At 54.6% G+C, this 57,671-nt stretch carries 49 protein-coding genes and 1 pseudogene (1 of these 50 running past the window's edge); 20 read left to right on the forward strand and 30 right to left on the reverse strand.

From position 1 onward, the window contains the following. Nucleotides 1-43: 43 nt before the first annotated feature. The 20 genes from FIV35_RS25370 to mnmG form a co-directional block, all read right to left on the reverse strand. Nucleotides 44-397 carry a TniQ family protein gene (locus tag FIV35_RS25370; RefSeq protein ID WP_083377928.1) on the reverse strand — a complete coding sequence of 118 codons (354 nt, stop codon included), beginning with the start codon at nucleotides 395-397 and terminating at the stop codon, nucleotides 44-46. A 15-nt stretch (nucleotides 398-412) separates the two neighbouring features. Further along, the gene (locus tag FIV35_RS25375) at nucleotides 413-1,882 is read right to left on the reverse strand and encodes an ATP-binding protein (protein WP_034139926.1); all 1,470 of its coding nucleotides are present in this window, start codon (nucleotides 1,880-1,882) and stop codon (nucleotides 413-415) included. Next, nucleotides 1,879-4,047, reverse strand: coding sequence for a Mu transposase C-terminal domain-containing protein (locus FIV35_RS25380; protein WP_034139927.1), 2,169 nt, complete (start codon nucleotides 4,045-4,047; stop codon nucleotides 1,879-1,881). The genes FIV35_RS25375 and FIV35_RS25380 overlap by 4 nt, the downstream gene beginning before the upstream one ends. Continuing rightward, nucleotides 4,044-4,901, reverse strand: a complete 858-nt coding sequence (locus FIV35_RS25385) for a TnsA endonuclease N-terminal domain-containing protein (protein ID WP_034139928.1) — start codon at nucleotides 4,899-4,901, stop codon at nucleotides 4,044-4,046. Before FIV35_RS25385 ends, FIV35_RS25380 begins: the two co-directional genes overlap by 4 nt. Before the next feature lie 280 nt (nucleotides 4,902-5,181). After that, nucleotides 5,182-7,014 carry a glutamine--fructose-6-phosphate transaminase (isomerizing) gene (glmS, locus tag FIV35_RS25390; RefSeq protein WP_034101596.1) on the reverse strand — a complete coding sequence of 611 codons (1,833 nt, stop codon included), beginning with the start codon at nucleotides 7,012-7,014 and terminating at the stop codon, nucleotides 5,182-5,184. A 10-nt stretch (nucleotides 7,015-7,024) separates the two neighbouring features. Next, nucleotides 7,025-7,792 (reverse strand): DeoR/GlpR family DNA-binding transcription regulator, encoded by a 768-nt coding sequence (locus tag FIV35_RS25395; RefSeq protein ID WP_034139929.1) that lies wholly within the window; start codon nucleotides 7,790-7,792, stop codon nucleotides 7,025-7,027. Nucleotides 7,793-8,019: 227 nt separating this feature from the next. After that, entirely contained in the window at nucleotides 8,020-9,387 is a 1,368-nt protein-coding gene (glmU, locus tag FIV35_RS25400; RefSeq protein WP_034139930.1) for a bifunctional UDP-N-acetylglucosamine diphosphorylase/glucosamine-1-phosphate N-acetyltransferase GlmU, read from the reverse strand. A 123-nt stretch (nucleotides 9,388-9,510) separates the two neighbouring features. Beyond that, nucleotides 9,511-9,927, reverse strand: coding sequence for a F0F1 ATP synthase subunit epsilon (locus FIV35_RS25405; protein ID WP_034101601.1), 417 nt, complete (start codon nucleotides 9,925-9,927; stop codon nucleotides 9,511-9,513). 44 nt (nucleotides 9,928-9,971) lie between these two features. Then, nucleotides 9,972-11,348 carry a F0F1 ATP synthase subunit beta gene (atpD, locus tag FIV35_RS25410; protein WP_034101603.1) on the reverse strand — a complete coding sequence of 459 codons (1,377 nt, stop codon included), beginning with the start codon at nucleotides 11,346-11,348 and terminating at the stop codon, nucleotides 9,972-9,974. A 27-nt stretch (nucleotides 11,349-11,375) separates the two neighbouring features. After that, nucleotides 11,376-12,236, reverse strand: coding sequence for a F0F1 ATP synthase subunit gamma (atpG, locus tag FIV35_RS25415; RefSeq protein ID WP_034139931.1), 861 nt, complete (start codon nucleotides 12,234-12,236; stop codon nucleotides 11,376-11,378). A 50-nt stretch (nucleotides 12,237-12,286) separates the two neighbouring features. Continuing rightward, nucleotides 12,287-13,831 (reverse strand): F0F1 ATP synthase subunit alpha, encoded by a 1,545-nt coding sequence (atpA, locus tag FIV35_RS25420; protein WP_034101605.1) that lies wholly within the window; start codon nucleotides 13,829-13,831, stop codon nucleotides 12,287-12,289. A 21-nt stretch (nucleotides 13,832-13,852) separates the two neighbouring features. Beyond that, on the reverse strand, nucleotides 13,853-14,389 hold the full coding sequence (locus tag FIV35_RS25425) for a F0F1 ATP synthase subunit delta (protein WP_003195833.1): 537 nt from the start codon (nucleotides 14,387-14,389) through the stop codon (nucleotides 13,853-13,855). 12 nt (nucleotides 14,390-14,401) lie between these two features. Next, nucleotides 14,402-14,872 (reverse strand): F0F1 ATP synthase subunit B, encoded by a 471-nt coding sequence (locus FIV35_RS25430; RefSeq protein WP_003177066.1) that lies wholly within the window; start codon nucleotides 14,870-14,872, stop codon nucleotides 14,402-14,404. A 54-nt stretch (nucleotides 14,873-14,926) separates the two neighbouring features. Next, on the reverse strand, nucleotides 14,927-15,184 hold the full coding sequence (atpE, locus tag FIV35_RS25435) for a F0F1 ATP synthase subunit C (protein WP_002555987.1): 258 nt from the start codon (nucleotides 15,182-15,184) through the stop codon (nucleotides 14,927-14,929). Between the two features lie 134 nt (nucleotides 15,185-15,318). Beyond that, complete coding sequence (gene atpB / locus FIV35_RS25440) at nucleotides 15,319-16,188, reverse strand: F0F1 ATP synthase subunit A (RefSeq protein ID WP_034101609.1); 870 nt, start codon at nucleotides 16,186-16,188, stop codon at nucleotides 15,319-15,321. Nucleotides 16,189-16,204: 16 nt separating this feature from the next. Then, the gene (locus FIV35_RS25445) at nucleotides 16,205-16,612 is read right to left on the reverse strand and encodes a F0F1 ATP synthase subunit I (RefSeq protein WP_010565865.1); all 408 of its coding nucleotides are present in this window, start codon (nucleotides 16,610-16,612) and stop codon (nucleotides 16,205-16,207) included. A gap of 148 nt (nucleotides 16,613-16,760) precedes the next feature. Next, nucleotides 16,761-17,633 carry a ParB/RepB/Spo0J family partition protein gene (locus tag FIV35_RS25450; RefSeq protein WP_016970690.1) on the reverse strand — a complete coding sequence of 291 codons (873 nt, stop codon included), beginning with the start codon at nucleotides 17,631-17,633 and terminating at the stop codon, nucleotides 16,761-16,763. Nucleotides 17,634-17,642: 9 nt separating this feature from the next. Continuing rightward, nucleotides 17,643-18,440 (reverse strand): ParA family protein, encoded by a 798-nt coding sequence (locus FIV35_RS25455; protein WP_016978715.1) that lies wholly within the window; start codon nucleotides 18,438-18,440, stop codon nucleotides 17,643-17,645. 18 nt (nucleotides 18,441-18,458) lie between these two features. Then, nucleotides 18,459-19,103 carry a 16S rRNA (guanine(527)-N(7))-methyltransferase RsmG gene (gene rsmG, locus FIV35_RS25460; RefSeq protein ID WP_034139932.1) on the reverse strand — a complete coding sequence of 215 codons (645 nt, stop codon included), beginning with the start codon at nucleotides 19,101-19,103 and terminating at the stop codon, nucleotides 18,459-18,461. Continuing rightward, nucleotides 19,100-20,992 carry a tRNA uridine-5-carboxymethylaminomethyl(34) synthesis enzyme MnmG gene (gene mnmG, locus FIV35_RS25465; RefSeq protein ID WP_034139961.1) on the reverse strand — a complete coding sequence of 631 codons (1,893 nt, stop codon included), beginning with the start codon at nucleotides 20,990-20,992 and terminating at the stop codon, nucleotides 19,100-19,102. The genes rsmG and mnmG overlap by 4 nt, the downstream gene beginning before the upstream one ends. A 561-nt stretch (nucleotides 20,993-21,553) precedes the next feature. Here mnmG and FIV35_RS25470 point away from each other — a divergent pair. The 3 genes from FIV35_RS25470 to FIV35_RS25480 all read left to right on the forward strand — a co-directional run bounded on the left by FIV35_RS25470 (nucleotide 21,554) and on the right by FIV35_RS25480 (nucleotide 25,533). After that, the gene (locus tag FIV35_RS25470; protein ID WP_034139933.1) at nucleotides 21,554-22,060 is read left to right on the forward strand and encodes a sigma-70 family RNA polymerase sigma factor; all 507 of its coding nucleotides are present in this window, start codon (nucleotides 21,554-21,556) and stop codon (nucleotides 22,058-22,060) included. Then, nucleotides 22,060-23,004 carry a FecR domain-containing protein gene (locus tag FIV35_RS25475; RefSeq protein ID WP_034139934.1) on the forward strand — a complete coding sequence of 315 codons (945 nt, stop codon included), beginning with the start codon at nucleotides 22,060-22,062 and terminating at the stop codon, nucleotides 23,002-23,004. The genes FIV35_RS25470 and FIV35_RS25475 overlap by 1 nt, the downstream gene beginning before the upstream one ends. A 90-nt stretch (nucleotides 23,005-23,094) precedes the next feature. Next, entirely contained in the window at nucleotides 23,095-25,533 is a 2,439-nt protein-coding gene (locus FIV35_RS25480; RefSeq protein ID WP_034139935.1) for a TonB-dependent siderophore receptor, read from the forward strand. A gap of 19 nt (nucleotides 25,534-25,552) precedes the next feature. On the opposite strand, the gene mnmE is transcribed toward FIV35_RS25480, so the two are convergent. The 5 genes from mnmE to rpmH form a co-directional block, all read right to left on the reverse strand. Next, nucleotides 25,553-26,923, reverse strand: a complete 1,371-nt coding sequence (gene mnmE / locus FIV35_RS25485) for a tRNA uridine-5-carboxymethylaminomethyl(34) synthesis GTPase MnmE (protein WP_034139936.1) — start codon at nucleotides 26,921-26,923, stop codon at nucleotides 25,553-25,555. 78 nt (nucleotides 26,924-27,001) lie between these two features. Then, a complete protein-coding gene (yidC, locus tag FIV35_RS25490) occupies nucleotides 27,002-28,705 on the reverse strand; it encodes a membrane protein insertase YidC (protein WP_034115592.1) in 1,704 nt (567 codons plus the stop codon). A 2-nt stretch (nucleotides 28,706-28,707) separates the two neighbouring features. Then, the gene (yidD, locus tag FIV35_RS25495) at nucleotides 28,708-28,953 is read right to left on the reverse strand and encodes a membrane protein insertion efficiency factor YidD (RefSeq protein WP_080758814.1); all 246 of its coding nucleotides are present in this window, start codon (nucleotides 28,951-28,953) and stop codon (nucleotides 28,708-28,710) included. Continuing rightward, nucleotides 28,946-29,350, reverse strand: a complete 405-nt coding sequence (gene rnpA / locus FIV35_RS25500) for a ribonuclease P protein component (RefSeq protein WP_197676686.1) — start codon at nucleotides 29,348-29,350, stop codon at nucleotides 28,946-28,948. The genes yidD and rnpA overlap by 8 nt, the downstream gene beginning before the upstream one ends. Before the next feature lie 16 nt (nucleotides 29,351-29,366). Then, complete coding sequence (gene rpmH / locus FIV35_RS25505) at nucleotides 29,367-29,501, reverse strand: 50S ribosomal protein L34 (RefSeq protein WP_003213577.1); 135 nt, start codon at nucleotides 29,499-29,501, stop codon at nucleotides 29,367-29,369. A 585-nt stretch (nucleotides 29,502-30,086) separates the two neighbouring features. Here rpmH and dnaA point away from each other — a divergent pair. The 14 genes from dnaA (at nucleotide 30,087) to FIV35_RS25575 (ending at nucleotide 49,733) form a co-directional block, all read left to right on the forward strand. Beyond that, on the forward strand, nucleotides 30,087-31,604 hold the full coding sequence (dnaA, locus tag FIV35_RS25510) for a chromosomal replication initiator protein DnaA (protein WP_034139938.1): 1,518 nt from the start codon (nucleotides 30,087-30,089) through the stop codon (nucleotides 31,602-31,604). 38 nt (nucleotides 31,605-31,642) lie between these two features. Continuing rightward, a complete protein-coding gene (dnaN, locus tag FIV35_RS25515) occupies nucleotides 31,643-32,746 on the forward strand; it encodes a DNA polymerase III subunit beta (protein ID WP_034139939.1) in 1,104 nt (367 codons plus the stop codon). A gap of 20 nt (nucleotides 32,747-32,766) precedes the next feature. After that, on the forward strand, nucleotides 32,767-33,870 hold the full coding sequence (gene recF, locus FIV35_RS25520) for a DNA replication/repair protein RecF (RefSeq protein WP_034139940.1): 1,104 nt from the start codon (nucleotides 32,767-32,769) through the stop codon (nucleotides 33,868-33,870). Between the two features lie 4 nt (nucleotides 33,871-33,874). Next, nucleotides 33,875-36,292, forward strand: coding sequence for a DNA topoisomerase (ATP-hydrolyzing) subunit B (gene gyrB / locus FIV35_RS25525; protein ID WP_034139941.1), 2,418 nt, complete (start codon nucleotides 33,875-33,877; stop codon nucleotides 36,290-36,292). 758 nt (nucleotides 36,293-37,050) lie between these two features. After that, nucleotides 37,051-37,689: a TnsA endonuclease N-terminal domain-containing protein gene (locus FIV35_RS25530; RefSeq protein ID WP_034139942.1), complete on the forward strand. Its 639-nt coding sequence runs from the start codon at nucleotides 37,051-37,053 to the stop codon at nucleotides 37,687-37,689. Beyond that, complete coding sequence (locus FIV35_RS25535) at nucleotides 37,670-39,628, forward strand: DDE-type integrase/transposase/recombinase (protein WP_083377927.1); 1,959 nt, start codon at nucleotides 37,670-37,672, stop codon at nucleotides 39,626-39,628. Before FIV35_RS25530 ends, FIV35_RS25535 begins: the two co-directional genes overlap by 20 nt. Next, entirely contained in the window at nucleotides 39,625-40,566 is a 942-nt protein-coding gene (locus tag FIV35_RS25540) for a TniB family NTP-binding protein (protein ID WP_034139944.1), read from the forward strand. Before FIV35_RS25535 ends, FIV35_RS25540 begins: the two co-directional genes overlap by 4 nt. 81 nt (nucleotides 40,567-40,647) lie before the next feature. Continuing rightward, nucleotides 40,648-42,483: a TniQ family protein gene (locus FIV35_RS25545; protein ID WP_052199025.1), complete on the forward strand. Its 1,836-nt coding sequence runs from the start codon at nucleotides 40,648-40,650 to the stop codon at nucleotides 42,481-42,483. A 344-nt stretch (nucleotides 42,484-42,827) separates the two neighbouring features. Further along, the gene (locus tag FIV35_RS25550) at nucleotides 42,828-44,810 is read left to right on the forward strand and encodes an ATP-dependent nuclease (protein WP_034139945.1); all 1,983 of its coding nucleotides are present in this window, start codon (nucleotides 42,828-42,830) and stop codon (nucleotides 44,808-44,810) included. A gap of 2 nt (nucleotides 44,811-44,812) precedes the next feature. After that, nucleotides 44,813-46,717, forward strand: coding sequence for a UvrD-helicase domain-containing protein (locus FIV35_RS25555; protein WP_034139946.1), 1,905 nt, complete (start codon nucleotides 44,813-44,815; stop codon nucleotides 46,715-46,717). Between the two features lie 203 nt (nucleotides 46,718-46,920). After that, nucleotides 46,921-47,241: a hypothetical protein gene (locus tag FIV35_RS25560; protein ID WP_034139947.1), complete on the forward strand. Its 321-nt coding sequence runs from the start codon at nucleotides 46,921-46,923 to the stop codon at nucleotides 47,239-47,241. 20 nt (nucleotides 47,242-47,261) lie between these two features. Continuing rightward, complete coding sequence (locus FIV35_RS25565; protein ID WP_034139948.1) at nucleotides 47,262-48,473, forward strand: PfkB family carbohydrate kinase; 1,212 nt, start codon at nucleotides 47,262-47,264, stop codon at nucleotides 48,471-48,473. After that, nucleotides 48,470-49,075, forward strand: coding sequence for a 7-cyano-7-deazaguanine synthase (locus FIV35_RS25570; protein ID WP_034139949.1), 606 nt, complete (start codon nucleotides 48,470-48,472; stop codon nucleotides 49,073-49,075). The genes FIV35_RS25565 and FIV35_RS25570 overlap by 4 nt, the downstream gene beginning before the upstream one ends. Then, entirely contained in the window at nucleotides 49,053-49,733 is a 681-nt protein-coding gene (locus tag FIV35_RS25575; protein ID WP_034139950.1) for a nitroreductase family protein, read from the forward strand. The genes FIV35_RS25570 and FIV35_RS25575 overlap by 23 nt, the downstream gene beginning before the upstream one ends. On the opposite strand, the gene FIV35_RS25580 is transcribed toward FIV35_RS25575, so the two are convergent. Then, nucleotides 49,668-50,495, reverse strand: a complete 828-nt coding sequence (locus FIV35_RS25580; RefSeq protein WP_034139951.1) for an 8-oxoguanine DNA glycosylase — start codon at nucleotides 50,493-50,495, stop codon at nucleotides 49,668-49,670. The two genes, FIV35_RS25575 and FIV35_RS25580, sit on opposite strands and share 66 nt — an antisense overlap. Continuing rightward, nucleotides 50,495-51,070 carry a DNA adenine methylase gene (locus FIV35_RS25585; protein WP_231980879.1) on the reverse strand — a complete coding sequence of 192 codons (576 nt, stop codon included), beginning with the start codon at nucleotides 51,068-51,070 and terminating at the stop codon, nucleotides 50,495-50,497. The genes FIV35_RS25580 and FIV35_RS25585 overlap by 1 nt, the downstream gene beginning before the upstream one ends. Before the next feature lie 758 nt (nucleotides 51,071-51,828). On the opposite strand from FIV35_RS25585, the gene FIV35_RS25590 reads away from it, so the two are divergent. Continuing rightward, complete coding sequence (locus FIV35_RS25590) at nucleotides 51,829-53,157, forward strand: anti-phage deoxyguanosine triphosphatase (protein WP_034139953.1); 1,329 nt, start codon at nucleotides 51,829-51,831, stop codon at nucleotides 53,155-53,157. A 240-nt stretch (nucleotides 53,158-53,397) separates the two neighbouring features. Beyond that, nucleotides 53,398-53,979: a hypothetical protein gene (locus tag FIV35_RS25595; RefSeq protein ID WP_034139954.1), complete on the forward strand. Its 582-nt coding sequence runs from the start codon at nucleotides 53,398-53,400 to the stop codon at nucleotides 53,977-53,979. 149 nt (nucleotides 53,980-54,128) lie between these two features. Here the strand turns inward: FIV35_RS25595 and FIV35_RS25600 are convergent, their stop codons facing one another. The 3 genes and pseudogenes from FIV35_RS25600 to FIV35_RS25610 all read right to left on the reverse strand — a co-directional run. Then, complete coding sequence (locus FIV35_RS25600) at nucleotides 54,129-54,710, reverse strand: hypothetical protein (RefSeq protein ID WP_146375092.1); 582 nt, start codon at nucleotides 54,708-54,710, stop codon at nucleotides 54,129-54,131. Between the two features lie 340 nt (nucleotides 54,711-55,050). Continuing rightward, nucleotides 55,051-55,248 (reverse strand): hypothetical protein, encoded by a 198-nt coding sequence (locus FIV35_RS25605; protein ID WP_146375094.1) that lies wholly within the window; start codon nucleotides 55,246-55,248, stop codon nucleotides 55,051-55,053. A 200-nt stretch (nucleotides 55,249-55,448) separates the two neighbouring features. Continuing rightward, nucleotides 55,449-56,125 (reverse strand): annotated as a pseudogene (locus FIV35_RS25610) (transposase); the annotation flags it as partial. A gap of 1,419 nt (nucleotides 56,126-57,544) precedes the next feature. On the opposite strand from FIV35_RS25610, the gene FIV35_RS25615 reads away from it, so the two are divergent. Continuing rightward, nucleotides 57,545-57,671 carry the 5' end (the start) of a hypothetical protein gene (locus tag FIV35_RS25615; protein WP_146375096.1) on the forward strand. 752 nt of this gene lie beyond the right edge of the window, so 127 of the gene's 879 nt are visible here — the first part of the coding sequence; its start codon is at nucleotides 57,545-57,547; its stop codon lies off the right edge, out of view.

The raw sequence follows: 57,671 nt of genomic DNA on the forward strand, positions 1-57,671 counted from the left end.
ATAGGAACGGCGTGTTGGCTGCATGACATACCCGCTTAAAAGGCTAGAACTGGTGCCCACTTAAATTAAGTGCACACCATGTCCAAGCGTTGCGGGGTTGGGTAGATGACTTGGCCGGACGCATACGCTGGGTCAAAAATGGTTCGTAGTAGGGCAGCTGCGTATGACGCTTTATAACTGCGGCTAGCGATAAGCCTGTGTCATAAGGCAGCGCCTCGGCAAGCTCGGCTAGTCGACATGGAAAAGCCACGTTCTGCGAGAAGAAGTTCGCGGACTGCGCTCCATCGAAAACGGCTCCACAGCTACGTACGCCACAGAGCCGGGCGTATCTTGAAAGGACGCTGTGAAGCGTCTCATCGGGAAAAACAGCCGGAAAGAAATGGAATTTAAGCGCCATTTCGTCACCCTTTATTCACCCCCTCCGATACAAAGGAGAGAACTCGAATAGATCACTGTTTATCCAACCGGCGCTCTTCAGCGCCTCAATGGAGTCTTCACTTTCACTTAGCGCCTGTGCCTCTGAGGTCTCAACCGCCACCGCCGCAGGTGACTGCGATTTGACTTGGTTAACGGCCGCCACATTAGGTTTGGTAGCACTATTGTCGCTGCGACTGATGACACTGCGCAGCAACGCCAGTCGCTCCGGCCGAGCCACACCATCGAGCGCCATCATGTCGCTTAGTTGGTCTTCAATCGGAAGCAAATCATCGAACTGCCGCATCCGTTTCGGATCTCGGCTTCGCAGAGCGGACAAAGCTGGCTTCAATATCTGCATCTTGGTGTTGCTCACCAACGCAATTGTCTCGGCGGTAACGCATTCCGAACCACTCTGGATCGCATACCTTTGACTGAGCACCAAAAGCTTCACCAAAAAGTCGGTGACCCCTTGTGTATGCTCATACAGCGCATCAAACACATCCTCTGTCAGTTCGACCGGCTGCTGGTACCACTGATAGCTCCAGAGGTTTTCAACAAGCATGCGCCACTCGTCATCGTCCTTCTCAAAACGTTTAAATTCGAGTACCCCGACGCCGCAGCAACGCCTTGCGTTGCGCATGACGTCAGAAAATAGGCTGATCATCGAATTGGTCCCGATGAACACCACAGGAATGCCGATGTTGTTCACTAGATGGAGGAAGAAATTCAGCATGTTGTCCTTGCCCCCAGTTTTTGCAAGGTGCAGGTTCTGAAGTTCGTCGATCAGCAAAGCTCCGATGAAAAATGTACTCGCAACCTGTTCCATTTGTTGCAACGAGTCATTGATGTTCCGAGCCCGATACCGCTTGTAGTAATCCTCATCACCTAAAGCTCGCCCGACCGCATAGAAAAATTGCTGACAGAAGCCTGCCAGCGACCCATCTCGGGGACAGTCAAGCTTGAGCCAGGTGATCTGGGTATGAACGAACTGCTTTCCTTCATAACGCTCGTGGCGAATCGTTTGAGGGTAGAGACTCAAAATGGCTTCGAGTGCGGTGGACTTTCCAATGCCACTAAGGCCAACCAGACTGAACGTTTCGGCAGTGGACTTGAATCCATCGTGGTAGCGCTGTGCGCCCGAAAGTGAGTGAAGATGTCTGACAGTGTCTGGAGAGGTCGGGTTGCGTCCGACGTACCCACGTCGTACCAGCAATGAAAATACGGACTCCAGATCCATGTGGACCAACAAAGGCTGGACCACCGTTCTCAACCGGTCGATGCAGTGAACCCGAGTCGATCGGTCGAGGGTCAGCTCTTCTGGATCAACAGGACGGGGGAAGTTCGAGATTAGTTGCATTGCCACCTCTTCTGAGAAGATCGGTGGCAGCGCTTCGATGAGTGGATTTCCCGCGTAGTCCGCTATCGCCTGCTTCGTGTAGCTTGCGAAAACTTGGGCGCCTTTCATGAGTTTTGTCCTGGGCGGAGGCGTTTGAGCATATCGATAACCTGAGCGCTGCGAGGACCGGCAAAGTTTTCTGAGCGATCTTGGGAGATCTCTGTCTTGAGCACAGGCGATTCAATCCTCACACCCTCTGGCACATGGGCGGTCTCACGCTCCTTGAGGCGCTCAACGGCGCGATTCTCACGAATATTTCCAATCATCTCAGCTTTGGTCGCAGGCGCTGGCTCATCATTTCGCTCAGCGATCGCACCGCTGACGACTTGATTAACTTCCTCTAGAAGCGAAATCCGACTCTCCAACTCAGCGCGTTTATGAGTCGGTGGAGTCTGGCGGTAAGCTTCGAGCAGGTCGAAAATCTCATCGGACCGATAACCAGCATACTTGCTATCAGACTTACGCAAATCGCAACGGATAAACTGTTTGGTGTCTCCCCGGATCCAAATATGTGCTGAGGAATTTGGGTCATACCAACACTCTATCGACCAAACCCCGCGGCTACGGGCTTTCGCAAACCAGTTGTTCTCGATCGCCACATCACAGACATAATGCATTCCTCGGAATAGCACACCACCCTTTTGGACCGTTGCTTGCTCACGCGGAAGCAAATGGAGATAGACCAGTTCATCGGGATGATTGTTTGGTTCGACATGGCCATTTTCCAATGCCCAAGTCCAAATACCTACCGGCGTCGGATCGACACCGTCGTTCATCATCTCTTGAGTGAGCCTGTCGGGCTGCCGGTTGAAGCGGTTATAGTGAAGGACGCACTGGATGATGATCTTAGTGAACTCTTTCATGCTCAGCGTCGCGTCAAGTCGGTAATCTCGCTCCCCACGCTCCTTCTCCCTAGCCGCTACGCCACCAGGAAGCCACCTGATGCCAGTCAGGTTGTTCAGGATACCGAACCGGCTCTCAACCATCGACTTCCAGTCAGGGCGGTAGGGCGGAGCAATTCCCAGCTCGATATTCAGGCCAGTGGCAAGACCTTCAGCTGCTTTCCCCAACATCTCGCCTCGATCAGCGTAGATGTGATGTGGGAGGTGATGACAGTCCCATTCCTCTGAATCGATTGTGACCCCATTGGTAGCGCAAAACTCAACCTTCGAAGTGAAAGCGTTGAAAAGCGCTTGCCTGGCTCCGTTCCAACTCGGGCCCTCTAATCCGATGTAGAGACCGACGATCATGCCGGAAAAGCTATCAATGACGACGTACACAACCGGCCGTCCAATGAGCATTCGCCTGGAGTATCCGTTCACGAGATAAATGTCCGCAATGGTGGCATCGATCTCAAACTGATGGCAGGGGCCACGAAGCCAGTCACGGACGGTTCCAGAAAGGGGGCGGCAATCTTTTAGCCACTTACGCATTCCCTTACGGCCACGTTCAGTTTCAACCTCGTCGAAATATTGCTTTCCCCAATAATCGAACTGTCTAAAGGAAGGAATTTCCGATTCGGGTAGCAAACGACCGCCTGATTCTGGATTTTTCGACAGGTCTTTCGCGGTATAGAACCTCCTGAGCATCTCAACATAGGCGTTGGTTATCGTAGAAGTCTTATCCCCGACAAATAACGAGTAGCCGATACGGATACAGCGCTTATCCACGGCATCGATAACCTTGGTCGGTGAAACGGCAATACCTTGATACCTTGGCTTCCTACCTGGGGGCTTTGCGGGATCATACTTGCGCTCAGGAACTCCGACGCTCGCATAGTTTTTCAAGAGCGCATTTCGAACTTGGCCATTGATCCAGTAACGGTACAGAAGTCGATAGATGCTCTTGCGCTGTATACCGAGCTCAACAGCTCTAGCGCCGACCATTTGACCCATCTCACCAGGAGCGAATATCTGACCTGGATAATCTGAGTCGATCAGGGGTGCGATGATGTTCCACTTTTCATCCCTTTCCCGCTTCTTTTTCTCATCCAAGTCATCCTCTAACACTAAGAGAAACTCAGGCGTAACGACCTTGGCTAGCTTCGTATCACCTGCAATGACGGATCCGCGAAGCTCCTCCAGGCCTAAACCAATCGGTTGGCGGGGCGGATCCGTTAATTGGATCAAAACGACCGCATCGTATCGCTCATTGAGGTACAAGACCCTAACGAAGCCCGGCACGACGGAAAACTCAGTAAGCGGTTCGAAACAATCATTGACTTGGACTTTCATGATAGGCCCTCCGCCGTCAGTGAAATTTTCATTGGTTTCTCAATGATTTCAAATGTTGGTAGTGGTGCAGTCATTTGAATGGGAGTACCAACCAAATCTACCTTGATCGACTTAGCCCATATCAGGTGATGATATAAAGCCCGAGAGTCTTGATAGGAGATAAATAAACGTGCGGCAATCTTTCGCAGAGATTCAGCAGTACTCCACGGGTAGGGACGACAGCTCGCTAAGTGCCCCAGAAAATCTGTGTGTAATGATGGCTCTGCCAAGGCGCGCGGCAGTTGAGCGAACTTCCTGAGTAAGCCTAAATTCTTGATCAAATCGGGGCTGAACATTTCTTCAGTGACAATAGCCCAGTCAACGTGTTGGCCAGCCCAGAATCGCTTTTCGATCTCAAATTTTTCCAACGTTCTCCTGGCTTGTTTGCCTTCGAGGTCGCCGCGGTATTTGATTGTTCTGGCTACAGACTTAAAGCTGCCGTCGGGCTTTTTTATCGTTAATAAAAAATCCGTGGTCATAACGTAAGGAAGCACTGTCTTCGGATACTTTGGGTATCGCACTCCCATAGAGCTCGCGATTGCTTGAGCACTTTCTCGCGGTAGCAATGGATACTGCTCGCGTATATCCACAACATTTTCCGAAAATTCACATACCAAAAAATAGGCGCGTTCTAGGTCAGAAAAGAGGTGGTGGAGACGATCGATCTTCACACCTTGGATCTTGTGGGAGCGTCCTCTGGAGGGCACATCTTGGACGCGCAGCCACGGCAGATAACTGGCACCAGCTCCGCTACCGAATCCATTCGAAATATGCCGCTGAATATCTGTCTCAGACGAAAACCTACGACCGCGCAATGCTACCTCCTTCGTCCGCCGGGACCGCCTCTCCTCGCCCTGAAAAATAGTTATAGGAAAAAATCGCCCACCACCTGTTCATGGTACAGCCCTCTTTAGCCTACTCCCGGAGCGGAACGAAGCGGAGAATCTAGACCGATGGCTCAGCCCAAAAATGGAAACCCCCGTAGATACGGGGGTTTCGGCCTTGTGTCAATCTATGTTGTGTCGTGTCAATCTTTATTGTTTTGTGTCAATCTTTATTGTTAGAAACCAGGGCGGGTCCCCGGGAAACTGCGGATTACTCCACCGTCACCGACTTCGCCAAGTTACGCGGCTGGTCGACGTCAGTCCCCTTGAGCACGGCCACGTAGTACGACAGCAGTTGCAGCGGGATGGTGTAAAGGATCGGCGACAGGGTGTCGTGGATGTGCGGCATGTTGATGACGTGGGTGCCTTCGCCATTGGTCATGCCGGCCTTTTCGTCGGCGAACACAATCAGTTGGCCGCCACGTGCACGCACTTCCTGCAGGTTGGACTTGAGCTTTTCCAACAGTTCATTGTTCGGCGCCACGGTGACCACTGGCATGTCGTCATCCACCAGGGCCAGCGGGCCGTGTTTGAGTTCGCCGGCTGGGTAGGCTTCGGCGTGGATGTACGAGATTTCCTTGAGTTTGAGCGAGCCTTCCATCGCCACTGGGTACTGCGCGCCACGGCCGAGGAACAGGGTGTGGTTCTTGTCGGCGAACAGTTCGGCGACTTTCTCCACGGTGCTGTCCATGGCCAGGGCTTCACCCAAACGGGTTGGTAGGCGACGCAGTTCTTCGACCAAGGTGGCTTCGACGCCAGCGGCAAGAGTGCCACGCACTTGGCCCAGGGACAGGGTCAGCAGCAACAGGCCGACCAGCTGGGTGGTGAATGCCTTGGTGGAGGCCACGCCGATTTCGCGACCGGCCTGGGTCAGTAAGGTCAGGTCGGACTCACGCACCAGGGAACTGATGCTGACGTTGCAGATCGCGAGGCTGGCCAGGAAGCCCAGCTCCTTGGCGTTGCGCAGGGCGGCCAGGGTGTCGGCGGTTTCGCCGGACTGGGAGATGGTCACGAACAACGTATCGGGCTGTACCACCACCTTGCGGTAACGGAACTCGCTGGCCACTTCGACCTGGCACGGAATGCCGGCCAGTTCTTCCAACCAGTAACGCGCGACCATGCCAGCGTGGTAGCTGGTGCCGCAGGCAACGATCTGCACGTTGCGGACCTTGGCGAACAGCTCGGCGGCCTGTGGACCGAAGGCGTTGACCAAGACCTGGTTCTGGCTCAAGCGACCTTCCAGAGTGCGTTGCACCACCGATGGTTGCTCATGGATTTCCTTGAGCATGAAGTGGCGAAACTCGCCCTTGTCGGCGGCTTCGGCGCCATCACGGTATTGCACCGCCTCGCGCTCGACAGAGTTGCCGTTGACGTCCCAGATCGCCACGCTTTCGCGACGGATGTCGGCAATATCGCCTTCTTCCAGATACATGAAGCGGTCAGTCACCTGGCGCAGGGCCAGTTGGTCGGAAGCCAGAAAGTTTTCACCCAGGCCCAGGCCAATCACCAACGGGCTGCCACTGCGGGCGGCCACGACGCGGTCGGGCTGGCTGGCGCTGATCACCGCCAGGCCGTAAGCGCCGTGCAGTTCCTTGACGGTGGCCTTGAGGGCGGTGGTCAGGTCGCCGAGGTCTTTGAGCTTATGGTTGAGCAGGTGGGCGATCACTTCGGTGTCGGTGTCCGAGGTGAACACATAACCCAGACCCTTGAGTTGCTCGCGCAACACTTCGTGGTTTTCGATGATGCCGTTGTGCACCACCGCCAAATCACCGGAAAAATGCGGGTGGGCATTGCGCTCGCACGGTGCACCGTGAGTGGCCCAGCGGGTATGGGCGATGCCCAGGCGGCCGACCAGCGGCTCGCCGGCCAGGGCCTGCTCCAATTCGCTGACCTTGCCCGGGCGACGCGTGCGCTCAAGCTTGCCGGCGTTGGTAAAAACCGCCACACCGGCGCTGTCATAGCCGCGGTATTCCAGGCGCTTGAGGCCTTCGATCAGGATGGGCGTTACGTTACGCTCAGCGACTGCGCCAACAATGCCACACATGGTATTTCTCCTAGATGATTGCCGCGCATATCAGCGTAATGCCGCGGGCTTGGATCTGGTCGCGGGCCTCAAGCGGCAGGCGATCATCGGTAATAAGGGTATGGACGCTGCTCCAGGGCAGTTCCAGGTTGGGAATTTTGCGGCCGATCTTGTCGGACTCGACCATCACCACCACTTCACGGGCGACCTCGGCCATTACGCGGCTCAGGCCCAGCAATTCGTTGAAGGTGGTGGTACCGCGCTGTAAATCGATGCCGTCGGCGCCGATGAACAGTTGATCAAAGTCGTAGGAGCGCAACACCTGCTCGGCGACCTGGCCTTGGAACGAGTCCGAATGCGGGTCCCAGGTGCCGCCGGTCATCAACAGCACCGGCTCGTGTTCCAATTCGCTCAGAGCGCTGGCCACATGCAGGGAGTTGGTCATCACCACCAGGCCAGACTGGTGGCCCAGCTCGGGGATCATGGCCGCTGTGGTGCTGCCGCTGTCGATGATGATTCGTGCATGCTCACGCAAGCGCTTGACCGCAGCACGGGCGATGGCGCGTTTGTACGCGGAAATAGGTTGGGCAGGATCACCGACCAATTCCTGAGGCATGGTGATTGCGCCACCGTAGCGCCGCAGTAACAGGCCATTGCTTTCCAGCGCGGCCAGATCCTTGCGAATGGTGACTTCCGAGGTTTCGAAACGCTTGGCCAATTCATCCACACTGACTTCGCCTTGCTCGTTGAGCAAGGTGAGGATGTTGTGGCGCCGTTGGGGGGTATTACGTTTCGACATGGTAGTGATAAGTTTCGTTTCGAAAGATAACGAAGGCAATCAAAACCTATTGGGATGGTATCGTCAAGCGTCGAGAAGAGATTTTTTAAACGACACATATGAAAATGTGGGAGGGGGCTTGCCCCCGATAGCGCTGGGTCAGTCAGCTCATCTGCCACTGACGCACCGCCATCGGGGGCAAGCCCCCTCCCCCTTTGAAGCTAGCTGCATATATAACTGTGGATAACTCAGGTCTTCTTGATCTTGACCGGGCGCTTCCAGCCGTCAATGTTGCGCTGGCGAGCGCGTGCGACGCCCAGCTGCAAGTTATCCACATCCTGGTTGATGGTGGAGCCGGCGGCGGTAGTCGCGCCATCGCCCACTTTGACCGGCGCGACCAACGAATTGTTGGAGCCGATAAATACGTCGTCGCCCAATACGGTCTGGTGTTTATTGGCGCCGTCGTAATTGCAGGTGATGGTGCCAGCGCCGATATTGGTGCGCGCACCGATGACCGCGTCCCCAAGGTAAGTCAGGTGACCGGCCTTGGCGCCTTCGCCCAGATGGGCATTTTTCAGTTCAACGAAGTTACCCACATGGGCCTTGGCTTCCAGCACGCTGCCGGGGCGCAGCCGCGCAAACGGGCCGGCATCGCTGCCCTCGCCCATTACGGCACCGTCGATATGGCTGTTGGCCTTGATCACCACGCCTTTGCGCAGGGTGCTGTCCTTGATCACGCAGTTCGGGCCAATCACTACGTCGTCTTCGATGATCACGCGGCCTTCGAGGATCACGTTGATATCGATCAGCACGTCGCGGCCCACGGTCACCTCACCACGGATGTCGAAACGTGCCGGATCACGCAGGGTAACGCCCTGGGCCATCAGGCGACGACCTTCGCGCAGTTGGTAGTGACGCTCAAGCTCGGCCAGTTGCTTGCGGTCGTTAGCACCCTGCACTTCCATCGGGTCGTGGGGCTGCTCGGTGGCCACCAGCAAACCATCGCTCACCGCCATTTCGATGACGTCGGTGAGGTAGTACTCGCCCTGGGCATTGTTGTTGGACAGGCGGCCCATCCAATCCGCGAGGTTCTTGGCAGGCACAGCCAGAATCCCGGTGTTGCCTTCGGTAATGGCACGTTGGGCTTGGGTGGCGTCTTTGTGCTCAACAATAGCCGCGACCTTGCCGTCGGCGTTGCGCACGATGCGACCGTAACCGGTCGGGTCATCCAGTTCCACGGTGAGCAGGCCCATTTGGCCTGGAACTACGTGCTGGAGCAGACGTTGCAACGTGTCGACTTCAATAAGCGGCACGTCGCCATAAAGGATCAACACAGTATCTGCGCTTATAAAGGGTACTGCCTGCGCAGTGGCGTGCCCTGTGCCCAATTGCTTGTCTTGGAGGACGAAGTTGAGATCGTCCGCCGCCAGGCGTTCGCGCACCACATCGGCACCATGGCCAATAACCACGTGGATACGCTGGGGCTGCAGTTGCCGGGCGCTGTGGATAACGTGACCCAGCATTGAATGACCGGCGACCGGGTGCAGCACCTTAGGCAAGGCCGAACGCATACGGGTGCCCTGGCCTGCGGCGAGAATGACGATTTCAAGAGACATGAATGGCTACCAATCCTGGGCGGTCCGACTTCAGACCAAAGAAGTGTTTTGCAAAAAAAGAAAAAGGGTAGCCGAGGCTACCCTTTTTAATCAATCGCGCATGAAGCATGACGGCGTGGCCGCTTACTTCTTGCGGATCTGCTGGAGCGTGCGCAGCTGAGCTGCAGCCTCGGCCAGACGTACAGCTGCAGCGCTGTAGTCGAAGTCCGCACCCTTTTCGTTCAGGGCCTTCTCGGCAGCCTTGACGGCTTCCTGAGCGGAGGCTTCATCCAGGTCACTAGCACGTTGCACGGTGTCGGCAAGTACCTTGACCATGTTCGGCTGAACCTCGAGGAAACCGCCGGAGATGTAAAACACCTCCTTTTCCCCGCCTTGCTTGGTCAGAGTGATCGGACCTGGCTTCAAGCTGGTGATCAATGGCGCGTGGCCCATGGCAATACCCAGGTCACCGAGTTCGCCGTGTGCAATCACCATTTCTACCAGACCGGAGAAGATTTCCCCTTCCGCGCTGACGATATCGCAATGGACTGTCATAGCCATCTGATTGCCTCAACCTGATGAGCGCCCGTTTCCGGGCGCCTGGATTACAGTTTCTTGGCTTTCTCGATCGCTTCTTCGATGCCGCCGACCATGTAGAACGCTTGTTCTGGCAGGTGGTCGTAGTCACCGTTGAGGATGCCTTTGAAGCCAGCAATGGTGTCTTTCAGGGAAACGTATTTACCCGAAGCACCGGTGAAGACTTCAGCCACGAAGAACGGCTGCGACAAGAAGCGCTGGATCTTACGAGCACGGTTTACCAACTGCTTGTCGGCTTCCGACAGCTCGTCCATACCCAGGATCGCAATGATGTCCTTCAGTTCTTTGTAACGCTGCAGCACGTACTGAACGCCGCGAGCGGTGTCGTAGTGCTCCTGGCCGATCACGTTCGGGTCCAGCTGGCGCGAAGTCGAGTCCAGTGGATCGACCGCTGGGTAGATACCCAGGGAAGCGATGTCACGGGACAGTACAACGGTGGCGTCCAAGTGGGCGAAGGTGGTCGCTGGGGACGGGTCGGTCAAGTCATCCGCAGGTACGTATACCGCTTGGATCGAGGTGATCGAACCTTCCTTGGTCGAAGTGATACGTTCTTGCAGAACGCCCATCTCTTCAGCCAGGGTCGGCTGGTAACCTACTGCAGAAGGCATACGGCCCAGCAGTGCGGATACTTCAGTACCGGCCAGGGTGTAACGGTAGATGTTGTCGACGAACAGCAGAACGTCGTTACCTTCGTCACGGAACTTCTCGGCCATGGTCAGGCCAGTCAGTGCTACGCGCAGACGGTTTCCCGGCGGCTCGTTCATCTGACCGTAAACCAGTGCCACTTTGTCCAGAACGTTGGAGTCCTTCATCTCGTGGTAGAAGTCGTTACCCTCACGAGTACGCTCACCCACACCGGCGAACACGGAATAACCGCTGTGCTCGATGGCGATGTTACGGATCAGTTCCATCATGTTTACGGTCTTGCCTACACCGGCACCACCGAACAGACCGACTTTACCGCCTTTGGCGAACGGGCAAACCAGGTCGATAACCTTGATGCCGGTTTCCAGCAGGTCGTTGCCGCCCGCCTGTTCTGCGAACGACGGCGCGGCGCGGTGGATACCCCAACGTTCGTCGGTGGCAATCGGGCCAGCTTCGTCGATCGGGTTGCCCAGTACGTCCATGATCCGGCCCAGGGTCGCTTTACCGACCGGTACGGAGATGGCTGCGCCAGAGTCGATAACGTCCAGACCGCGCTTCAAGCCTTCGGTGGAACCCATCGCAATGGTACGAACTACGCCGTCGCCCAGCTGCTGCTGAACTTCCAGGGTAGTGTCCGCGCCTTGTACTTTCAGCGCGTTGTAGATGCTCGGTACGCTGTCGCGTGGAAATTCCACGTCGATAACGGCGCCGATGATTTGAACGATACGTCCGCTACTCATAGCTGGATCCTCTGAATATTTGAACCGTTAAACCGCGGCAGCGCCGCCGACGATTTCCGAGATCTCTTGGGTGATCGCAGCCTGACGCGCCTTGTTGTAGATCAGCTGCAAATCGCTGATCAGATCACCGGCGTTATCGGTAGCGTTTTTCATCGCGATCATCCGCGCCGCTTGTTCAGCTGCGTTGTTCTCGACCACCGCCTGGTACACCTGCGACTCCACGTAGCGCACCATCAAGCCGTCAAGCAGCTCTTTAGCGTCTGGTTCGTAGAGGTAGTCCCAGTGGTGCTTGAGTTCCTGATCCGGGGTCGCCACCAGTGGAATCAATTGCTCCACGGTCGGCTGCTGGGTCATGGTGTTGATGAATTTGTTGGATACCACGGACAGGCGGTCAATCCGGCCTTCCAGGTACGCATCCAGCATCACCTTCACACTGCCGATCAAATCATTGATCGACGGCTCTTCACCCAGGTGGCTGATAGCTGCAACGACGTTACCGCCGAAGTTACGGAAAAAGGCCGCACCCTTGCTACCAACAACACACAGATCGATCTCGACGCCTTTTTCGCGGTTTACCGCCATGTCCTTGACCAGGGCCTTGAACAGGTTGGTATTCAAACCACCGCACAAACCACGGTCACTGCTCACTACGACATAACCAACGCGCTTAACTTCGCGCTCGATCATGAACGGGTGGCGGTATTCCGGGTTGGCGTTGGCCAGATGCCCAATTACCTGGCGGATACGCTCCGCATAAGGACGGCTAGCAGCCATGCGCATTTGTGCCTTGCGCATTTTGCTGACCGCCACTTTTTCCATGGCGCTGGTAATTTTTTGCGTGCTTTTGATGCTCGCAATCTTACTGCGAATCTCTTTTGCGCCTGCCATGTAACACCTATCAGGTTAGCAAGCGGGAGCCTTGCGGCTCCCGCTGCGGCTTACCAGGTTTGGGTGGCCTTGAACTTCTCGATACCGGCTTTCATGCCAGCGTCGATATCGTCATTGAAGTCACCCTTCACGTTGATCTTCGCCATCAAATCGGCGTGATCGCGGTTGAAGTAAGCAATCAGCGCTTGTTCAAAGCTGCCGACCTTGGCGATTTCAACGTCGGTCAGGAACCCACGCTCAGCGGCATACAGCGACAACGCCATGTCAGCGATCGACATTGGGGCGTATTGCTTCTGCTTCATCAGCTCGGTAACGCGCTGACCATGCTCAAGTTGCTTACGGGTCGCTTCGTCCAGGTCAGAAGCGAACTGGGCGAATGCCGCCAGTTCACGGTACTGAGCCAGAGCGGTACGGATACCACCGGAGAGCTTCTTGATGATCTTGGTCTGAGCGGCACCACCCACACGGGATACCGAAACACCGGCGTTCACTGCAGGGCGGATGCCCGAGTTGAACATGGCCGATTCCAGGAAGATCTGACCGTCGGTGATGGAAATCACGTTGGTCGGAACGAACGCAGAAACGTCGCCAGCCTGGGTTTCGATGATCGGCAGTGCGGTCAGGGAACCGGTTTTGCCGGTCACTGCGCCGTTGGTGAACTTCTCTACGTACTCTTCCGAAACGCGGGATGCGCGCTCCAGCAGACGGGAGTGGAGGTAGAACACGTCGCCTGGGTAAGCTTCACGGCCTGGTGGACGGCGCAGCAGCAGGGAAATCTGGCGGTAAGCCACTGCTTGCTTGGACAGATCGTCATAAACGATCAGCGCGTCTTCACCGCGGTCGCGGAAGAATTCACCCATGGTGCAACCGGAGTACGGTGCCAGGAATTGCAGCGCAGGAGATTCCGAAGCACTGGCAGCCACGATGATCGTGTTGGCCAGGGCGCCGTTTTCTTCCAGCTTGCGAACCACGTTGGCGATGGTCGATTGCTTCTGACCGATGGCTACGTAGACGCAGAAAATGCCGCTGTTCTTCTGGTTGATGATCGCGTCGATCGCCAGAGCGGTTTTACCGATCTGACGGTCACCGATGATCAGCTCACGCTGGCCACGGCCGACAGGGATCATGGCATCGACAGCCTTGTAGCCAGTCTGTACAGGCTGGTCTACCGACTTACGCCAGATCACGCCTGGAGCAACTTTCTCGACCGCGTCGGTCTCGGTGTTGCCCAGTGGACCTTTGCCGTCAACAGGGTTACCCAGTGCGTCGACTACGCGACCCAGCAGTTCCTTACCAACCGGAACTTCCAGGATGCGGCCAGTGCACTTGGCGCTCATGCCTTCAGCCAGACTGGTGTATGCGCCCAGTACAACGGCACCTACGGAGTCTTGCTCCAGGTTGAGGGCCATACCGTAGACGCCGCCCGGAAACTCGATCATCTCGCCGTACATAACGTCGGCCAGACCGTGAATCCGCACGATGCCGTCAGATACGCTGACGACAGTGCCTTCGTTACGGGCTTGGGAGGTCACATCGAGCTTGTCGATGCGGCCCTTGATAATTTCACTTATTTCGGAAGGATTGAGTTGCTGCATTGCTCTGCTGCCCCTTCAAACTCAAGATTTCAATGCTTCGGCAAGTTTCGCGATTTTGCCGCGAATCGAGCCATCGATAACCAGGTCGCCGGCACGGATAACAACACCACCAATCAGGGATGCGTCCTCCGAAGCTTGCAGGCGCACTTCCCGATTGAGTCGTGCACTGAGAACCTTGGCGAGTTTGTCTTGCTGTTCTTGGTTCAATGCGAAAGCACTGGTCACTTCAACGTCTACCGATTTCTCTGCTTCAGCCTTGTACAGGTCGAACAGCGCGGCGATCTCCGGCAACAGCGGGAGACGGTCGTTTTCGGCAATGACGTGAATGAAGTTCTGCACCTTCACATCAAACTTGTCGCCGCACACTTCAATAAAAGTGGCGGCCTTGTCTGCGCTCGTCAGGCGCGGGGCCTTGAGCACGCGCTGCATGGTGTCGTCTTGCGACACTGCTGCAGCCAGGCCGAGCATGGCTGACCAAGAGGCCAGCTGCTGGTGGGCCTGGGCGTGCTCGAAGGCTGCCTTAGCGTAAGGTCGGGCCAACGTGGTCAGTTCTGCCATGATCGCCCTCGCTTAAATTTCAGCAGCCAGTTTGTTAACCAGCTCCGCGTGCGCGTTTTGATCGATTGTGGCACCGAGGATCTTCTCAGCACCGCCGACCGCCAGAGCACCCAGTTGGGCACGCAGCGCGTCTTTGACGCCGTTCAGTTCCTGTTCGATCTCGGCATGAGCCGAAGCTTTCACACGGTCAGCTTCGACGCGGGCTTTTTCAACAGCCTCTTCGACGATCTGGTTACCGCGTTTCTTGGCTTGCTCAATGATCTCAGCTGCCTGTGCTTTAGCTTCGCGCAGTTGATGACCCACTTTCTCTTGGGCCAACTCCAGGTCGCGAGCTGCACGGCTGGCAGCGTCCAAGCCGTCCGCGATCTTCTTCTGACGTTCGTGCAAAGCCGCGATGACCGGAGGCCACACGAACTTCATGCAAAACACTACAAAAATGAAGAACGCAACGGATTGGCCAATCAGGGTTGCATTAATGTTCACGCCAACACCTCGCTCATTCGTTGTCCATCACCCCAATCACTCGAAATCGAGTGATTAGCCAGCGAGTTGACCAACGAAGGGGTTCGCGAAGGTGAAGAACAGTGCGATACCAACGCCGATCATGGTCACGGCGTCGAGCAGGCCGGCGACGATGAACATTTTAACTTGCAGCATTGGGACCATTTCTGGCTGGCGCGCTGCGCCTTCCAGGAACTTGCCGCCCAGCAGGCCGAAACCAATGGCAGTACCCAGGGCGCCCAGGCCGATCAACAGTGCAACAGCGATAGCGGTTAGACCAACTACAGTTTCCATCTTTCCTCCCGACTTTTACGTCGTATGGTTTAGGTTTTTTAGATTTTAAAGCGGTAAAACAAATCGTTTCATTAGCCCTGGTGGGCCACCTTCCCGTTTCACCGGGAAGGACATCAGACTGGTCGAGACCGGCCTTAATGGTTCTCTTCGTGCGCCATCGACAGGTAGACGATGGTCAGCATCATGAAGATGAAGGCCTGCAGGGTAATGATCAGGATGTGGAATACAGCCCACGCCCACTGCAGAACAACGCCCAGGCCGCTAAGCCAGAGCAGACCGCTGCCGAACATCACAGCGATCAGAATGAACACCAGTTCGCCGGCATACATGTTGCCGAACAGTCGCAGTGCCAGGGAAATCGGCTTGGCGACCAGGGTGACGAACTCCAGCAGGAAGTTCACCGGAATCAGCAGGGCCTGAACGAAAATGTTCTTGCTGCCGAACGGGTGCAGGGTCAACTCGCCGATGAAGCCGCCGATGCCCTTGACTTTGATGCTGTAGAAAATGATCAACGCGAACACCGACAGGGCCATGCCCAGGGTGGCGTTAGGGTCCGTGGTGGAAACGGCACGGAATGGAATGTGGTGATCGCCGGAGATCAGGATCGCCAATTGAGGAATCCAGTCGACCGGAATCAGGTCGACGGCGTTCATCAGGAACACCCAGACGAAGATGGTCAGTGCCAGCGGTGCGATCACCGGGCTACGGCCATGGAAGCTGTCTTTCACGCTGCCATCGACGAATTCGACCAATACCTCAACGAAGTTTTGCAGGGCACCCGGCTGACCGGAAGTCGCCTTTTTCGCCGCCATGCGGAAAATCAGGACGAAGATCAGACCCAGTGCGACCGACCAGCCCAGAGTATCCAGGTGGAAAGCCCAAAAGCCCATTTCTTTGGCTTCTGCTGCGGTGTGGGCGAAGCCCCAGCCGCCGTTGGGAAGCTGACCGAAGGTCAGGTTCTGCAAGTGGTGCTGGATATAGCCCGAAGCGGTTGTTTCTGCCATGGTTGCCTCAAACGCCCTAAGGTTTCGAAAGTCTTGTTTTCATTAGCAGGGGAGCGAACCAGCTGACCAGTTGGGTCAACACGAAGACACCGAATACAGCCAGCGGCGCCAATGGCTTCACACCTGCAAAGGTCAGTGCAAACAGCACTGCCGTCAAAATCAGTTTCCCCGCCTCGCCGGCATAAAAAGACCGGACGATGGCCTGGGCTGCTCGGGCGCCGGAAAACCGAAAGGCCCTGTGAGCAAAGTACATATTGGGCAGCAAGGCTATCAGGCCTCCGCAGAGTCCTGAATATCCGGCTACGACTCCATGCCAATACCAAAGCGCCAATGCGGCGATCAGCAGGATGACAAATTGAGCCAATAAAACCGGGAAAACGGCCAAGCGATGGAACGGCAACGTGTTTGGCGTGCGGGTTTCCATCACTCTTGCTCCTCAATGGTCGGCTGCCGGAAATCAATAACTTGGCATAATTTGTGCCGACAAAATGCGCGCAGAGTATAGGGGCGGTTCAGCCCCTATTCAACTGTCGGGTAGTGATTTCCGATCACGCGCTACATAAGCAAATGTTTCAGCGGATGTGGGCAAGGACGCCCTGAAGCTCATCGAGGGAGTTATATCCGATGACCAATTGGCCTTTGCCTTTCTTGCCATGGCGAATTTGCACCGCAGAGCCCAGGCGCTCGGCCAGGCGCTGCTCGAGGCGTGCGATATCCGGATCAGGTTTGGCCGTTTCGACCGGTGCAGGTTTACCACTGAGCCACTGCCGGACCAATGCCTCGGTCTGACGAACAGTGAGCCCTCGTGCGACAACGTGTCGCGCCCCTTCAACCTGTTGATTTTCCGGCAAACCGAGCAACGCACGGGCATGGCCCATTTCCAGGTCACCATGGGACAACATGGTCTTGATGACTTCCGGCAGCGCGATCAGACGCAGCAGGTTGGACACAGTTACGCGGGATTTACCTACCGCCTCGGCCACCTGTTGCTGGGTCAGCTGGAATTCTTGCTGCAGACGCTGCAACGCAATCGCTTCTTCGATGGGGTTGAGGTCTTCACGCTGGATGTTCTCGATCAAGGCCATGGCAATCGCGGTTTCGTCCGGCACATCGCGGACCATCGCCGGGATCGTCTCTTTGCCGGCCTGCTGGCTGGCACGCCAGCGGCGCTCGCCGGCGATGATCTCAAAACGGCCCCCACCGATCGGGCGAACCACGATCGGTTGCATCACACCCTGGGCCTTGATCGAATTGGCCAGCTCTTCCAGCGCCTGGGGATCCATGTCCCGGCGCGGCTGGTATTTGCCGCGCTGGATCAGGTCCAGGGGCAGGTGCTGCAACTCGCGCTCGTCAGCCTGCACCGCTTGTTCTTCAAGGGATGTAACGGTCGGACCACTCAACAGTGCATCCAGTCCACGTCCGAGACCTCGTTTCTTGACGGCCATGGGGATTCCTTAAGTTGGCTGGGCGGCAGCGGTGCGTGAGTTGCGGCGTTGGCGACGGACCATCTCGCCGGCCAGTGCCAGGTAGGCAATGGCGCCACGGGACGATTTGTCGTAAGCCAGGGCAGGCATGCCGTAGCTCGGGGCTTCGGCCAAACGGATGTTGCGCGGGATCACCGTATCGTAGAGCTGGTCGCCGAAGTGTTCCTTGAGCTGCGCCGACACATCGTTCATCAGGCTCAGGCGCGGATCGAACATAGTCCGCAAAAGACCTTCGATCTGCAGGTTCGGGTTGAGCAACTCGGCAATCCGCTTGATGTTATCCACAAGGTCACTCAAGCCTTCGAGCGCGTAGTACTCGCACTGCATGGGGATGATCACCCCATCGGCAGCGACCAGCGCGTTGAGCGTGAGCATCGACAATGAGGGTGGGCAGTCGATCAAAATGTAATCGTAATTCTCGCGGATCGGTGCCAAGGCGCTGCGCAGACGGCTTTCTTTCATCTGCATTTCCAGCAGCACCACTTCGGCCGCAGTCAGATCGCGGTTGGCCGGTAGTAGCTGATAACCGCCGTGTTCGGAATAGTGCATGGCCTGGGCCAGGTCGCACTCGCCGATCAGCAAGTCATAGACTGAGTTTTCCAGGCCGTGTTTATCCACACCGCTACCCATGGTGGCGTTGCCCTGTGGATCAAGATCGATCAACAGCACCCGGCGCTTGGTGGCCACCAGGGATGCTGCGAGGTTGATGCAGGTGGTGGTTTTGCCCACGCCACCTTTTTGGTTCGCTATCGCGAATACCTTAGCCATTCTTGCTTGTGTTCCCAATCATGCCGTGCGGCGCAGTATCAGCAGATGGCGTTGGCCTTGGCAACCGGGTACGGCCAAGGCGTGTTCGCTATCAAGGTGGAAGTCCGTCGGCAATGCTAACAGCTCATCGCTTGGATGGACGCCCTTCATTGCCAGCCAACGGGTGTCTTGGTCGCCCAGGTGGCGGGTCCAGTTGCTGAAGTTTTCCATGCTACTGAACGCCCGGGAAACAATTCCGTTGAAGGGCTGTTCAGGCGTAAAGGCTTCGACGCGGCTGTGGATAACCTGCAGGTTATCCAATTTGAGTTCGAGTTTGACCTGAGTCAGAAAGCGCGTCTTCTTGCCGTTACTGTCCAGGCAAGTGACTTGGGACTCAGGAAACAGGATGGCCAGAGGGATGCCCGGCATGCCTCCGCCACTGCCCACGTCCAGCCAGCGACCATTTTCGATAAAGGGCATCACGCTCAAGCTGTCGAGCAAATGACGCGACACCATCTCGTCGGGATCGCGAACGGCCGTCAGGTTGTAAGCCTTGTTCCACTTGATCAGCAGGGCCAGATAGCCCAGCAGCAAGTCATGCTGGGCCGGGGTAAGGTCGACGCCCAACTGGCGCGCACCTGTGGATAACTCTTCGGCGTGTTGCGAGGTGACCAACGAACTCAAGCGCTTTGCTCCAACTGACGGCCCGCGCCGCGTTTTTTCAAATGAATCATCAACAGCGAGATCGCTGCCGGGGTAACGCCGGGGATCCGCGAAGCCTGGCCCAGGGTTTCAGGGCGAGTTATCCCCAGCTTGCTTTGGATCTCCTTCGACAGCCCGGAAATGCTCGTGTAGTCGATATCCACAGGTAGCTTGGTGTCTTCACTGGCGCGCAAGCGGGCAATTTCATCCTGCTGGCGGTCAATGTAACCGGCGTACTTGGTTTTGATTTCAACCTGTTCGGCGACCTGTGGATCTTCTGCGCCCTGCCCCGTCACTTCGACCAAGCCAGCGTAGTCGATTTCCGGACGGGACAGCAGGTTCAGAAGGTTGTACTCGTGGGTCAGTGGCGTGCCGAACTTTTCGGCAATCGCGTCACCCTGCTCGGTGCCCGGGCGAACCCAAGTACTTTTCAGGCGTTGCTCTTCCAGCGCGATGCTCTCGCGTTTTTTGCAGAAAGCAGCCCAACGCACATCGTCGACCAGGCCCAGTTCGCGGCCTTTTTCGGTCAGGCGCAGATCGGCATTGTCTTCACGCAGGATCAAACGGTATTCCGCCCGCGAGGTAAACATCCGGTATGGTTCCTGGGTGCCCAGGGTAATCAGGTCATCGACCAATACACCGATGTATGCCTCATCGCGACGCGGGCACCAGCTGTCTTTGCCCTGCGCACGCAATGCTGCGTTGGTTCCGGCCAGTAAACCCTGGGCCCCGGCTTCTTCGTAACCGGTGGTGCCGTTGATTTGCCCGGCGAAGAACAAACCGCCGATCACTTTGGTTTCCAGGCTGTATTTCAGATCGCGGGGGTCGAAGTAGTCATATTCGATGGCGTAACCCGGGCGCACGATGTGTGCGTTTTCCATGCCGCGAATCGATTGCACGATCTGGATTTGCACATCGAAGGGCAGCGAAGTGGAAATGCCGTTCGGATACAACTCGTGGGTCGTCAGGCCTTCGGGCTCGATGAAGACCTGATGGCTTTCCTTGTCGGCAAAGCGGTGGATCTTGTCTTCGATCGATGGGCAATAGCGCGGGCCGACGCCTTCGATGACCCCGGAATACATCGGCGAGCGGTCGAGGTTCGCCGCGATGATTTCGTGGGTACGGGCGTTGGTGTGGGTGATCCAGCAACTGACCTGTTTAGGGTGTTGCTCTTTGGAGCCCATGAACGACATCACTGGAATCGGTGTATCGCCCGCTTGTTCGGTCATCACCGAAAAGTCCACAGAACGCCCATCGATACGCGGCGGCGTCCCGGTTTTCAAACGACCGACACGTAGCGGCAATTCACGTAGGCGTTTTGCCAGGGCAATCGACGGCGGGTCGCCGGCGCGACCGCCGGAATAATTCTGCATACCGATGTGGATAAGTCCGCCCAGGAACGTACCTGTGGTCAACACCACGCATTCTGCAAAGAAACGCAGGCCCATTTGGGTGACAACACCGCGCACCTGGTCTTGCTCAACGATCAGGTCATCGGCTGCCTGTTGAAATATCCACAGGTTCGGCTGGTTTTCCAGGGTTTCGCGCACCGCCGCCTTGTACAGGATGCGGTCGGCTTGTGCCCGAGTCGCTCGCACGGCAGGGCCTTTGCGGCTATTGAGTACGCGAAATTGAATACCGCCCTTGTCGGTGGCCATGGCCATCGCGCCGCCGAGGGCGTCGATTTCTTTGACCAGATGGCTTTTACCAATGCCACCGATGGCAGGGTTGCAACTCATCGCACCGAGGGTTTCCACGTTGTGCGTCAGCAGCAGGGTTTTGACGCCCATGCGCGCTGACGCCAGTGCTGCCTCGGTACCGGCATGACCGCCGCCGATGACGATCACTTCAAAACGGGAAGGGAAATCCACCACGCACCTCGTGCCTGCTTATGTAGGTAATCAGGAATTGTCTGTTGAAAGGGTTTTGGAGCTTTGGCGGCAAGTATAGGGACTTAGCCCTTCCTAAAGAACCCTTTGCACAAAATTTAACCAGCTGTGGATGAATCACAGACAATAGAAATTAAAAGAGAGAAATTTATTAAATCTTTGTTTTTATGTTTATTTCTACTGAGCAAGCATTCTGTGGATAGATTGCTGTAAGCCTTTATATTCGCTGTGTACAGAGGTTCAAAAGTCTGTGGTCATGTGCCGATAAGCCCGTTGGATAACTGCGTTAAGCCTGTGGATTAAAGTGCTGGTTATCCACAGACGGGTTTATCCTTGGTTTTTAAGCCCTGTTATCAACTGGGTACAGTGCCGCTTACCCACAGGGCTTAATCCACAGATTTTCGCCATTCACCCTAGATTCGCCCATGGCGTAGCCACACCTATCTTCCGATTGGAGCCGATGACCTCATTGGGAGACCTATTGTGGGAAAACCACAGCGCAGTTAATAATAGCGATTATCATTAACCTACCTAACGCGCCCTATGCCTCTTCCTTCTCACACGGCAGCCGTCCAGCACATCTACGAGCAACACCACACGTGGCTGCGCGGATGGCTCAAAGGCAAATTAAATAACGCCTGTGATGCGGCCGATGTGGCCCACGATACGTTCGTGCGCATCTTGGGTGGACGACACGCCTCCCAGATTCTGGAACCGCGTGATTATCTGGCAACCATCGCCAGGGGCCTGGTGATTGATCGTTATCGACGAAGTGCCGTTGAACAGGCCTATAAGGAGGCCCTGGCTGAACGTCCTGAGATCACCGTCGTTAGTGAGGAGGACAAAGCGCTCATCATCGAAACATTAGTCGCTGTGGATAAAGCCCTGCACGCGCTTGGCGGGCGTGCACGAACAATCTTCATGCTGTCCCAGATCGATGGGCTGACTTATCAACAGATCGCCGATCAACTGCAGGTTTCGCTCACAACGGTGAAAAAACACATGATCCGAGCGTTTACCGAGTGTTCATTGATCATGGCCAATTCCTGATGGCCGCCCCCGACCGCGACACCTTTGAAGCCGCCGCCACTTGGTATGTGCAATTTCAGTCTCAAGCTCCCACACCCGCCGAACACCATGCCTGGCAGCAATGGTTGAGGCGCGACCCTTCCCATTTGGCCGCTTGGAACCAGCTCGAACAGCTGCAACGCAGTCTGGGCGGGTTACCACAGGACGTTACTCGGCGTGCGCTGTCGACGACTCAACAACGCCGGCAAGTACTTAAGTGGATGCTGGTGCTTGGCGGTGGGGGCTATCTCGGTTGGAATCTTCAGCAACACAGTGGCGTGGGAACGTTGTTGGCCGACTACCGCACGCCGATTGGCAAACATCAACGTATCCAATTGGCCGACGGCACCCGAATCGAACTCAACACTCGCTCAGCAATCGATGTGATATTCGACGAACGGCAGCGGCTTATTCGTCTGCGCGAGGGTGAGGTACTTATCCACACCGGCAGGTTGGCGGCGCAGCTACCCTTCTATGTTGAAACCCGCCAAGGTCGGGTTCAGGCATTGGGCACCCGCTTTACCGTACGTCAGCTGGCCGATTCCACTCGCGTTGGAGTGTTGGAGGATCGCGTACAGGTGTCACCCGTAGACAATCCTTCCTCTGGCCAACTCCTCAAGGCGGGGCAGAGCGCCGACTTTGATCGGCTTAATGTCGGCCCGATCCTTCCCTTCACCGCAACCCAGGCCGCCTGGATCGACGGTCAATTAATCGTGCTGGATGCGCGGCTTGGCGATGTAATCGACGAGTTGTCACGCTATCGTCCCGGAGTCCTGCAATGCGATGCCGTCTCGGCCCGTCTGCGCGTATCCGGTACGTTCCGTCTGGACGCCACCGATGCAGTACTGACCAACCTGCAAGCCACCTTGCCTATCCAAGTGAAATACTTCACCCGCTATTGGGTTTCGATAACGCCAATCGGTTGATCGAAAATAATTCACCAGGAGGGTTACCTTTTTTTCACCTGGCGCGGCCCTACAGGTAATTACGACAATACCTTTAGGGTTTATCCGCCAATGCGCCTCCCCATCCAGCTACGCCAGCGACTTTCCTGCCATGGCATGACCTATGGTCTGCTGATTGCCACTGCCACCGCAGCCAGTACCCTGTCTGCCACCGGCGTCTTGGCCGCCAACATGGTGCAGCATTACGCCGTTGCGGCCGGTCCGCTGGACAGGGCTTTAAGCCAGTTTGCGGCCAGCGCAAATGTGATCTTGTCTTTTTCGCCGGAGCAGACCGCACGGCTGACGACACCTGGGCTCGAGGGTGACTACTCGATTGATCAGGGGTTCGCTTTGCTGCTGCAAAACACTGGGTTGTCGGCGGTCGCCCAAGCTCCTGGCAGCTACGTATTGCAGGTCGCTCCCGCAGACCAACTCACGCTTGCGCCAACGACGGTGAGTACTTATCAACAGGATGGTTTCAACCGGGATATCTCTGGGGATGTGGGCTACAAGGCGCAGAACAGTCGGATCGGTACCAAAACCAGTACGCCCTTGTCGGAAACACCGCGTTCGGTCTCGGTTGTCACCGGTCAGCGCATCAAGGATCAGAAGGCGCAAAGCCTGACGGAAGTGTTGGGGTACGTGCCTGGCATCTTCGCGCCACCCTTTGCTGCCGGTGACAGTCTGGCAGGCGACCTGTTTTTCATCCGCGGTTTCAACGCCACTGACTACGGCTACGGCCTGCTGCGAGATGGCCTACGCGTGCAAGGCAATCGATACGACACCACCAGCGAGCCCTACGGCCTAGAGCGCGTAGAAGTTTTCCGCGGTCCCTCCTCCCTGCTCTATGGCGAAAACGCGCCGGGCGGCCTGGTTAATCTGGTCAGCAAACATCCGACGGCCACGCCCCAAGGTGAGGTACAACTCGGGTATGGCTCCAATAACCGCCGCCAGTTGGGTGTGGATATCTCGGGTCCGCTAAATGGTAATGACAACGTCCTCGGCAGGCTGGTGATGCTGGGGCGAAAATCCGATACGCAAACCGACCATGTACCGGATGACCGGCTCTATCTTGCGCCGTCCTTGACGCTCAACTTCGACGATTACAACACCCTGACCCTGCTGGCCAATTACCAGAAGGATCACACCAACCTGGAACTCGGCCTCCCGGCTGCGGGAACTCTGCTTACCAACCCTAACGGCAAGTTATCCAAGCACACGATGCTGGGTAATCCGGACTGGAACACCTTCGAACGTGAAGCCTGGAGCACGGGTTACGAATTCAGTCACAGCTTCAACGACGACTGGCAGTTCAGGCAGAACTCCCGTTACATGCAGTCGCGCATCAACCGCCATGAAACCTGGCCCAGCGCCCTGAACAATCGCGGCTTTGGCACGCAACTGAACATGACCGCCTACGATCGCTATAACAAATCAATGGTTTACTCCCTGGATAACCAACTGGAGGGAAAATTCCGACTCGGCGATTTGGAAAATACCGTGCTGTTGGGCGCCAGCTACGACCGTACCTCGTTCAACCAGGATTGGGACGCAGGGTTTGCGGGGACCATTAATGTGTATAACCCCGTGTACCTGCGCGATCCGCTGACCCCCATCGCAGTACAAAACACCCTGCTTGAGCAACAAATGAAAGGGGTTTATGCACAGGTACAGAGCAAATACGAGCACTGGTTGTTCTTACTCGGCGGTCGTCAGGACTGGGTGGACAGCGAATTCCGCGACAAGGTGAACAAGGCCAGCAACACCCAGGCGGAAGACCGCAAATTCACCTATCAGGGCGGAGTCATGTACCAGTTCGACAACGGCCTGACGCCGTATGTCAGCTATTCCACTGCGTTCGTCCCTGTACAGCAGATCTCCAACGCTGGCTCACCGTTAAAACCGATCACCAGCAGCCAATACGAAGTGGGCGTTAAATACGAACCGCTCGGCTGGGACACGGCGATGACGCTGTCGGTGTATGACCTGCGTAAACAGGACGACACCTACCTCGACGCCACCACCAACAGCTATCGGCAGGTAGGTGAAAGTCGCGCCAAGGGTGTGGAAGTGGAGGTCAACAGTAACCTCACGCAGAATCTCAATGTGACGGCAGCCTATACCTACACCGATGCGCGTATTACCAAGGATTCGGCCACGTCTTTGGTCGAAGGGCATCAGATGACGGGCGTCCCGCGCAACCAGGCTTCGGTGTGGAGCAAGTATCGCTTCCTCGACGGTCAGCTTAAGGGGCTCTCCCTAGCTGGGGGTGTTCGCTATTTCGACAGTACTTTTTCTTACACCGCGCCGACGTTGTACGGCAAATTGGACGCAGGAAGCGTCACATTGGTGGATGCCGCGGTTGGTTACCAGATTGATAAGCACTGGTCCGTGGATCTGAATGCGAAAAACCTGTTCGACAAGGAATATGTGTCCGGTTGCAACGACGCGGGGCGTTGCTACTGGGGTGACAGCCGTACCTTGCTCGGTACGGTGTCTTACAACTGGTGACCAGGTTGTGGATAACCGGTTACTTGCCGATGCAGAAACTGGAAAAGATCCGCCCAAGTAAATCATCGGAGCTGAAGGCGCCGGTGATTTCCCCCAAAAGCTGCTGAGCCTGTCTCAAGTCTTCGGCCAGCAGCTCCCCTGCTCCTGCCAAGGTCAACTGTGCCCGTCCGTGCTCCAAGGCCGCGCTGGCCCGACGCAGCGCTTCAAGGTGCCGACGGCGAGCGCTGAAGCTGCTTTCCGAGGTCTGTTCGTAGCCCATGCAGGCTTTGAGGTGATCGCGCAGCAGCTCCAAGCCTTCCCCTGCCGATTTGGCGCTCAGACTGAGGGTGACATGGCCATCTTCGCTGGTTTGCAGAGCGATCGCTTCTCCCGTCAAGTCGGCTTTGTTACGGATCAACGTGACCTTGGCCGGATCCGGCCGCTGCTCCAGAAACTCCGGCCATAGGGCAAAAGGATCCACAGCCTCCGGTGCCGTGGCGTCCACGACCAACAGCACACGATCAGCTTCACCGATGGCCTTGAGTGCTCGCTCAACGCCAATTTTTTCCACCTGGTCATCGGTATCACGCAAACCAGCCGTATCGACGACGTGCAACGGCATGCCATCGATGTGGATATGTTCGCGCAGGATATCTCGGGTCGTGCCGGCGATCTCAGTCACGATGGCCGCTTCCCGACCTGCCAACGCGTTGAGCAGGCTGGATTTACCGGCGTTAGGGCGACCTGCGATCACCACCGTCATGCCGTCACGCAGCAATGCCCCCTGACCGGCCTCACGCAGAACTGTGGATAACTCGTCGCGGACTTTGTCCAGCATGGCCAACACGTGGCCATCGGCAAGAAAATCGATTTCTTCCTCCGGGAAATCAATCGCCGCCTCAACGTAGATACGCAGACCGATCAACTGTTCCGTAAGGTTATGCACACGCAAAGAAAATGCGCCTTGAAGCGAGCGCAGCGCATTGCGCGCCGCCTGTGCGGAACTGGCCTCAATCAAATCCGCGATAGCTTCGGCCTGGGCCAGGTCCAGCTTGTCATTCAAGAACGCTCGCTCGCTGAATTCCCCTGGTCGAGCAAGACGGCAACCCAATTGCAGACAGCGCTGCAGCAGCATATCCAACACAACCGGGCCGCCGTGTCCCTGCAGTTCCAGAACGTCTTCACCGGTGAACGAATTCGGGCCAGGAAAATACAGCGCCAGTCCTTCGTCCAACACCTCGTTCTCGGCATCCAGAAACGGGCCGTAATGCGCGTATCGGGGCTTCAGGTCTCGCCCGCTGATGGCCTTGGCGGCTACGCCAGCAAGCGGCCCGGAAATACGAACGATACCGACGCCGCCACGACCTTGAGCGGTGGCGACAGCAGCGATGGTTTCACGAGGAGCGCTCATCAACAGGTTCCAGAACAAATGTGACGGAAAGCAAAACGCCCCACTAGGGGGCGTCTTGAGTGGTTATCCACAGAGTAATTACGCCGCAGCTTTTTGGGTAGCCGCTTCGATTTTACGTGTGATGTACCACTGTTGAGTAATCGACAACACGTTGTTGACCACCCAGTACAGCACCAGACCCGCCGGGAACCACAGGAAGAAGAAGGTGAAGATGATCGGCATCATTTTCATCACCTTGGCCTGCATCGGATCCGGAGGCGTTGGGTTCAGACGCTGCTGGATAAACATGGTCGCGCCCATGATGATCGGCAGGATAAAGAACGGGTCTTTGATCGACAGGTCAGTTATCCACAGCATGAACGGTGCCTGACGCATTTCCACGCTTTCCAGGAGTACCCAGTACAGCGACAGGAATACCGGCATCTGTACGAGAATCGGCAAGCATCCACCCAGCGGGTTGATCTTCTCTTTCTTGTACAGCTCCATCATGGCCTGCGACATTTTCTGCCGGTCATCACCATGTTGCTCTTTCAATGCAGCCAGTTTCGGCGCCACGGCACGCATGCGCGCCATCGACTTGTAGCTGGCGGCCGACAGAGGGAAGAATATGCCCTTGATCAGCATGGTCAGGAAGATGATCGACCAGCCCCAGTTACCGACGATGCTGTGGATATGTTGCAACAACCAGAAAATCGGTTGAGCAATGAACCACAGAATGCCGTAGTCCACAGTCAATTCCAGACCTGGGGACAACTCTTTGAGCACAGCCTGGCTTTTCGGGCCGGCATACAGAGTCGCGCTGGTTTCGCCGGTGGCACCGGGCGCGACGGTCAACGACGGGCCGGTGTAGCCAATGATGTAGTTACCCTTGGAGTCCTTGCGGGCCAGAACCACGTTATTCTGGCCTGGCTGTGGAATCCACGCGGTCACGAAATAGTGCTGCAACCAGGCAACCCAACCGCCGTTCACGTTGTAGGTGATGGCTGGCTTGGTCTTGTCTTCGCTCACCTTGTCCATGTCTTTCATGGACACTTTTTTGTACGGTTCCGAACTTGTCCACAGGGCGGCGCCCAGGTAAGTCGCGGTGCCCGTAGCTGTACTGGACGAAGGATCGGAGCTGGCGTCGCGCTTGAGTTGCGCGAACATCGCGCCGTTCCAAGGCTGAGCGCTTTGGTTGTCGATCAGGTAGGTGACAACAATGTCATACAGGCCACGCTTGAGCGTGAACCGCTTGATGTAGTTGACGCCATCCTTGCTGAACTTCAGGTCTACGACCAATTGGTCCTGACCGTCAGCCAGTTGATAACTTTTCTTCTCCGAAGAGAAAACCGGACGACCGGCTTGGCTTGCATCGGGACCGTTGGTACCGATCAGACCGCTTTGAGCCTGGTAAATACGCTCGCCACCGTTATCGAACAGCTGGAAAGGGATTTCCGGATGGTCTTGGCGGCGTGGATACAGCGGCAGGGTCAGCTTGGCAACGTCACCACCTTGTGGGTCGACTGCCAGGTCCAACACATCCGTTTTGATCTGGATGAGGTCGGTGCTTGCTGCAACTGGAACTTCGGCGGGCGCCTTGGCTTCGCCTGCTGCGCGTGGAATGTCATCACTGGCGGCAGCGTTAGTGCCACTTGCCGTGTCGGGAAGTCCCGCAGGTGCAGTGTTGACGGCAACATTCTGAGTCGGCAGGGCAGCTTGGCCATAGTCTTGGTTCCACTTAAGAACCATAACGTAGGACACGATTGCCAGGGCGACGATCAGGATCGTGCGTTTAATATCCATGATTACTCGGCCATCGAAGAAGAACGGGAGGTGGGGACAGGTGGAACCGGGTCATAACCACCGGGATTCCACGGATGACAGCGACCTAAACGACGAAAGGTCAGCCAGCCACCGCGCAGAAGACCATGATTTTCTATGGCCTCTAACGCGTAGCAGGAACAACTGGGGTAGAAACGACAGTGGTTGGCCATCAGAGGACTAATGGCGTAGCGGTAAAACTGGATCGGAACGAGGGCCAGTTTACGCATCGTTGCTGTCTACCCCTACAGTTTCGGTGCTGGCTGGAGGTGCTGGCTTGTGGGTACGCGCCAAACGTTTCCAGAGCTTGCCGAAATGCTGAATCAATTCGGGGTTTTCTACATCCCCCAAGCCTTTACGCGCGACGATAACAATATCCCAACCAACCAGTGTGTCCTGGTGGAGGCGAAACGATTCGCGCATCAGACGCTTGAGGCGATTGCGCTCAACGGAGAGCTTTACGCTCTTTTTGCCGATCACCAACCCGAGACGGGGGTGATCCAGATCGTTGTTACGCGCAAGGAGCAGGAGATTTTTCCCCGGAACCTTGCCGGTGGGGGAGTCAAAGACTGCCTTGAAATGCCGGGGAGTTAGCAGACGCTTTTCCCGACTGAAGTCCTGACTCACCACCAGTGCCGGATTATCAAACTGCCAGACGCGCACGACCTTTGGCGCGGCGACGCGACAGGACGGCACGACCGTTCTTGGTAGCCATGCGGGCACGGAAGCCGTGGGTACGGGCGCGTTTGATGGTGCTGGGTTGGAAAGTACGTTTCATGGCGTTGTTACCTGGTTCGTCACAACGGGCCGGAATGGCCCCCGTTTTAAGAGACCGGCGATTCTAGAGAAAGCAAGCCTCTAGGTCAATTTCCAACCAGCTATTCCTTTAATTAGATCTGAATACGGCAGCGTCGCTGTTTTCACCGTTCAGACACTCATCAACACGAACCTAGATATAGAAATAAAGAAGGAAGTTATTTAAAGCTTTTCTGTAAAGCTTATAAAAGCTATGCAGTCCATCCTCTGTGGATAACTGCCTCAAGCCCTTATTCCACTTGATGTACAGAGAATGACAACACAGGGGAGAAACGGTGTTCTGCCTGTGCTGCGCTGTCGGATAAGCTGTGGGTGGAATGGCCTGTTATCCACAGGCCAGTTACCCACAGACTTTCGGACCTACTTGTGCAACGAGCTCAGGTACGCTTATCCACAGAGCTTATGCACAGACCATCGGTCGGCTTTTTCAAGGTTAAGGCATTGATTTTGGCTGGGGTGTCAGCAAGCTACATGTGGATAAGTGGACAGCTGATCGCTACAATGGCGGCTGTTTTTGCCTCACCGGCTTTCAACTTAGGGGATATCCGTGTCAGTGGAACTTTGGCAGCAGTGCGTGGAGCTTTTGCGCGATGAGCTGCCTGCCCAGCAATTCAACACCTGGATCCGTCCGCTACAGGTCGAAGCCGAAGGCGACGAGTTGCGTGTCTACGCGCCCAATCGGTTTGTGCTCGACTGGGTCAACGAGAAGTACCTGAGCCGTGTTCTCGAATTGCTCGACGAACATGGCAATGGTCTCGCCCCAGTGCTCTCCTTATTAATAGGTAGCAAACGCAGCTCCGCGCCTCGCGCTGCACCTAATGCGCCGCTGGCGGCTGCGGCGTCTCAAGCCCAGGCGGCGACCGCACCGGCTGCCCCGACGCCTTCCGTTGCGCCGACGCCCTCCAAATCGTCGACGCAAAAAAATGCGCCGGAGCATGAAGAGCCGTCCCGCGATAGCTTCGACCCGATGGCAGGAGCCAGTTCCCAACAGGCCCCTGTTCGTGCCGAGCAGCGCACTGTGCAGGTCGAAGGTGCGCTCAAGCACACCAGTTACCTGAACCGCACATTCACCTTTGAAAACTTCGTCGAGGGTAAATCCAACCAGCTGGCGCGCGCCGCTGCCTGGCAGGTCGCCGACAACCCCAAGCATGGTTACAACCCGCTCTTCCTTTATGGTGGCGTTGGCTTGGGTAAGACCCACTTGATGCACGCTGTGGGTAACCATCTATTAAAGAAGAATCCGAATGCCAAGGTCGTATACCTGCACTCGGAGCGCTTCGTGGCTGATATGGTCAAGGCCTTGCAGCTCAACGCTATCAACGAATTCAAGCGTTTCTATCGCTCTGTTGATGCCTTGCTGATCGATGACATTCAATTCTTCGCCCGCAAGGAACGTTCCCAGGAAGAGTTTTTCCACACGTTCAACGCTCTGCTCGAAGGCGGCCAGCAGGTTATTCTGACCAGCGACCGTTACCCGAAGGAAATCGAAGGTCTGGAAGAACGCTTGAAGTCCCGCTTCGGCTGGGGCTTGACGGTTGCCGTAGAGCCGCCGGAGCTTGAAACCCGCGTCGCGATCCTGATGAAAAAGGCCGACCAGGCCAAGGTCGAGCTTCCCCACGATGCGGCGTTCTTTATCGCCCAACGCATTCGCTCCAACGTGCGGGAGCTGGAAGGTGCGCTGAAGCGGGTGATTGCCCACTCGCATTTTATGGGCCGCGATATCACGATTGAGCTGATTCGCGAATCTCTGAAAGACCTGCTGGCTCTGCAAGACAAGCTGGTGAGTGTGGATAACATCCAGCGCACTGTGGCCGAGTACTACAAGATCAAGATTTCCGACCTGCTGTCCAAGCGTCGTTCGCGCTCGGTAGCACGTCCGCGTCAGGTGGCCATGGCCCTCTCCAAGGAGTTGACCAACCATAGCCTGCCGGAAATCGGTGATGTATTTGGTGGTCGCGACCACACCACGGTCTTGCACGCGTGCCGCAAGATCAACGAACTTAAGGAATCCGACGCGGATATTCGCGAGGACTACAAGAACCTGCTGCGTACACTGACTACGTGATGACACCAGCGCAGCTTATTAAGGCAAGGGACTAGACCATGCATTTCACCATTCAACGCGAAGCCCTGTTGAAACCCCTGCAACTGGTCGCAGGCGTCGTCGAGCGCCGTCAGACCTTGCCGGTACTCTCTAACGTATTGCTGGTGGTCGAAGGCCAGCAATTGTCCTTGACCGGTACCGACCTGGAAGTCGAGTTGGTGGGTCGTGTGCAGTTGGAAGAGCCTGCTGAACCGGGCGAGATCACCGTACCGGCGCGCAAGTTGATGGATATTTGCAAAAGCCTGCCGAACGATGCGCTGATCGACATCAAGGTTGATGAACAGAAGCTGGTGGTAAAAGCTGGCCGTAGCCGTTTCACTCTGTCCACGCTGCCGGCCAATGATTTCCCGACCGTCGAAGAGGGTCCTGGCTCGCTGACGTGCAGCCTGGAACAGAGCAAACTGCGTCGTTTGATTGAGCGCACCAGCTTCGCCATGGCCCAGCAGGATGTGCGGTATTACCTGAACGGCATGTTGCTTGAAGTATCCGAAGGCGTCATCCGCGCGGTCGCTACCGACGGTCACCGCTTGGCGATGTGCTCGATGCGCGCCGATATCGGTCAGCCCGATCGTCATCAAGTTATCGTGCCACGCAAAGGTATTCTTGAACTGGCACGCCTGCTCACTGAGCCGGACGGCAATGTGAGCATCGTGTTGGGTCAGCATCACATCCGCGCCACTACGGGCGAATTCACGTTCACCTCCAAGCTGGTTGATGGCAAGTTCCCGGATTACGAGCGTGTATTGCCTAAAGGTGGCGACAAGCTGGTGATCGGCGATCGCCAGGCGCTACGCGAAGCGTTCAGTCGTACTGCCATTCTGTCCAACGAAAAGTACCGTGGTATCCGTCTGCAACTGGCCAATGGTCAGCTGAAGATCCAGGCTAACAACCCAGAACAGGAAGAAGCGGAAGAAGAAGTGGGCGTCGACTACAACGGCGGCTCGCTGGAAATCGGCTTCAACGTGAGCTACCTCTTGGACGTGCTGGGTGTGATGACTACCGAACAGGTTCGCCTGATTCTGTCGGACTCCAACAGCAGCGCGCTGGTGCAGGAATCCGATAACGACGACTCGGCTTATGTTGTCATGCCGATGCGCCTGTAACCATGCTCAGCAGAAGCTAGATGTCCCTCAGTCGCGTCTCGGTCACCGCGGTGCGCAATCTGCACCCGGTGACCTTCTCCCCCTCCCCTCGCATCAATATCCTCCACGGCGCCAATGGCAGTGGCAAAACCAGTGTGCTGGAAGCCATTCATTTGTTGGGGCTCGCGCGTTCTTTTCGCAGTGCTCGTCTTTTACCGGTTATTCAATACGAACAGTTGGCTTGCACCGTGTTTGGCCAGGTCGAACTGGCTGAGGGTGGGCACAGCAGTTTGGGAATATCCCGTGATCGCGGGGGCGAGTTTCAGATCCGTATAGATGGGCAAAATGCTCGCAGCGCCGCTCAGTTAGCCGAAATTCTGCCGTTGCAGCTGATCAATCCGGATAGCTTCCGGCTACTGGAAGGTGCGCCAAAAATACGCAGGCAATTCCTCGATTGGGGAGTGTTCCACGTGGAACCGCGATTTATGGCCACATGGCAGCGTCTGCAGAAGGCCCTGCGGCAGCGGAACTCGTGGCTGCGGCATGGTACACTTGACGCCGCTTCGCAAGCGGCCTGGGACCGTGAACTGTGCCTGGCCAGCGACGAAATAGATGAATACCGCCGTGCCTACATCAAAGCCTTGAAACCAGTCTTTGAACAGACCTTGAAAGAGTTACTGGATCTCGAAGGGCTGACGCTGAGCTACTACCGTGGTTGGGACAAAGAGCGTGAACTCAGTGCAGTTCTCGCCACGTCCTTGCAGCGGGACCAGCAGATTGGTCACACCCAGGCCGGCCCTCAACGGGCTGATTTGCGTCTTAGATTAGGCGCTCATAATGCCGCGGACATCTTGTCCCGCGGTCAGCAAAAGTTGGTGGTGTGCGCTCTGCGTATCGCCCAGGGCCACTTGGTGAGCCAGGCCCGGCGCGGTCAATGTATTTATCTGGTGGATGACTTGCCGTCCGAACTCGACGAGCAACATCGCCGTTCGTTATGCCGCTTGTTGGAAGACTTACGCTGCCAAGTGTTTATCACTTGTGTAGACCACGAATTATTGAGGGAAGGCTGGCAGACGGAAACGCCAGTCGCTTTGTTCCACGTGGAACAAGGCCGTATCACCCAGACCCACGACCATCGGGAGTGAAGGCATGAGCGAAGAAAACACGTACGACTCGACCAGCATTAAAGTGCTGAAAGGTTTGGATGCCGTACGCAAACGTCCCGGTATGTACATTGGCGACACTGATGACGGTAGCGGTCTGCACCACATGGTGTTCGAGGTGGTCGACAACTCCATCGACGAAGCTCTGGCCGGTCACTGCGACGACATCAGCATCATCATCCATCCGGATGAGTCCATCACAGTGCGCGACAACGGTCGTGGTATCCCGGTGGATGTGCATAAAGAAGAAGGCGTATCTGCGGCAGAGGTCATCATGACCGTGCTCCACGCCGGCGGTAAATTCGACGACAACTCCTATAAAGTTTCCGGCGGATTGCACGGTGTAGGTGTTTCGGTGGTGAACGCTTTGTCTGAAGAGCTGATCCTGACCGTACGTCGTAGCGGCAAGATCTGGGAGCAGACCTATGTGCACGGTGTGCCTCAAGCGCCTATGGCCATCGTGGGAGACAGCGAAACCACGGGCACCCAGATTCACTTCAAGGCTTCCAGCGAGACCTTCAAGAATATTCATTTCAGCTGGGACATTCTGGCCAAACGCATCCGTGAACTGTCTTTCCTTAACTCCGGTGTAGGTATCGTCCTCAAAGACGAGCGCAGCGGTAAGGAAGAACTGTTCAAGTACGAAGGCGGTTTGCGTGCGTTCGTTGAGTACCTGAACACCAACAAGACTCCGGTCAACCAGGTGTTCCACTTCAACATCCAGCGTGAAGACGGCATCGGCGTGGAAATCGCCCTGCAATGGAACGACAGCTTCAACGAGAACCTGTTGTGCTTCACCAACAATATTCCGCAGCGCGACGGGGGGACTCACCTTGTGGGTTTCCGTTCGGCGCTGACACGTAACCTCAATACCTACATCGAAGCCGAAGGCTTGGCCAAGAAGCATAAAGTCGCCACTACGGGTGACGATGCACGCGAAGGCCTGACGGCGATCATCTCGGTGAAAGTGCCGGACCCTAAGTTCAGCTCCCAGACCAAAGACAAGCTGGTGTCTTCCGAAGTGAAGACCGCTGTGGAACAGGAGATGGGTAAATACTTCTCCGACTTCCTGCTGGAGAACCCGAACGAGGCCAAGCTGGTTGTCGGCAAGATGATCGATGCCGCTCGCGCGCGTGAAGCGGCGCGTAAGGCTCGTGAGATGACCCGTCGTAAAGGCGCGCTGGATATCGCTGGCCTGCCGGGCAAATTGGCGGACTGCCAAGAGAAAGACCCTGCCCTCTCCGAACTGTACCTGGTGGAAGGTGACTCTGCTGGCGGTTCCGCCAAGCAGGGTCGTAACCGCCGTACCCAAGCCATCCTGCCGTTGAAAGGTAAGATCCTCAACGTTGAGAAGGCGCGCTTCGACAAGATGATTTCCTCTCAGGAAGTCGGCACCTTGATCACGGCGTTGGGCTGCGGTATTGGCCGCGAAGAGTACAACATCGACAAATTGCGTTATCACAACATCATCATCATGACCGATGCTGACGTCGACGGTTCGCACATTCGTACCCTGCTGCTGACGTTCTTCTTCCGTCAATTGCCAGAGCTGATCGAGCGCGGCTACATCTACATCGCTCAGCCACCCTTGTACAAAGTGAAAAAAGGCAAGCAAGAGCAATACATCAAAGACGACGACGCCATGGAAGAGTACATGACGCAGTCGGCCCTGGAAGATGCCAGCCTGCACTTGAATGACGAAGCGCCAGGCATTTCCGGTGAAGCGTTGGAGCGCCTGGTTAACGACTTCCGAATGGTGATGAAGACCCTCAAGCGCCTGTCGCGCCTGTACCCGCAGGAGTTGACCGAGCACTTCATCTACCTGCCGGCCGTTAGCCTGGAACAGCTGAGCGACCACGCAGCAATGCAAGATTGGCTGGCTCAGTATGAAGTGCGTCTGCGCACCGTTGAGAAATCCGGTCTGGTCTACAAGGCCAGCCTGCGTGAAGACCGTGAGCGTAATGTCTGGCTGCCTGAGGTCGAGCTGATTTCCCACGGCCTGTCGAACTACATTACCTTCAACCGCGACTTCTTCGGCAGCAACGATTACAAGACCGTGGTGACACTGGGCGCACAACTAAGCACCCTGCTCGACGACGGTGCTTACATCCAGCGTGGCGAGCGTAAGAAGCAGGTTAAGGAATTCAAAGAAGCTCTTGACTGGCTGATGGCAGAAAGCACCAAGCGTCACACCATCCAGCGGTACAAAGGTCTGGGCGAAATGAACCCCGATCAATTGTGGGAAACCACCATGGACCCAAGCCAGCGTCGTATGCTGCGCGTGACCATCGAAGATGCGATTGGCGCGGACCAGATCTTCAACACCCTCATGGGTGATGCGGTCGAACCTCGTCGTGACTTCATCGAAAGCAACGCCTTGGCAGTTTCTAACTTGGATTTCTAAGTTCGTGTAGGTTCACAAAATAGTTGAACATTTTCACAAATAGATGATTCGACGACTTCAGCAGAAAAGGCCAATTCTTTGAATTGGCCTTTTTTGTGCGCAAGAAATTTGGTCTGCAGTTCTGCTGAGCGAGGTTCGGGGAGTGCTAGATTTGAGGGCCGCTAAAAGGCATTCGCGGACGTTGGTGAACTGAACGGTGGGGAGAGCGAAGAAGGAAAACACGCTCGAATAATACTAGCGGGATAGAAACAGATTCTATACGCGTACGAATAATGACATTGAAAAAATGTCAAGAGGCTGGATGAAGAATTTCGTGGAGAAAGACGAATGGCTGGAGTAGAATTTGGCACGCTATTACGCAGTAATAGCGTGCCAAATAAATCAGCCGGTTACGTAAACTTGTTGAAGCAAGTTCTTAACGGCCACCGGTAACAGCTTCAGCTTTGGACATCTATCTCGAAATGGAGGTCCAGAAGCATGGCTGCTTTCGTCGACGACTCCCAAAGGAGGTATCGAGAAATGTAGATACTGCAAAACCAGGGGCTCTGACAGCGCCACAACCAGGTACATCTTGCGTACGATCCCGCGCAATTTCTGCCTTTTTTTGGCGCTTGTCAATCCTCTCCCAAAATTTCGACTTTAGCGAGGTTTCTCGAGGGCACAGTGTTGCCCGTTGAAAGACCTCCCAGAGCCCTACTCTGCACCACCATTTTTAGGTGCAGCGACGGCGCTCGTCTCTGAATTGATGGAGGTGTTCGATGTCAGTGCGAAAGGTTGTAACCCGGCGGTCTTGCCATTTCAGAGGATACTTTCCCTCCCTGAAAAATGGCAAACCTACCCCTTGGGAATCCCAGCTGGAAGGCGGTTTTTTCCGGCTTCTGGAGCTGTCACCTCAGGTTCACAGCTACACCATTCAGCCCAGCCGAGAGAGCGTATCGCTCGACTCGGCAACCATAAAATATTTTCCTGACCTCCATGTATTTCTCACGGATGGCAGGGAGTGGTGGTTCGAAGTGAAGCCGAAAAAGCGACTATTGATCGCCAGTATCGATCAACGGCTGGAAGCTGCTAAGGCACATTTTGCCGCCAGTAATCGCAACTTTACTGTCGTCACGAATGATCTGATTCATAGCGAACCGTTGGCTAGGAACCTTCAAAAGCTTATGTATCACCGTCGCGGGCCCATGCTTTCGACTTCCCAAGTCGATGAGGTTCACGAGATTCTTCATACTCATGAGCCGAAGACGTTGAGTGCACTTATCGCGACTTTTGGTGATATGGAGGCATGGCGTTTATTGGGCTTAGGCATTGTTGGTATCAGTCTTAGTGAGACTATTAGCAGCAACTCTGAAGTCTTCTTAACCGGAGGGCACCGCCATGCAGATTTTTTCGCTTAAAGCAAAATTAGCCGTATCCGTAAAAGGCGTTTTGATGGTTCTCCAACGGAGATTAGTTGATCGACGACTACTCTTTTTTGATGAGTTAGGTGAACCCACAAAGTTGACAGAGGCCGAGTTCTACGTTGGGTATGAAAAGCGTGAAATTGAAATTTGCGCGGATCAACCATTTCTCGGAGAAGTGCCACTCGTACGAAACGTAGCCCCTGATCTCACGTGCTTTCCAGCCAGTCACAGTCAAGAAGCCTTACGTCGGCGCCGGTATCTTGAGGGTGTAATGGGGAAGGACAAATCAGAATTGCCGAGTGAAGAAATCATGTTGGAAGAATTGAAGAAAATAGCAAAATTAATAGGCGATACGTGCGCACCTTCAATATCAACGGTCAGGCGGTGGGCATCGAGGTACATTGGAAACAACATAATAAGGTTGGTACCTAAGCATAATAAAAAAGGGCGGGCAGCCGCCATTACAGGTGAGCTTGAAGGCATACTGGGGAGTGTCATTGATGAACATTATCTAAAAGACACTCGGCCAAAAATTTCAAAGGTTATAGGTGAATACCATCTCAGACTTGAGGCCCTTAATCGGGAACGATTGCCCTCTGAACAGTTCATTCTCCCCAGCGGCATGACCGTCCGCAGATACATTGCAAAGCTAGATCCCTTCTTGGTGGATGTTGCTCGCCTCGGTAAGCATGCCGCTAATAAAAAGCACCGTGTGGCTGCGGGTGTGCTCCAGGTAAATCAGATCCTCGAGAGGTGGGAGATTGATCACACCCTATTGGATGTCCTGCTCGTGGACGAGGAGACCGGTTTGGTTATCGGACGACCCTATCTGACGATAGTATTAGATAGGTACTCTCGAATGATCATGGGGTACCTCCTACACCTGTCTGCGCCAAACACTGAATCTGTTCTACGAGTCATTGAGCGTTCGATCCGTCCTAAAGCAGAACTGTTACAACGCTTTCCGAAAGTAAAGAATGAGTGGCGAGCCCATGGTATGCCGGCGCGGATCGTTCCGGACAATGCTGCCGAGTTTCATGCTGATGATTTGATTTTGGGGTTCAACGATCTAGGCATCGAGATTATGTATCCCGCCTCCAGGGCACCTGAAATGAAGGGCGCGGTCGAGCGCTTTTTTAGCACTCAGAATCTGGGACTTATCCACAACCTCCCGGGTACAACATTCTCCAATATCCAGGAGAAAGGAGATTACAAGTCAGAAAAACATGCCTGCTTCACCTTGTCGCAGCTGGAAGCCGTAGTTGTTAAATGGATCGTGGATGGCTACCACCAAACGCCGCACCGAGGCCTCAAGAAGATGACCCCCGCCCAAGCCTGGGCAGTTGATGAGGCTCAGACTTTGGTCAGACTGCCCGTGGATCTTGATGCCCTTGAATGCATTCTTGCTCGACGAACCTCCGTTAAGGTTCATCACTACGGAATTGAAGTTGACAGTATCGGTTACCACTCGGCTGAGCTCGCGCAGTTAAGACTGCTCTTAAAGCCTGATGAGAAAGTCAATGTTCGTTATCGAGACGAAGCTGGACATGTCTGGGTTCATGATCGGTTTCGAAACGTATTCCTACTGGTGCCGGTGAAGGACAAGCGGATGATCGGTAAGAGCCGCGAAATGTGGAAGGCGGCCCAGAAAGCGCTCAGAGATGCTGGAGGAGAGCAGCCAAGCTTTGACGAGCTTCACCGATGCTATCAAGAGCTGCGAGAAGACATTGACGAAGCTCGTCGCTCTCAAAAGCTGCGAGTGCGTCGGGAAGCAGCGCGGGCCAAGTTGGATAGGGAGGGTCGTAAGGCCGAGACGAATCCTCCTCCGGTAGTCGTAGCTGAGATGGAGTGGGTGGATAGGTCATCCACACCGCCAACTGCCCCCTCCACTTTCAAGGTTTCCTACCGTCCGCCAGCAGGTGATCGACCATGAGCGCTTTAGTACAAAGCTTCCCCCCCTTCTCTCTGCGTCATCACTTCATTCACAGCCCCCAGGCTGAGCTAGCCTTGACACGCTTGGGTGAGGTGCATGGTGATACCCGGCGTACCAGGGCGAGCAAAGGCTTGGTCATCCAAGGTCCGAGCGGGGTGGGAAAAAGCACTTTGATCAAGGAGTACGTGAGGGAATTGGAGGCAGCGGAACCTTCGGGGTCCGGGAAGCGGACGGTCTTGGTGGTTGAGATTCCCTCATCACCCACCAAGAAAAACTTGGCAACAGCGATGCTGACAGCACTAAAGGATCCATACGCGGATGCTCGCGGTCATTCCGCGGAGGTCAAGTTCGCTCGCATCATTCTTCTTATGACCAATCTTGGAGTTGAAGTCGTGGTGCTCGATGAGGCCCAACATTTGGTGGATTACCGACGCAACGATGCGTATGAAGCCGCGGATTGGATCAAGAGCTTGATGAACGAAACCAGCATCACCTTCGTACTCGTCGGATTGAAGCGAACAGAGGGCCTGCTATGGGCAAACGAGCAACTTCGGCGAAGGTTTTCTGCGACGGTTGAATACAACCGGTTCAGCTATGCCCAAAGCACATCGGCACAGTTTTCAATGCTTCTCGAGGTGATCGCTAGCCTACTGCCGGTTAAGGCTATCAGCTTTACGGAGCCACAGATGTTGAGGCGCTTTCACATGGCTTCATTTGGCTTGATTGACTACCTGATCAAGATTCTGGATCGCGCTGTTTGGCTTGTCCAGCATCGAGATCTCGAAGGTATAAATCTGTATGTCCTAGCCCAAGCGTTTTTGGATGAGGTGTGGAGCAAAGCGACCGACCAGCGAAATCCATTCAGTATCAGCTTTAACTTCAAGCTTCTGATTGGAATTCATGAGCCGTTCGAAAAATTCGACCTCATCGCTTCCTAGAGAGGAGGCCGGGGAGGTACCCCGGCCTCCTTCTTCTAAAGAAAGCCTTCGGAATTTCACTATTCGTACGGATGTACAGGAATGTTCGGTCTTTTAATCAACCCACAGCCTAAGCGCGATGAGAGCTTGTTAGGGTATCTACAGCGATTGGCGGGGGCCAATGGCTTAATGGGTAACGAATTGATCAAGGCTTTTCAGGAAGCCAGTGATGAAGACGTAACTGACTGGTTTTGCACCATGACGCTGCCGGTGAGCTGGTCGCCAGTATCCAGCGAACTTAGACAGCCGAAGACCAAGGCGCTCAAGCTCTGGTCGCTGCAGTACAAGCGTTTTTGTTCGTGCTGTTTAGCTGAACACGCTTACTGGAAAGAGGCCTGGGATCTGACACTCGTAACGAGCTGCTCTATTCATGGAGTTCCCCTGCAGGACAGATGCCCGGGGTGTTCTGCAAAAATGAACCACGACGCGATGCTGGCAAACAGCTGTAAATCCTGTGGCTATTTCCTTACCTCTCGAAGTGCACCAGCTACCGCTGCAGAAGATGCTTGCATTTGGATGACGGCGGCTATGGAGACGAGGCTTGGGCAGGAGGACATATCGGCAAGCAGCGACTTGGACGCACTGACCTACGAGCAGCTCCACGCCTTGTCGATGCGACTCGCTGTCAGGATCGTGAGATCAGAAAACTCAAAACCACTGAAGTTGGCGAATTCAGGATCGCTTGAGGTTTCGCGTGAATTGGCTCAAGCGGCCGGAGAAATACTCATGAGTTGGCCGCGGGCGTTCAGAGATTTGCTGAGCGATCTCAGGTTGACCAGACCCTCAGGGATGGGTTGGAAACTTGCCTCCGCCTTTGGGCCGATTTACAGGGACATTCATCATGATCTGCAAGCGCCCTGCTTCGCATTCGTCCGTGCCGAGTTCGAGTCATTTGTTCAGCAGACTTGGGAGGCGCCTTTAGCAAAGAGAAACCGTTATCTGAGTGAAAATACTATTACTGGCCATCGTTGGGTCTCCATTGATGAGGCTGCTCGGTTAACGGGCTTGCTTAAATCTTGTGTACAGCGACTGCATGACCACGGCGAGGTTGCCTCTAGGGAAATAGTGCACTCTAGCGGTCGTAAATCCAAAGTGGTTGATGTCGGCCAGGTTCGTGAACTAGCTCTGCTTATGCAGAAAGCAGTGAACCTGAGGCAAGCGGCCAAGCTGTTACACATCAATCTTGAGCGTGTGCGGCAGTTGATCGCAGGAGGTATTCTGAAATTCTACGGCGGCAAGCCCAAGGCCGGCGAAAAATGGCTGATCGATATTGAATCGCTCAGTGGCCTCAGGCTTGAGCGTATGCATGCACCCCCTGGCAACACGCTTGTGTCGGTCAACTATCTGGCTAAGCATCATCTTCCAACTGGCGGAGGTCTCGTTGAGATGATTGGGGCGATTCAATCTGGCGAACTGAAAGCTTTTATGGATTGTGATCAAAGTAAGGCGACGGTCGGGCATTGGCTTTTAAGACCTCAAGACTTAACAGGTTGGATGCAGCACGCGCTCCAAAAGTCCTCAGAATTCCCTGGAGTTACTGTCGCTAAGGCAGCAGTACTTTTGGGCGTCAAAGAGGAAGTCGCCTATGCAATGGTTCGGCTAGGGATCCTCTGGAGTACATCGGTTCCTAGAGGCCGGAGTACAATGCAGATGGTTAAGCCTGCCGCAATCGAAAGGTTCAGACGTAGGTACATATTAGGCCCAGAGCTGGCAGTTTTCTTGGGAATGTCGCCCAAGCACATTACGCATCATCTCTGGACGAATGGATTCAGACCTGTCGCGGGGCCGTCGATAGTGAAATCTCCATGCCGGCAATACGTCTGGCCTCGAAGTAAAAAACTGGTCGATTACTTGTCTTGGAAGGCAGCACATCACTGACAATGCAACTCATGGCACTCGCCATTGTTAACCACTTTTTTACACTGTTAACCACCTTGGGTAACAGTGTAAAAATTTGAGTTACTGTTTTGGGCGTGCCCACAATTAGATCAGGTGAAGATGGTTATCGAAACGCTCATTAATGGATTAAGGGTGTTCTCGCCTGCTGTTCGGGGGCCTGGAATCAGCTTGCTGCTCTCACGCAGTTAGCCCGACGTTTTGGCCTGACAAGCGAAAATGGCACAAAAATCCGGGTTCAAGGGCTGTGCGCGAACTATTACTGCGTTAACCTCGCCCAATAGTAACGAGCATGTGTGCCTGTTACCGCATTGAGGAGGGAACCTGTGCGCATCGAGTCGATCACGATATCTGGCTTTCGCTGTTTCGGCCCGAATGAGATTTCCATTCCAATCTCAGATGAGGTCACCACAATCGTTGGCCCTAACGCTGCGGGTAAAACTGCGCTTCTGCAGGCTATGTCGAAGCTGTTTGGGGTCACGCGGGCGCAGCGCACCGTATCACTTTCGGATTTCCACCTAGCTCCTGGAGAGGATCCTGAGAGCCGCGATTCAAAAGAGCTCTTCATCGAGGCGATCGTTGCATTCCCGGAATTGTTGGACGGGTCTGCAACCGCGGAAACCATCGCCCCTTCATTTCGGCACATGCTGATTACGAGAGCTGCCCAGGCGCCCGTTTGCCGAATGCGGCTTGAAGCACAGTGGGATGACGACGGTACGCTTGAGGGCGAGGTGTCACAGAATCTTTTTTGGATCGATTGCTTAGATGACGAGCCCGCAGAGGACAAATACCAACCGGTGGCAGTGACCGATCGGGGCCTCATACAACTTTATTACACCCCGGCAAGTCGAGACGCCGCCGGCCAAATCCGAGCAACTGCCGGAACGCTGGCCGCACGCCTCCTGAGGGCCATTGAATGGTCCTCCGACACCGAAGACAAAGTGCAAGAGGCGACTGAGAGCCTGACCGCTGCGTTTGAAGGCGAGTCTGCGATCACCGCAATCACCGAGGCTTTGCAAACACGCTGGGCAGACCTGCATGACGACGCTTCCAATACCAAGCCTAGGCTCAGTCTGGTGAGCCGACGGTTTGAGGAAGTGATCAACAAGATCGCGGTCATATTTGAGCAGGGACCTGACGGGCGAGAAAGAGGTATTGAAGCCCTCAGCGACGGACAGCAGTCGCTATTTTATTTTGCATTGGCCGCCGCCGTTTTTGACCTAGAGCGCGAGGTCGTTGAAGGTTCTGTGGCCGGATTTCGAGAGGATGCACTCCATATTCCCGCTCTCACACTGTTTGCTCTTGAGGAACCAGAAAACCATCTTTCACCCTACTTCCTTGCTCGCATCATCCGCCAGGTTCGATCGTTGACTGAGGCCTGCGGTGCGCAGGCCATAATCACGAGTCATTCGCCGGCGGTTCTTAGCCGAATCGATCCAAGCGAGGTCCGTTACTGCCGCTGTAACGCAAAGACCCGCGTATCTACTGTGAAGCGAATTGAGCTGCCAACTGACGATGTGGAAGCCAGCAAATTCGTGCGTGGGGCCATCTTGGCTTATCCCGAACTCTACTTCGCAAGGTTCGTTCTGCTTGTCGAGGGCGATTCGGAAAGAATCGTTCTCCCTCAGCTCGCCGAGGCACTTGATCTTCTCATTGACCCTGCTTTTGTCGCGATCGTCCCTCTCGGTGGACGACACGTCCAATATTTTTGGCGCTTACTTAAAGCCCTAGGTATCCCTCACGCGACTCTGCTTGACTTGGACCTCGGCCGTGATGGTGGGGGGTGGGGGCGAGTGAAAACAGCGATTGAGAAGCTCATTGAGTTCGGTGCGCCCAAGGCCAAATTGCTAGAAACCACAAGCGGCGTTCTGGCCGATGCGGCATTCGCAAATATGCACGGATGGAGCAACTCGCCTGACCATTCAACCCTACTGGGTTGGATCAACAGCTTGAAGCCATACGGGGTCTACTTTTCAGCACCACTAGATCTTGATCTCGGCATGCTGAAAGCCTTCCCTGATGACTATGCCGCCGTTATTCCTAAAGGGGGAGGTCCTCGCATGGCTGCTGATAAGGCCGCTGAGGTTGTGCTGGGGACGTCAGGTCCAGGACTTTCGGTGTACACGGGACCCTTTGAGGATTACCCCGCATTGTTTCCGGGCTATCGGTACCACTTCCTGACGCACAGCAAGCCAGCTACGCACTTGGCGGCATTGGCTCGAGTCAGCAAGGCGAGCCTGACTGCACGAATGCCAACAGTTCTGTCTGAAGTCGTTTGGCATATTTCCAACTCCTTAAGGCGAGACTGATTATGGCCGTTTCGTCACGCCGAACTGCTCGTGAGGATTGGAAACCCGTCGGGGTTAAAGCTCTGGAAGCGAATGCGCTGAAAGTGGTTCGTTCGAAAAAAAATCGGTCCGTTATTGCCGGACCAGGCGCTGGCAAGACAGAACTGCTTGCGCAGCGCGCTGCCTTTCTCCTTCAGACGGACACTGCGCCATCTCCACGGCGCATTCTGGCTATCAGCTTCAAACGTGATGCGGCATCTAATCTGGCAGCACGCGTACGTCAGCGCTGTCACCACTCCCATGCGAGCCGCTTCGACTCCATGACGTTTGATGCGTTTGCAAAAGGATTGGTCGACCGCTTCGGTCAGGCATTACCTGACCGCTGGAGGCCAAGACCCGATTACGAGATCACGACTCACACGGAGCGAGATTTTCGCGAGTACCTCCATGACCTTCCACCGCCACCTGCGGTAATCGGAACAAGAAATGATGTGCGTGAGATAGGGTCTAAAACCTTTGAGCGTCGGCACCTGCTCGGCTCACCGTTACCTGTAGAAGGATGGCCAGACCCAACTGTCGCGCAATGGGCGGCAGATGCGTTCTGGCGAGTGTCGCTCCACGGCGGTGGCAAAAGTGTGCTGTCTTTCCCAATGATTGGCCGTCTCGCTGAATTGCTGCTGCGAGTCAATCCGATGGCGCGGGATGCCTTGCGCCTCACCTATTCGCATTTGTTCATGGACGAATTCCAGGACACCACCAGGATTCAGTACGATCTGGTAAGCACGATTTTTCGAGGCACAGAAACCATCGTGACTGCTGTCGGAGATAACAAGCAGCAGATCATGCGATGGGCAATGGCGATGGATGATCCTTTCTCTGCCTTTGATGCTGATTTCGGAGGTGTCCGGACTTCGCTCTTCAACAATTACCGATCTTCGCCGGACTTGGTACGTATCCAGCACGTGTTGGCCCAGGCGTTAGATGTACAAGCTGTGCAGCCGGTATCTCAGACTGACGGCACAATTGACGGAGAAAGCTGTTCAATTCTCGACTTCCCGAGTCCAAAAACTGAAGCGCGTCAGTTAGCGCAATCAGTAGCGTCATATATTGCCGACCTGAAACTGACTCCTCGAGACTTCGTCATACTGGTTCGACAAAAGGCGGGAGAATATGCAGAACTCTTGGAACCTGCCTTCGCGAACGAAAATCTGGCGCTGCGTAACGAAGCTGGAATGGTCGGCAAAGTAATGCTGCAGGAGCTGATGACAGAGGAAATCTCGAAGTTGGCGGTCAACTTTCTCCGGTTATCAATGACTCCGAGAGCGGGAAGTTATTGGTCGACTTGCCAGAATTGGCTCGCCTCAATGAGAGGGATCGATGCCGATGACTCAATCAGGCAGAGTAGGCTCGCTCGTGTGTTGGACACCTATGCAACCGAACTGGCTGCACGCTACTCCCTCCCCCCGAGAAGTAAGGTGGCCTCACGCGCACTTGTTGACGACATCCTAAATTTCGTGGGTGTAGAGCATGTGATCCGTTTCAACGCCGCCTATGGCCAAGGGAGCTGGCTAGAAAAAGTGTTAGACGCAACGGCGGAACATCTTTTATCCAGCTCGCTCCACAGTAAGGACTGGTCCCACGCCCTCGACATGTACGAAGGCGTGCACGCAATTCCTTTAATGACGATCCACAAGAGCAAGGGCCTTGAGTATCACACCGTTATCTTTGTCGGACTGGATGATGGCGCTTGGTGGAGTTTTTCTCAGGATGAAATTGAGGCCACGGCAGGATTTTTTGTGGCTTTCACCCGTGCTAAACAGCGGGTCATATTCACTTACTGTGCTTCGCGGGGCACACGAACAAAAATTGCAACGCTTTACGAGCTGCTTACTAAAGCCGGAGTCCAAATCACGACTGGATCGAGTTGATCATTTCCAGGTGACATTTCCAGACAACGGCATCGTGTGTTGACGCTGATGAAAAATCACCCAGCTGCCGAGAAATGTTGATCCAGATACGGGACGATGCTTGGTTTGTGCCGGTCGCCGCTAGAGCATGAGGATGTTATGGCCTTTTGCCTTCCCGATGTGATATTGCTTTGCACTCAATTTGACTCGCGAAGGAGATGCGAATGTCTGGTTCTGGCGGTAGCTATCTGGGTCCATCTACACCCACCACTTCCTGCGCGGCACTTCAGTTTGATACCCAGCTAGCTTCACCGAAAGCACAGGTGGTTGGGCAGCTGAGCGTCAACGACATCCTCGAAATTGTCTTTTCGCAGTCGGGTAACCAGCAAGTCGTCTCCGCACTTTGGAACGGCGCTGATGCAGGAGGGATTGTCGACCCACATCTGAACCAATTGCGAAGCTGCATGAGCCAGGGCGAACAGTACCAGGCACGTGTGCTGCACGTTGGTGGCGGGCAAGTACGCCTTCGGGTTTACCACATTTAATTTCGAGCAAGGAGAGCTCTATGATCACCATCGTAGGAGGCGTCTACCGAGAGCGCTGCATGCGCCCGGCGTGGGACGATATTTATGGGTCGGCAGGGAGGGCAGCAACGGCGATTGCTCGTTTCGGTGGTCAGGCGGAATTACACGCCTGTGTAGATAGCGACACCCAAATCGTCGTTGATGCCCGCGCAGCCGCGGAAGGTTTCCAGTTCAATGCTACGCCTGCGCAGGCACCGGTGACTTTCGAGTACATCCATGGCCTCGCCAATCCAGATATTCGACGGGGTACTCACGTCAAATCGAAGCTGCAGGTTAGCGCCGAGAAGGTGCTTCGATTCGGCATGATCGATGGAACGGCAGTAGTTGATGCTGAGTACGCGGTGTTTGACCCACAGAATGCCGACGGTACGGAGTCCTTCAGGGCAAATGGCTCTGAAGCAAAGCACCTGGCTCTGGTCCTGAACCGCCATGAGGCCAATCTGTTGGTTCCCTCTTCCAGTGGTTTGACCGCACAAGAACTCGCAATCGTGCTCGCCGAGCAGGAGCGCGCGGAGGTGGTCGTTATTAAGATGGGGCCTCTGGGTGCCTTGGTGTATGACAACGGCGCAATCTCGACGGTGCCTGCATACCGCACTGAGAGGGTATGGAAGATCGGCTCGGGAGATACCTTCGCCGCCCACTTCGCACTGGGCTGGATGGACAAAGATCTTTCGGCTCACGATGCCGCCTCGGTTGCCTCCATTGCGACGGCCTTTTATTGCGAAAATCAAGGCTTCCCCGACCAGGCTTTACTTGCTTGCTTCAAACCGTACCCACTGCAACCGTCAGTTCGGTATCGCGATGGTTACGCCCCTAAGGTGTACCTCGCAGGGCCATTCTTCACCCTCGCAGAGCTTTGGATGGTCGGGCAGGCTCGCAGAGACCTGCTGGCAATGGGGCTGGATGTATTTTCCCCATACCATGACGTCGGTCTTGGCTCTGCTGAGGACGTGGTCGAAAAGGACCTCGAAGGGGTGCGTGATTGCGACGTTCTCTTTGCGATTGGTGATGGGCTCGACTCGGGCACGATTTACGAGATTGGCTACGCTCGGGCGTTGAACAAACCTGTCGTCTTCTACGCGGAAAATGAGTCCGAACAGGACAAGAAAATGATGGAAGGCTCCGACTGCTGCATCACCGATGACTATGTGAGTGCGATCTATCAGATGGTCTGGGAAGCGGTAGTGCTATGAAGACGGGATTATTGTTGTCTGGCGGGATGGATTCCTTGACGATTGCCTGGTGGAAGCGCCCGGACATCGCGTTCACCCTGAACTACGGCCAGCTCGCGGCGCAGGCCGAGATCGAGGCTTCAAGAACGATCTGCCAACTGTTGGAAATCCCTCATCATGTGATTGAGATTGACTGCCGCCAGCTGGGCTCGGGAGACATGGCAGGTAGCCAAGCCAACAGTCTGGCTCCAGCCTCGGATTGGTGGCCGTACCGGAATCAGATGCTGGTTACGCTGGCCGCTATGAAGGCAATCTCGTTCGGTGTGACGCACCTGTGGTTGGGTACCGTGAAATCGGATGGCTTCCATAGGGATGGCTCCCCAGAGTTCATGTCGGCGATCAGCCATCTACTTTCCCTGCAGGAGGGCGGCATGGTGGTGGAGGCTCCAGCAATTGAGTTTTCTACTGCTGAGCTTGTCCGCAAATCGGGCATCCCTGCGAGTCTCCTGGCATGGGCGCACAGCTGCCATAAGTCGCATTTTGCATGTGGCAACTGCCGCGGCTGCAACAAGTACATGGAAGTGTTTCAAGAGGTGGGGTATGACTTGGATCGACTTGGGTGACCCTAATCCAAGGCTGGCTCCTGAGCGGTATGAGCCTCTCGAGTGGGAAATTGGCGATGTCTGCCCGCTCCCTGCTTCCTCGGAGGCGTTAGACCGGCCGTTCGGCGAGGTTTTGGATGCTCGTGCGTCGCATCGCGAGTTCGGCGTCGTCTATGACCTGCAGCTCGGAGCCTTCCTCTGGCATGCATGCAGAACTCGAGGATCCGGTACGTCAAACCTAGGTTTTGATTTGGAGCATCGAGCGGCCCCCTCGGCTGGAGCGATCCACCCTATACACATCGTCGTGAAGCGGCCCGGTGATGATCGATGGTGGATGTATGAGCCTAGGGCTCATCAACTGGTCGAGCTCAGACATGCGACCGGCAAGCTTGCAGGCCTTTATGAGCTCAGTCTGCAGGTTCTGGGCGGTGATGAGGCAACATGCATTCTATTTCTGGCCGAGCCCGGAAAAACATTGGGCAAATACCAAGATGGTTGCAGCCTTGTTTGGCGTGACGCGGGGGCGCTGCTCGCGGTTATGGCATTGACTGCGACAGCCCAGAGACTCAACTTCTGTCCGCTGGGCGTTACCGGTGAGCCATGGGCCAGTGCCTTAGCCGATCAGGGAAAGCTGGCCGGAGTTGGCCTTGCTCTTCTTGGCTCGGCTGCGAGAGCCTGATTCAGGTGAGTGGTGCCCCATGATGCTGTGCACGGTGGCGGGCGATGACATCATCTCCAACCACATCAGGGCATCGAGCTCCGATGCCCTGACACCAAGCCCTTTGCTGAAGCGGATGAACTGCTCTTCGAGCTCCAGGTAGTGGCGTTCAACGGTCAAGTTGCTTTCGAAGAACCTACCCAGTAGCCCAGCGCGAAGAATGTGGATGTCCAGGATGGCCACATCGTCCGCATCCAGCCAGTTACGGGCAACCCACGATGCGGTCTTGTAACCAATACCTGGAATATCCAGCAGCCAGTCGCGCAGCGCTTTGCCGGAGGCTAACGGAGGCCGTTCAGCAGACAGCTTCTGAAGTGCCGCGCAGAGGTAGCGGGCCTTCTGCGTGGCGAAACGGTATCGCACTTGGCGACCATCGATAGCTAGGGGCTCTTTCAGCCACTCAAGCAGGCTTTCTTCTGAAGGTGGTTGATCGCCAAAGGCACCGCGTTCTTTGACGTGGTGAAAGGCGGCGAGCCCGACGCTAGCGGGGATGCCATGTCCCCCCAGCAAGCACGCGCCGACTTCTTCTTTCAGCGTTGCCCCGAGCTTGTAGTTTATCCGATCGCCAGTGAGACGGCGTGCGTACACTTGGTACGCCCAGTACGCAGGGGTAGGGAACGCTTCCATGGCTCCCCACGGGACGCCCGGAATAACCTCTGCGTCTGCTTTGGGCAGCTCGACATTAAAGACCGCTTGGTCCATGAAAATAGCGCCTAATTGCATCAGGCGGCCTCCTCGGCAATGCCGTAGTGTTCATGCATCCATTGCAGTAACTCGTGTCGCTCAATGGGATCTAGGCTCTCGATACGAGCACGGAGCCTGGTTTGGCGACGCTGAATGGTTTGGCGGTCTCGGAATGTTTCGCCCATGTATCGGCTGTCGTGCAAACGGCTGGGAGGTTCGTAGTTCATCCACACCGTTTCTTCGCGCAGCTCTACATGGGTCTTAGCCGGAAAACTCACCTTGCGCCACCCGATGAGCTCGCGGTTGTAGAGATCACAGTCATAGCCCGAAAGCATCACTTTGCAAGGTAATGCGACCAAGCACCGCAGCAAGCGGATGTGGTCCTCTTCCGAGTAATCGCAGCGATAGACCTTCGCTCGACGGCGGGTGTTCGGAACGTAGGGCGGATCGATATAGACCAACTCCTGGCCTTCGAACGTATACCCTTCAAGGAACGTAACCGCGTCGACTTGGTGGAGTTCGCAGGTATCTGGACGCTCTGCTTTCCACCGCTCAATGACTTGGGAGTCGAGGTCCAACCCAATGTTCCGCTGCGCAGCCTTTTTGTTGCGCATGACTGCCCCACCACCAAGGTGGGATTCGATGTATGTCTGATGCGGTGGCATCAGGTTGATCAAGCGCTGGTAACACTTGCCTTTTCCGCCTGGATATCTCATGCGCCAAGCATCGTCAGAAATGACGATGATGTCAAGGCGAAGCGCCGAACGGCCACCATGCGTGGAGTTCGGTTGAGGTGTAGTCACGAAATATAGAAGAGCCCCGCAGGAAGCCGAGCTAGTTAAACACAACGCACCGTTGGTAGGGTGCCTGGCCGCTACCGTCGGTGCGCCGCCGGGCGCGGGACTGACGGGTTGATCGCTGGATTCAACGAGCTCGGAATTGAGGAAGCGTTGAATGGTGGAACTCTCTGAACGGGAAAAGATGCTGGACGAGGCCTGGTCCGAGCCTGTGCAGGCGGTGGGGACCCGCTACGGGCTGTCTAACGTGGGGTGTTAGCGCTGGCGGAAAACTGACCTAATAACGGCTGTCTTACCGACGAGGCGTGCCTAGGCTTTTCAACGGATCATGCTCAACTTATGAGTATGAGAACGCCAGCTGATCAGATACGGAGTCAATAACTTGTATTGGGTCGTATATCCATCGGCAGAGAGGGGGCAATTTCCGATCAGCACCAACAGAGGTGTCTACTAACCCACGGCAATTAATTCAGTTGGGTGCTATTGGTACAATCGAGACCAGAAAACTCCTCAGATCGGCAATAATCGCAGTCGACAATAGCAGAGTTCAAATTAACTGACAGGGAAGGTTTTTGATGACTGAAAATATTTGGGAAATGCGTCTATCTGAAGATCCTCGCCGTAGCGGTGAGGTTCGTTCGGAGTGGGAGCGTGATTACGCACGCCTGATTCACTCATCGGCATTCCGTCGTTTGCAATCCAAAACACAGGTGTTGGGCTTGGGTGAAAGCGATTTCTACCGCACGCGTCTTACCCATTCGATGGAAGTGGCGCAGATTGGTGTTGGGATTGTGCGATGGCTTCAAGATTACCATAAGGATGACGAGGAAATCATCGAGGCTCTGCCGCGTTCAGCGCTTATGAGTTCTATTTGTTTGGCACATGATATTGGGCACCCCCCTTTTGGGCATGGTGGCGAGGTTGCCTTGAATTTGTGTATGCGAGACTTCGGTGGTTTTGAGGGAAATGGTCAGACATTACGCATCCTATCGAAATTGGATAAATACACTGCCAATCACGGTTTAAATCCGACTCGCCGCCTTCTTTTAGGAATCCTGAAATATCCTGCACCGTATAGTGAACTGGTGGGCGCGACTGCGTATGGCCGAGTCCCACCCCAGCGCTGGCTGTGTAAGGCTCAAGAGCAGCACCCGCCAAAGTGTTACCTAGATGATGAGAGTGATGTGGTGGACTGGGTTTTAGCACCTCTAACTAAAGCGGAAAAAGCTGAATTCACAACGTTTAAAGAACACAAGTCTGGTCATAAGAAGCCAATATACAAGGGGCTGGATACGTCGATTATGGAGCTGGCTGATGATATTTCATACAGTCTGCATGATTTTGAAGATGCTATCTCTTTAGGAATGATCACCAGAAAGTCATGGGATGATCAGAATAAAGATAAAGAGAGTCTGTTTAGTAATTGTGAGCTGGATAGCAATAAATTAGCGAATCAACTGTTCTCAGAGGAAAGTTACGAGCGAAAAAAAGCTATCGGTGGCTTAGTGCACCAATTTATTCTCAAAACAAAGGTAAAACCATCCGGCATGTCATTTGCGACCACAGCGCTTATCAAGTGGAATGCCTATATGGATGACGATCATAGAGCACTGTTGGATCATATCTTCGATCTTGTAAAGACTAAGGTGATTAAGGCTCCAAACGTTCAGCAGCTGGAGTTTAAAGGTCAAAAACTGGTGATTGAGCTTTTTGATGCTCTGAACTCTGATCCAGAGCGGCTTTTGCCATCATCTACGCGTAAACGATATGTCAGCGGAGAAAGTGCCAGCCAAAAGAGTCGAGTTGTTTGTGACTATATCTCTGGAATGACAGATGAATATGCAACTCGTTTGTACGAAAAGATCTATTACCCTCATAAAGGGTCGATTTTTGACAGGTTATAAGCTGCTGTGCAGCGAGATTCTTTTCTGCTGACAATCCCCCGCTAGGTTTTTTGATCTTTCGGGGGAATTTTTGAGTGAATATTTATGGCTGGTTTGAATGGGTACAGTGGGTATAATTGAGCACGATTGTGAAGGAACAATGCGTAGCAAATAGAGACGATTAGACAAATGGGCGTCCGCTCGAAACTGCATTGATATCGTTTCGGAGGTCTCTCTCGGATTTTTTTCAGTGGATGAAATATGCTCACTAATTCGATACTTCGTAGCGCAATCAATCTTTACGAGGCGAATACCTTAGCTGCTATTCGCCTCGCAAAGGCTGCTTCAGTGCCCGCGCCTATATCACTTAGCTTTAACACATCGATGCTTTCTAAGGAGGTCATCAAAGCGCTGTCGATCAGGATTCCAACTGGAGGTAGGAAAGAGGACACCGATTCAGAGTTCATCTATATCTTTAGCTTGCGAGCATGCAGCAAACGCGATCTTCAATCGCTGTCAGAAAAATTTGCCACGGCTCGCGAGACCCAAAGGATCTCCGGCAGTGCTCGATCACTATGCAGATTGAACGGTGTGCACGAAAACGATCAGATCTTATATATAGGCAGATCCTACAGTCCGCGTGAACGATTCCGCGCCCATATGTCTGCCGAAGCTTCAGGCCCCTATGCCATCCGATTCTCATCCTGGGTGACCACGCTGGACTTGACCATTGATTTTCACCTCTTCCAGTTTAAGGAACTCGATGATGGATCGGCTCAGGCGGTAGAAGACGGTCTGTGGGACGAGTTCAACCCGCTACTTGGTGAGCGAGGAGCTCGATGAGACGGTGGTTGCTCACGAGAACGCAACTGGAGCACCCAACATTCAGTCGGTGAATCAGTTCCTGGTTCAAATAGCGAAGGATTGGGAGTCTCTCCTTCGAGTTGTTTAGTGCTCTGTATTAAACTAGCCTTGAGGCAAGGGAGATGGAGTCATATATGTTTCTTCATTACCTGTGCTATTTTTACGTTTAGCTGCTCACCCATAAATTCACATCTTACTCTTTCATATGCGGTGACGTTCAACGATTCGATTCGTTCCAGTTTCAAATTTGAATTTTGATATGACATTAGAGGTTTGACTATAGGCATACCCGTATCCCTTCTTTCTAAAAGCATGTGATTTGCCGCGAAGTTTACAAACTGCTCAGAGCATCGGGAAAGCCCCTCAACCGCTTCCGTTATGTCATCGACATATAACGCGTTGATTGTCTTAATCTCTGTTATCTTACCTTGATATGATTTAAGCGCGTCATTATACACGGCACCTCTAAATCCAGAATCAGCACTGCTCACTGTAGTAATCGCTGATGTATTAACCGCTAATGCAAGAGCTGGGATAGACAAGGTTAAGTTATATGCTAGCGCGAGCTGCTCTCTGATAACTTTGTTGCTTTCGCCTGCGGCAACCATTCTTTGTCCCATGTACACACCACCTAAACTTGCGGCAACAGTAAGTAATGGGATGCCAAGCCCGGTTAGGCGTATACCAGTAATTTTTCTTTTGAAAGTCACTAAGCTCTCACTAGATATGCTGAATTTGTTTAATTAACGCAATGGCTTAGTATCAAATGGCTCTGGCAGCTTTATACTTCAATTTGGTGATGTTTTCTGCGATTTCGAGCCTTTTCCCGAGGCTTAGATATCACCAAGATGTCTGACTCATTGCGGAGTTTAATCGACGCTGGATAATAAAATTGCGAGAAAATAAAAAGGCTGCAATCGGAATTAGAGGGCTTCGCTCAAGCAAACGCGTGCTCCGTAGAGACATGATCGCGTTGGCGTCTGAGGCGATGGCAAATATTGTCCAAAAATAAGCGAGTTGGCTGTGCACAAAATTCTGGGTGCGCCAGGCTCAAGCGGCGCCAATCATTACATTGCCGGTGGGAGTACTGATGTAATACATGCCAACATTTGAAAAGGCATTGATATCCAATTTGCAATGTTTGCATTTGAACGTCAATTTGCCGCTTAGCTTATTTTGGGCCAGTTGATTCATAATTGGATCAAGATCACCAAGGTTTTTTTGGCAGTGTGGGCAAGGCGTGCTCATTTGATTCATCCTTGTAGAGCTGATTTTGAGTTGAGGCCCTATGGTATCAAAATGCCCTCAGACAAAAACCTAGTCTTGCACCTTTTTTTGGATGATTCGCAAAGAGGACTCGATCCCCACGAGGGCTCCGGGTTTATGGGGAATCAGCTGTCACCGGTAGAGTTTGAAAAGCGTTACGCAGCGAGCTTGGAGAGTGTCTAGAAAACCTGTGGCGATTCAGTCTCGCCGAACTCGCGGTTCAATGTGTTCGGGATATCCAGTCTTTCTACTGTTGCTCGTTTGTAGGCATGGGAGCCGGGTTGTTTGCTGACTAAATCAAGCTCGCGCATCAAGCTACGCACTTTGAATCGACTGACTTGCTCACCGTCTTCACGCATCAGTGACAGAATGCTGCGACTGCCCGCAGAGCTGCGACTTTGCGAGAACAGCTCACTTACGCGACTACGCAATCGAAGCCGTTCAACATCCGGCGTGCGGCGCCGCAGGCGCTGGGCGTAGTAACAAGAGCGAGTGACGTCAAACACCTTGCACTGCCAATCAACCGGCTCATGTGCCCTCAACTGGTCAATCAGCGCGAACGCTCGTGATCTTCCGACATCAAGAGCGCGGTAGCCTTTTTTAGTATTGATTTCTCTCGCTCAAGCCGAGCAATCCGGGCTTCCAGCTCCTGAATTTTTTGCTGTTCCGGAGTCAGTGCCTTACTCTGCGGGGTGACGCCTTTATGTTCTTTCTGAATCTGGTCAACCCAGCGGCGCAATGCCGACTCACCAATGCCAAGCGAACGGCTGGCTTCGATGTAGCTGTAGTTTTGTTTGAGCACAAGGTCGGCAGCCTCGCGCTTGAATTCAGGAGTAAAGGAGCGGCGTTGTTTAGTCATCTGACACCTCGATCTGGCGAGCATTCTCGCCTAAATGGGTGTCCGGGTTCATTAGACCACTACAGCTCATGGCCGGTTGCTGCCCGTCACGAACGGCATTAATCGGCCAGAAGCAGCTCTTTAGATCAGACATGTCGCGTCGATTTAGAGAGCAGAGAGTATTGAATAAACTGCCCTAATGTTTGGAATGAAGTGAGGTGTCGGGCCCGACGCCAACTCACTTGCGACTTGCGTGATAAATTCCCGTGCCCGCTCAAGTGGAAGGCCGATGATTTCATAAGGAAGCCAATCATTATTCATGGCATCCTCGTATGCCTCGATTACATACAGCAAATAGTCGCCTTCAGGGGTATCTCGGAAGGCACTGTACTCCTTTGGAGAACTAAGGCGCGTGCTCAACTCTACTACTTGCGCGGATCCAGGGGCGTCTGGATTTTGCCAACGCGGTGACGCTGAAAGTTCTCTTGTTTCAGCGATTAAATGAGCGGTGATTAAGTGACTCCAAATCATAAGCTAGGTAGCCTGCATTGAAGGTACCGGCGAGAGCATATCACTGACGAATGGACACTGAATTAACCCGCTAGCCATATCACCAAAAAGCAGGATCTGCGAACCGATCCCGACAGTTACACCCGTTAGCGCTGAAGGAACCATTTCGGCCAAATCTGAGTCACTTATCATCATTCCGTACTCTGGTCACACCGGTGGATATTGAAGAATCATAGGTCTGAATCGAATCTCATTTTGTAGGAAGATCATATATCTACTTGTTATAACTTCCACTCATTCTGACCACCAGGTCCTTGCAGAGAGGGCTCGGGCCAGCGTCCGCTTCTGGCCCAGACTGTGTAAAAACGGTTTTTGAGCGCGTCAGGTACTCCAAACCGCACCGGAAATCGCGTTTCTACGTGAAATCCATATCTACAGATGTGCTGATAAATTTCAGATTTAACGTAGACGCGCACACTTCAATTTTGGCGAAGCGATTTTACACACTCTGGGCCGATAGCTGTCAGTAGGGGCCATGCGGGCGTAGGATGAGGGCTTTCCCATCAGTCCAGACCTTTTCCCTTATGACTCAATCCGTGCGGACAATCTCAAGGAATCCGCGAGCCGAGGTTTGGCAAGGTGGCTAAGGGAGCCTGATGAGCACGTGTATACGCCACGCAAACTTCTTAAACCAGAACAAAGAATTTTTTTAGAATGTATTGCATCAGGAAAATTCAGCGGCTCAGAGCTCTGATTACTTCAAGCGGGCAACTCAGCCGGTTGTAAAAAATAGCGTTGTTCAGTTTCACCGTTCGACTCGTGATCCAACTGCCGCTGATCGCGATGGACTGCAATGGGTCGAATGGAGCCTTTCACGACAGGCAGCAATCGGCCGGCGAAAAATCGAGTTGCAATGTCCGGTGGTCTGGCATGCAAGGTAAAATGGCGATTTTTGTCATATCAAGGAACGAAAGAGTGTCGACCATTAAAATGACATCCCGGGCCGATTGTCGGCTAACCTCCGCGCTGCTGTTATTAACAGGCTTAGTGGCTCTCT

The organism is Pseudomonas rhodesiae, from assembly GCF_007858255.1.
GTDB lineage: Bacteria > Pseudomonadota > Gammaproteobacteria > Pseudomonadales > Pseudomonadaceae > Aquipseudomonas > Aquipseudomonas rhodesiae.

What these genes read in the sequence shown, in the direction of transcription:
- mnmE (WP_034139936.1), bottom strand. Translation starts at nt 26,923, where the DNA reads ATGAGCGCTCCTCGTGAAACCATCGCTGCTGTCGCCACCGCTCAAGGT.
- FIV35_RS25595 (WP_034139954.1), top strand. Translation starts at nt 53,398, where the DNA reads ATGCTCACTAATTCGATACTTCGTAGCGCAATCAATCTTTACGAGGCG.
- FIV35_RS25380 (WP_034139927.1), bottom strand. Translation starts at nt 4,047, where the DNA reads ATGAAAGTCCAAGTCAATGATTGTTTCGAACCGCTTACTGAGTTTTCC.
- FIV35_RS25450 (WP_016970690.1), bottom strand. Translation starts at nt 17,633, where the DNA reads ATGGCCGTCAAGAAACGAGGTCTCGGACGTGGACTGGATGCACTGTTG.
- yidC (WP_034115592.1), bottom strand. Translation starts at nt 28,705, where the DNA reads ATGGATATTAAACGCACGATCCTGATCGTCGCCCTGGCAATCGTGTCC.
- FIV35_RS25565 (WP_034139948.1), top strand. Translation starts at nt 47,262, where the DNA reads ATGATCACCATCGTAGGAGGCGTCTACCGAGAGCGCTGCATGCGCCCG.
- FIV35_RS25590 (WP_034139953.1), top strand. Translation starts at nt 51,829, where the DNA reads ATGACTGAAAATATTTGGGAAATGCGTCTATCTGAAGATCCTCGCCGT.
- FIV35_RS25475 (WP_034139934.1), top strand. Translation starts at nt 22,060, where the DNA reads ATGGCCGCCCCCGACCGCGACACCTTTGAAGCCGCCGCCACTTGGTAT.
- FIV35_RS25575 (WP_034139950.1), top strand. Translation starts at nt 49,053, where the DNA reads ATGACTTGGATCGACTTGGGTGACCCTAATCCAAGGCTGGCTCCTGAG.
- atpE (WP_002555987.1), bottom strand. Translation starts at nt 15,184, where the DNA reads ATGGAAACTGTAGTTGGTCTAACCGCTATCGCTGTTGCACTGTTGATC.
- rpmH (WP_003213577.1), bottom strand. Translation starts at nt 29,501, where the DNA reads ATGAAACGTACTTTCCAACCCAGCACCATCAAACGCGCCCGTACCCAC.
- FIV35_RS25570 (WP_034139949.1), top strand. Translation starts at nt 48,470, where the DNA reads ATGAAGACGGGATTATTGTTGTCTGGCGGGATGGATTCCTTGACGATT.
- gyrB (WP_034139941.1), top strand. Translation starts at nt 33,875, where the DNA reads ATGAGCGAAGAAAACACGTACGACTCGACCAGCATTAAAGTGCTGAAA.
- FIV35_RS25455 (WP_016978715.1), bottom strand. Translation starts at nt 18,440, where the DNA reads ATGGCTAAGGTATTCGCGATAGCGAACCAAAAAGGTGGCGTGGGCAAA.
- glmU (WP_034139930.1), bottom strand. Translation starts at nt 9,387, where the DNA reads ATGTCTCTTGAAATCGTCATTCTCGCCGCAGGCCAGGGCACCCGTATG.
- FIV35_RS25580 (WP_034139951.1), bottom strand. Translation starts at nt 50,495, where the DNA reads ATGCAATTAGGCGCTATTTTCATGGACCAAGCGGTCTTTAATGTCGAG.
- FIV35_RS25480 (WP_034139935.1), top strand. Translation starts at nt 23,095, where the DNA reads ATGCGCCTCCCCATCCAGCTACGCCAGCGACTTTCCTGCCATGGCATG.
- FIV35_RS25585 (WP_231980879.1), bottom strand. Translation starts at nt 51,070, where the DNA reads ATGCGCAACAAAAAGGCTGCGCAGCGGAACATTGGGTTGGACCTCGAC.
- FIV35_RS25395 (WP_034139929.1), bottom strand. Translation starts at nt 7,792, where the DNA reads ATGTCGAAACGTAATACCCCCCAACGGCGCCACAACATCCTCACCTTG.
- atpA (WP_034101605.1), bottom strand. Translation starts at nt 13,831, where the DNA reads ATGCAGCAACTCAATCCTTCCGAAATAAGTGAAATTATCAAGGGCCGC.
- FIV35_RS25545 (WP_052199025.1), top strand. Translation starts at nt 40,648, where the DNA reads ATGTTCGGTCTTTTAATCAACCCACAGCCTAAGCGCGATGAGAGCTTG.
- dnaN (WP_034139939.1), top strand. Translation starts at nt 31,643, where the DNA reads ATGCATTTCACCATTCAACGCGAAGCCCTGTTGAAACCCCTGCAACTG.
- yidD (WP_080758814.1), bottom strand. Translation starts at nt 28,953, where the DNA reads ATGCGTAAACTGGCCCTCGTTCCGATCCAGTTTTACCGCTACGCCATT.
- FIV35_RS25540 (WP_034139944.1), top strand. Translation starts at nt 39,625, where the DNA reads ATGAGCGCTTTAGTACAAAGCTTCCCCCCCTTCTCTCTGCGTCATCAC.
- FIV35_RS25605 (WP_146375094.1), bottom strand. Translation starts at nt 55,248, where the DNA reads ATGAGCACGCCTTGCCCACACTGCCAAAAAAACCTTGGTGATCTTGAT.
- glmS (WP_034101596.1), bottom strand. Translation starts at nt 7,014, where the DNA reads ATGTGTGGCATTGTTGGCGCAGTCGCTGAGCGTAACGTAACGCCCATC.
- atpG (WP_034139931.1), bottom strand. Translation starts at nt 12,236, where the DNA reads ATGGCAGGCGCAAAAGAGATTCGCAGTAAGATTGCGAGCATCAAAAGC.
- atpB (WP_034101609.1), bottom strand. Translation starts at nt 16,188, where the DNA reads ATGGCAGAAACAACCGCTTCGGGCTATATCCAGCACCACTTGCAGAAC.
- recF (WP_034139940.1), top strand. Translation starts at nt 32,767, where the DNA reads ATGTCCCTCAGTCGCGTCTCGGTCACCGCGGTGCGCAATCTGCACCCG.
- FIV35_RS25530 (WP_034139942.1), top strand. Translation starts at nt 37,051, where the DNA reads ATGTCAGTGCGAAAGGTTGTAACCCGGCGGTCTTGCCATTTCAGAGGA.
- FIV35_RS25555 (WP_034139946.1), top strand. Translation starts at nt 44,813, where the DNA reads ATGGCCGTTTCGTCACGCCGAACTGCTCGTGAGGATTGGAAACCCGTC.
- FIV35_RS25470 (WP_034139933.1), top strand. Translation starts at nt 21,554, where the DNA reads ATGCCTCTTCCTTCTCACACGGCAGCCGTCCAGCACATCTACGAGCAA.
- FIV35_RS25425 (WP_003195833.1), bottom strand. Translation starts at nt 14,389, where the DNA reads ATGGCAGAACTGACCACGTTGGCCCGACCTTACGCTAAGGCAGCCTTC.
- FIV35_RS25405 (WP_034101601.1), bottom strand. Translation starts at nt 9,927, where the DNA reads ATGGCTATGACAGTCCATTGCGATATCGTCAGCGCGGAAGGGGAAATC.
- FIV35_RS25375 (WP_034139926.1), bottom strand. Translation starts at nt 1,882, where the DNA reads ATGAAAGGCGCCCAAGTTTTCGCAAGCTACACGAAGCAGGCGATAGCG.
- FIV35_RS25535 (WP_083377927.1), top strand. Translation starts at nt 37,670, where the DNA reads ATGCAGATTTTTTCGCTTAAAGCAAAATTAGCCGTATCCGTAAAAGGC.
- FIV35_RS25560 (WP_034139947.1), top strand. Translation starts at nt 46,921, where the DNA reads ATGTCTGGTTCTGGCGGTAGCTATCTGGGTCCATCTACACCCACCACT.
- atpD (WP_034101603.1), bottom strand. Translation starts at nt 11,348, where the DNA reads ATGAGTAGCGGACGTATCGTTCAAATCATCGGCGCCGTTATCGACGTG.
- FIV35_RS25445 (WP_010565865.1), bottom strand. Translation starts at nt 16,612, where the DNA reads ATGGAAACCCGCACGCCAAACACGTTGCCGTTCCATCGCTTGGCCGTT.
- FIV35_RS25370 (WP_083377928.1), bottom strand. Translation starts at nt 397, where the DNA reads ATGGCGCTTAAATTCCATTTCTTTCCGGCTGTTTTTCCCGATGAGACG.